The organism is Catenovulum agarivorans YM01 (assembly GCF_000281085.1).
GTDB classification, from domain to species: Bacteria; Pseudomonadota; Gammaproteobacteria; order Enterobacterales; family Alteromonadaceae; genus Catenovulum; species Catenovulum agarivorans.
Genome location: NZ_JH767532.1, coordinates 90,542 through 148,212 on the forward strand (window position 1 = coordinate 90,542; position 57,671 = coordinate 148,212).

A 57,671-nucleotide genomic window follows, 5' to 3' on the forward strand; every position below is an offset into this window, starting at 1 on the left:
AGAGCCAGAGCCAGCTTCGGAACCGCAAAATTTTGTAGAGCCGCATTCGGCTATGGAGTCAGAATATCCAGCTGAGTATGCTCAATATGATGTGCAGCAAAATTTGGCTGAGCTCGAAGCACAGCAAGCACAAATTGAATCGCTAGCATCAAGCCAAGGTTATGAAAATTATCCGCAACAGCCAGCTGTTGAACCTGTAGCCAAAACAACTGAGCATGACACAGTTGCAATTCAACAAGCTATGTTGTCGCTGCGTCAAGCAAAACAACAGAAATTGCAATCTGCTCAAGCTGAAAATGCAAGTCCGGCTGTCAGTGCAGTCCCAGCCATTCCAGTGGTGCCATCACCAGCCGAACAGTTACCAACTCAATCTTTGCCAAGTCAAAGTTTACCAGGTGAGCAAATAAATACTGGAGGTGCCGAAGAGGGTAAAGAAGCGCCATGGGTAGATCATTGGTCTGGTGATATGTTTACAGCGCCGGACGAGGCAGCAAGTCAGCCACAACAAGATGATGTACCAGAGTCGGCGGAACAAGCAAGTAGTAAACTCGTTGCGCCTGCAGATGCAGAACAATTGCCAGTTGAAACTAGTGAGCCAATAGAGAGTGCAAATAATCTGCAAGTTGCAGAGCAACAAATTACCCAGCCTATGCCAGAGCAAGATGTTGCGGTTATAAGCGCAGAAGAACAGGCAGATTATGCAAGCTACACAGATTCAGTAGAATATTCGGCAGACGATACTAGTTACCAACAAGGATATGAAGAAGCGGCAATAGACGCGCCTTACGTGCCAAGACAAGACATTATCCAAGCTTTAGCGCTTGAAAATGCTGTGGCAGATGATTTGCGTTATGCCAAAGACATTGATAATTGGGCAAACTTAGTTGAACAAACTGGTTTGGTCGGTTTACAACGCCAGTTGGTACTGCACTCTAGTTTTGCTCAATCAGGTCAACAAGTGACCCTGACTTTAGTGCCAGCACAAGCGCACTTAAACGAACCAAATAATTACGCTGTAATCAAACAAAGATTGCAGCAGGTTTTACAACAACAAATTGAACTAAATATTCAAATTGGTGATGATAATTTAATCACCCCATTTGAAATTCAACGCGCTATCGACTATTGCCGCTTGCAATATGCCAAACACAGTTTGCAGGCTGATGCTAATGTACAATTGTTACAACAAACCTTTGGTGCACAGGTAGTCGAAGCAAGTGTAGTCGCGTTATAATGTTTTAACTAATTTAAACTGACAGAATAGAAGGTAGTAATATGTTTAAAGGTGGCGGTGGCTTGGGCAACATCATGAAACAAGCCCAACAAATGCAAGAAAAAATGCAACGTGCACAGCAAGAAATTGCCAATATGGAAGTAACGGGTGAAGCGGGCGCTGGCATGGTTAAAGTAACTATGTTGGGCAACCACAATGTTAAGCGTGTTGATATTGATCCTAGCTTAATGGAAGACGACAAAGAAATGTTGGAAGACTTAATTGCGGCAGCTATCAACGACGCTGTACGTCGTGTTGAAAAACAAAATCAAGAAAAAATGGCTGAAGTAACTGGTGGTATGCAATTACCGCCGGGCATGAAAATGCCTTTCTAATATAGCTTTGGAGTAAAAGCCTGTATGAAGTTTGCACCTGCGCTACAAAAACTAATTGATGCATTGCGTATATTACCTGGTGTCGGGCCCAAATCGGCACAGCGTATGGCCTTTATCTTGTTGGAAGATCAACAAGGCGCAACTCAATTAGCCCAAGCAGTTCAACAGGCTTTAACTCAAATTAAAAGCTGCAATATTTGTCGCAATTACACTCAAACAGACACCTGTGAAATCTGCGCTGAACCCGCTCGCTCAGAGCAAGCTGCTATTTGTATAGTTGCTCAGCCACAAGATGTTTTATCTATAGAGCAAACAGGTCATTTCCATGGTCGCTATTTCGTTTTAAAAGGTTTGTTGTCACCCATCGATGGTATTGGTCCTGAAGAACTTGGATTAGACAGTTTACAGCAACAACTGCAACAAGGTATATCTGAAGTTATATTAGCCACATCACCTAGTGTTGAAGGTGAAGCAACAGCATTTTATATCTCGGAAATGGCTAAAAAACTTGGCATATCAGTTACGCGCCTAGCGCAAGGTTTACCAGCCGGAGGCGAATTGTCTTCATTAGATAGCCGCACTTTAGGTCACGCTTTTAGCGGCCGCAAACAGTTATAAAAATCTGCAAAATTTTGCTTGAAAAGAAAATCCGCATCCCCATCTATTAAAACAATCAAATAAATTGTTATTTATTGCCATATAGCAGGAGATGTATTCAGATGAGCGAAGTAGCCCATAAAGAAACTCATGGCTTCCAAACCGAGGTCAAACAACTATTACAATTGATGATCCACTCTTTGTATTCAAACAAAGAAATTTTCTTACGTGAGCTAGTTTCTAACGCTTCAGATGCCGCAGATAAATTACGTTTTAATGCTCTTTCTAACAACGATTTATACGAAAATGATGGTGATTTGAAAGTTCGTGTAAGTGTTGATAAAGACGCTAAAACCATCACCATTTCAGACAATGGTATTGGTATGACACGTGACCAAGTAATTGAGCATTTAGGCACAATTGCTAAATCAGGCACCAAAGAATTCTTCAGCAACTTAACAGGCGATCAAGCAAAAGACTCTAAATTAATCGGTCAGTTTGGTGTTGGTTTCTACTCGGCATTTATTGTAGCGGATGCGGTTACGGTAAAAACTCGTGCAGCTGGTGAGAGCACAGATCGTGGTGTTGAATGGTATTCAAAAGGTGATGGTGAATTCACCATAGGTGATATCGACAAAGCCACTCGTGGTACAGATGTTATCTTGCATTTAAAAGAAGAAGAAAGTGAGTTTTTAGACGATTGGAAAGTGCGTTCTACCATCACTCGTTATTCAGATCATATTGGTATCCCGGTTGAAATGTGGCAAGAAGGTACACCTGAGTCTGAAGGCCCTGACGGCGACAAAATTCCAGCTACCGAAGGGAAATGGGCACCTATCAATAAAGGCACAGCTTTGTGGACGCGTGACAAATCAGAAATCACTGACGAAGAATATAAAGAGTTTTATAAGTCAGTTGCGCATGATTTTGAAGAACCAGTAAAATGGGCACATAACAAAGTTGAAGGTAAAACTGAATATACCAGCTTGTTGTATATTCCAAAACGTGCGCCGTTTGATATGTGGAACCGTGAGGTTAAAAGTGGCATTAAACTATATGTTCAGCGTGTATTTATTATGGATGATGCTGAGAAGTTTATGCCAACCTACTTACGTTTTGTTAAAGGTTTAGTTGATTCAAATGACTTACCGCTAAACGTATCACGCGAAATTTTGCAAGATAACAAAATTACCCAATCTATTCGTTCAGGTAATGTAAAACGCGTATTACAAATGTTGACGCGTATGGGTGAAAACAGCCCTGAAGAATATGCTACTTTCTGGAAAGAGTTTGGTAACGTACTAAAAGAAGGTCCAGCAGAAGATTTTGCCAACAAAGACAAAATCGCTAAGTTGTTCCGTTTTGCTTCAACTCATGCCGATACCAAAGAACAAAATGTATCACTTGATGACTACATTGGCCGCATGAAAGAAGGCCAAGAGAAGATCTATTACATCACGGCTGACACGTTCGAAGCTGCAAAATCTAGCCCTCACTTAGAAGCTTTCCGCAAAAAAGGCATCGAAGTATTATTGATGGCAGAGCGTGTAGATGAGTGGATGATGTCTCATCTAACTGAATACAACGAAAAACAGTTCCAGCATGTTGCTAAAGCGAATATCGATTTGTCTGACTTGGATGATGAAGAAACCAAAAAAGCGCATGAAGAAACTGAAAAAGCCTTTGAAAGTTTTGTTGAGCGTGCCAAGACCGCATTAGGTGACAAAGTTAAAGACGTTAAAGTTTCACATCGTTTAACTGAATCACCAGCTGTTATCACAACTGATGAGCACGATATGAATACCCAAATGGCTAAGCTTTTAGAAGCGGCTGGACAAGCTGTTCCTGAAACTAAGTACATCTTTGAGGTAAATCCAGAGCATGCATTAGTTAAACGAGTTGCTGATGAAACTGACGAAAATCTATTTAAAGAATGGGTAGAGGTTTTACTAGACCAAGCAACCTTAGCTGAGCGAGGTTCGTTGAAAAACCCAGCTGAGTATGTAAGCAAGTTAAACAAGTTGTTGTTACAACTAGGCAGATAATTGCCTGAAGCTAATGTATAGCAGTTGAAAAATCATTGTCTGTATTAGGGCCTGTTGATTTTTCGTGGACAAATTTTGTTCTAACTAAATACTTTTTAATCAAGGCGCAGCGTTGAAGGCCTAATGGATTAAGTCGAAATGCTGCAACAAAGAGTAAAAAGCATTTATGACGAACCTGAAAGGCAGCGTTTGTTTGGCATTTCTACTGTGTTATAGCTCATTTATGTAGCGCACTACACTTCAATCGCTATGCCTTGTATAAATACCAAACAAACTGCTGCAAAATTGTGCTCGAAAGGTCAACAGGCCCTAGCTAAAATAGGTAGAAAAGCTCGTAAGAACGGACGTTCAGCGTCCGTTTTTTGCTTTTAAACTTGTATAATTTGGCCCATCGTTGTATTGTTCGCGCCAGTTTATTTTTAAGATTGAGGATATTATGCGAATTATCTTATTAGGCGCACCAGGCGCCGGTAAAGGAACTCAAGCCCAGTTCTTAATGCAAGAGTTTGGTATACCGCAAATCTCCACTGGCGATATGTTACGCGCAGCTATTAAAGCTGGCACGCCTTTAGGTTTAGAAGCGAAAAAAGTAATTGATGCAGGCCAGTTGGTTTCTGACGAAATTATCATTGGTTTGGTTAAAGAGCGCATCGCACAAGAAGATTGTGCTAAAGGCTTTTTGTTAGACGGTTTCCCTCGTACTATCCCACAAGCGGATGCTATGGTTGAGAGCAATATTGATATTGATTTTGTACTTGAGTTTGATGTGCCAGATCAAGTAATTGTTGAGCGTATGAGTGGTCGTCGTGTTCATACTGCATCAGGCCGTGTTTATCACATAGTTTATAATCCACCTAAAGTGGAAGGTAAAGATGATGAAACTGGCGAAGATTTAGTTATTCGTGCAGATGATGAAGCTGCAACGGTTAAAAAGCGTTTAGACATTTACCATGAGCAAACTGAGCCATTGGTTGCTTATTATCAAAACTTAGCTGACCAAGGCAAAACTAAGTACCACAAATTAGATGGTACTCAGGCTGTTGAAGCAGTTAGCGCTCAGTTAAAAGAATTATTGGCTTAGTATTCTAACCCTTATTAGGGTTAGCTGAGCTGTCAAATATAAAACCACTCCCTAATTGATAGGTGAGTGGTTTTTTGTTTTTAGCGATATTATTTGGAATTGTTATGCCACATTTAAGATTGTATGCAGTACCAGAAGAAGCCGCCGTTGCCGCGAGCGAAACCTTGTTGCCAAAATTGGCTGAGATAGTTGATTGCCCACTTGATTATTTTACTTTGCAGTTGGTTAATAGCACCTTTTATTCGGCTGGCAAAAAGGTCTGTGGTGAGCCATATATTGATGTACATTGGTTTGCGCGAGAGCAAGCTGTGCAAGATAAATTTGCCGCTTGTGTGCAAGAATTCTTTTTACCATATTTTTCAGGGCAAGATATCACTTGTGTATTTACCACGTTAGAGGGTAAAGATTATTACGAGAATGGTGTGCATTATTGATTGTGCTGGAAGTCCTCTGCACCAATGGCCCCTTCGAAGCATAATTTTCTAAAAACGCTTTTCACCATCCATGGTCGCTCCCAAACGTCGTCCCAGACGTTTGAAGTTTTAGAAAATCAGCATTCGAAAGAGCCATATCTAAGCACCCCTAGTGCTGCTTATAATGTAATTCACCTATTTTAATGCCTGCACATGAAAATGCTGCGATTGGCAGCGGTGCTAGGTTTAAGAAGGTGAATGGGCGTGTTGTGAACAAAACTTCAATCGGTAGGGATACCGTTTGGGAGCGGGCCATGGATGGCTTTGCAGCGTTTTTGTGAGCAATACCCCATTGACCTTCTGGAATATAAACTCGATCTTTTTCTACAATGCTCATCAAAACCCAATGAAATTCGTATCAGCTCGCGCAAGAACACCCTCTCCCAAACGCATCAAAATTTTGACGTTTAAAAGTTAAAACTGGATTAATTCGCAAAATTCGTCAATAATCCAATTATCAAAGCAAATATATAACAATAAATTGACGTGCATGGCATCCACTAAAAGAATTTTATTAATTGATAGCGCATCAGCAGAACTAGAACAGTTAAAAACAATCTTGCAATTTATTGACGAAGATTTCGACTGTGTCAGCCCAGAGCAAGCCCAGCAAAACCTACGCGACCACCAACAGTGGAAAGCTGTATTGTTAGGTGGCGCTGTTGGTGATATCAATATCAGTGAAAAACTCATTAATGGCGCGCCAGAGCTACCATTTATTGTGCAAGATAGATATTCCGAGTTAACTGCTTTTGCCAATGTAGTTGCCGCGATAAACGGCGGTATAAACTATTCACAGCTCACCCAAGCACTGCATCACTGCGAAGCTTATTTGCGTAATAAGCCGGGTAAAGCAGTGCAAACTAGCAAAGATTTATTACACACCTTAGTAGGTAAAAGCGCTGAGATGCAAACCGTGCGTAAATTGATTGAGCAAGTTGCGCCAACAGATGCCAACGTGTTGGTATTAGGTGAATCTGGCACAGGTAAAGAAGTGGTTGCTCAATCTATTCACAAACTATCTAAGCGGGCAAAAGGGCCTTTTGTACCGGTCAACTGTGGCGCTATTCCGGCAGAATTATTAGAAAGCGAATTGTTTGGCCATGAAAAAGGCGCGTTTACTGGCGCAATAAGCAGCCGTAAAGGCCGGTTTGAACTTGCGCAAGGTGGCACATTATTTTTAGATGAAATTGGTGATATGCCATTGCCAATGCAAGTTAAATTATTGCGTGTGTTGCAAGAAAGGTTATTCGAACGAGTTGGCTCAGCCACTCAAGTCAAAGCGGATGTTAGAGTTATAGCAGCAACCCACAGAAATTTAGAAGAGTTGGTTGAACAAGGTAAATTTCGTGAAGATTTATTTTACCGCCTCAATGTTTTCCCAATTGATACTCCATCACTGCGCGAGCGCCGTGAGGACGTACCGCAACTTGCGCAAGCGCTAATTGACAGGTTAGCAGAGCGTGAAGAAGACAGTGTCAAATTAACCGATAACGCAATGCAAAGTTTAATGGAGCACAAGTGGGCGGGTAATGTACGTGAGTTGGCAAACTTACTAGAGCGCCTAACCATTTTATATCCAAATCAAGTGGTAGATGTTGGTGATTTACCGGTTAAATATCAGCATATAGAAGTCGCACAGTTCGAGCCTGAATATCCCGAAGCAATACTAGAGCGTGAAGCTCTGAATGACTTATTTTCATTTGATGATGAAGAGGACTATGAGCAAGAACCTGCTACGGCAGTTATGGATGCGTTACCGGAAGAAGGCATTAACCTAAAAGAATACCTCGCCGATCTTGAAGTAAGCCTAATTAACCAAGCGTTAGAGTTTCACGAAGGCGTAGTTGCACGCGCCGCGGAAATGTTAGGCATGCGCCGCACAACTTTAGTCGAAAAAATGCGCAAATACGGTTTAAACCAATAATCTAACTGTTAATTCTACTGGGTGTCATATCACTGACGCCCAAAGTTATTACTTATCCTTCTGAAAAATAACATAAAATTAATTGGCATCATCTTTGCTGTACAGAACTTAGTATTTTTATGACCAAGTTTTTGACACGGAGCCAAGCATGCCGTCTAGTCCTATTAAAAATCAACAGCTAGCCACAGAAGCTTACGCTGGCGAATTAGCTAGTTTGCGCAGCCAAGCAGATCAGCTAGTGCACTTAATTGATGTTATTCCAGCGGGTGTGGTGATTCTTAATAGCCAAGGTATAGTTGAGCGCACTAATCAAATCGCTATCGATTTACTAGGAGAGCCATTAACTGGGCAAAAGTGGCTGATGATAATAGCACGTTCATTTAATCCTCAAGCTGATGATGGCCATGAAGTGTCTTTGGTTGATGGTAGGCGCGTCCGGTTGGAAACCAATGCGTTAACCTCTGAATCTGGTCAGTTGATTCTGCTTACTGACATGACACAAACCCGCTTGTTGCAAACGAGAGTGAGCCATTTACATCACCTCAGTACGTTGGGCCGCATGGTTGCCACGCTTGCCCATCAATTACGTACACCACTTTCTGCTGCTATCTTGTATGCTGCAAACTTGGCCAATCCTTCATTAATTAAGCCTGCAAAACACACTTTTCAGCAAAAATTGATGGGGCGTTTAAAAGACTTAGAATCGCAGATCAACGATATGTTGTTGTTTGCCAAAAGTGGCCAGCAGCAAGTTGCAGAATTATTGTCGTTGGGGCAATTGTTATCAGAGGTACAGTCAGGAGCCGAGGCCATGCTCAGTCAAAATGAAGCCGTGCTTAAACTCGAGTTACCTGATCCTGATATTAATATGTTTGGCAATAAAAATGCTTTAGCCAGTGCGATTCAAAATTTAATTCACAACAGTGTGCAAATTATAGGAACAGGTGCGGAAATTTTTATCAGTGCAAAAATGTCTCAAAAACATCCAGAGCAGGTCGAAATTATTGTCGCGGACAATGGCCCAGGCATAGACGAAAAAAACTTCCCACATATTTTTGAGCCGTTTTTTACCACACGCACTAAAGGTACGGGTTTAGGTTTAGCTGTGGTTAAAGCTGTGGTTGAACAACATCAAGGGAAAATTGCCGTTACAAACCAACTATCGGGTTGTTGTTTTGTGTTGAGTTTCCCATGCGCGCAGCAACTTGCCGTGGCTGCTGGTCAAAATTGATAGGAGAGAAATTATGAATCGTAAAATTCTGATAGTAGAAGACGATGCTGATTTGCGTGAAGCCATTTTGGATACGCTTGCCATCTCTGGTTTTGACTGCGATCAAGCCGATAGTGCTGAACAAGCTTTGGTTAAGTTAAACAAACAGAGTTACAGCATGGTGGTGTCTGATGTGCAGATGCCGGGTAACGATGGTTTATCTTTACTGAAATCTATAAAAGCCAAATACCCAGAACTGCCAGTATTATTAATGACAGCTTTTGCCAATATAAAAGGCGCAGTTGATGCGATGAAAGATGGTGCGGTGGATTATCTAACTAAACCTTTTTCACCTGAAGTATTAATTAATTTAGTTAGTCGCTATATATTGCCGGAAAAAATTGAAGTCTGTCAGCCAATTGTTCGCGATAGCCACAGTATACAATTGTTAAATCTTGCCAGGCGTGTAGCACAATCGGAAGCCTCGGTTATGGTGTTAGGCCCAAGTGGTTCGGGTAAAGAAGTGCTTGCTCGATATATTCACCAAGAATCGAAACGCCAAGATATGCCATTTGTCGCAATTAACTGTGCAGCGATACCGGAAAACATGTTAGAAGCCACTTTATTCGGTTATGAAAAAGGTGCCTTTACCGGTGCACTGCAAGCTTGTCCAGGTAAGTTTGAACAAGCGCAAGCTGGTACTATTTTATTAGATGAAATTTCTGAAATGGACATGGCTCTGCAAGCTAAATTGTTACGTGTCATTCAAGAGCGTGAAGTAGAACGTTTAGGCGCGCGTAAAACCATTAAACTCGACGTACGTGTTATCGCAACCAGCAACAGAGATTTAAAACAAGCTGTCGCTGAAGGGGTATTTAGAGAAGATTTGTATTATAGGTTGAATGTATTCCCGCTAACTTGGTTGCCACTGAATGAACGAAAAATGGATATACTGCCATTGGTCGAGCATTTAATTACTCGCCACTGCGAAAAAAATGCTCAGCCACAGCCTAAGCTGAGTGTTGCCGCTCGAAATAAATTACAACAACATAGTTGGCCGGGCAATGTTCGTGAGCTAGATAATGTGGTGCAACGTGCTTTGATTTTATGCCAACATCAAGTGATTGACGAGGCAGATATTTTAATCGAAACCGATACAGCTGTTTTACCAGCAATAACAAATATTCAAAAGCCTGCAGGGTTAGGTAAAGAGTTACGTGAGCAGGAACATCAGATTATTTTAGATACTTTGATTGCTTGCCATGGTAAACGCAATAAAGTTGCTGACAAGTTAGGCATTAGTCCACGTACTTTAAGATATAAATTGGCGAAAATGCGCGAAATGGGTATAGAGATCCCAGTGTAAATTTATTTGCTTCTCAATTCAAATCTGGCAGACTCGGTTTATACTTAGCACTAACAATTTGAAATTAAGAAGAATCTTTAATGCATATCATAGCAAAAGTCGTCGCTGTTTGTTCCTTGAGTTTGTTGTTTGTTGGCTGTTCATCCACCAATAAACAACCTAAGTTAACTCAAGTCGCTCACTCCTATGCTGATTCAGTGCAACATCAGGTCGCTATTCGTCGCTTGTCAGACTTTTTGCAGCAACAAGATTTATCCGAACAACAAAAATCCGAATTGTATTTTCGTCGTGGGTTATTGTATGACGAAATTGGTTTAATGCACTTGTCGTATTTTGATATGTTGCAAGCCATAGAAAATAATCCTACTCAAGTTGAAGCCTATAATATTTTAGGGATTTATTACGTGAGGCAAAATGAATTCGGCCGGGCATATGAAGCGTTCGACTCTGTACTTGAGCTAAAACCAGACCATAATTATGCCTACTTTAATCGAGCAATAGCTTTATATTATGGTGAAAGACCACAGCTGGCGCTTAAAGATTTTGAATCTTTCTATCAACTAGATACGCAAGACCCATATCGAGTAATGTGGTGGTATTTCGCCGAATTGGCTGTAGAGCAGCGTCAAGCTGAGCAACCAAATCAAGCTCAAGGTTTAACTGCCTTAAGTAACTTACGCCGACGTGTTCAGGCTATAGAAAAAGACGGTTGGGGCCTATTGTTGACTAAACTCTATACCAATGAGCTATCACCAAAAGAGTTATTACAATTAGCGGCTGTTGACAACCAATCAGAGCAAATGCTTAACGAAAAACTCTGTGAAGCTTATTTCTATATTGCAAAATATTTCCATTTAAAAGAGCAACTCGAACAAGCAGAGTTTTATTATAAGGCGGCAATTTCGACCCATGTTTACCAATTTGTTGAATTTAGATATGCACAAACAGAACTAAACAAACTGCTTGGCACTGTTTCAACGGATATGACGACAGTACATTAACTTCTGCCGATTAACTGCCTGTTATGACATATTTCCGGCGTCTAAGTTTTAGCTGTAGTGTTTTGCTGGTTGTTGCCGGCAGCTTAGCGCTTTGGCTGTATAGTTACCAAAACCAACAAACGCATAGTATCAAGCAATATATTCAGTTAACTCAGAATTTGGCTGCCACTCAAGTAAAACCTACATTAAATTCACGGCAGCAGTGCCACCATTTATATCAATTATTGTCGCCTGAAAGTCGTAAGCGACTTGCTGAGCAAATAATTGAGTTATCCAAACAAGTTAATCTGAGCTCTGTTATACACTGTTATCCTTATGGACAAATTGTAGAGCTAGCTGAGTATGGACATCTGCCTTCGATGCATTACCTTGCTCAGGCAAATCGAGCGCAATCGAACTATTGGCATAGGCAATTGTTAGCGGTTGATTACGTGTATACCTGGCAGTACGCTGAATCTTTGCTTCAGTCGAGTAGTGCTGACAGGCTAGCAACCCACCAGTTATATATGAGTGCACTGTCTTTACTGGAGCATACACCCCAGTTAAATGCAGAGTTTAAAGCTCAGCAACTCATTGAGTTAAAAGACCAATTAGTCAAACATGCTATCTCACAAAACATACCAGACTGGCGATACTTTTTAAGCACTTATGCAACACCCACTATTCAAACATGGCGTGGATTATATCGACAATATTTTATTGATGATTTACCTAGTTTTGTTGAGCAATCTGCGACCGATTTATTACACACACTACCAAGTCGATGCAATAAACCACTCCTGCTAGTTAGCCAAAATCCTTGGGATTTATTGCAATTACAACATATAAATAAACAATTTTTACAGTCAGATCTGGCACTGGGTTTTTGTGTCGCTCGGGTGATACTAGTAGAAGATTTGGCGCAAATTGAACAACAACTGAGTAATTATCCGCAGTTTTATTGGATGGTTATGCGCAACGTCAATAAAGCTTACAGATATAGGCAACAAATTCATTTACCACCAACTGCCGATTTGCCGTTAGTACAACACGAAGTCGGCCATTGGCTCGGTTTTGAAGATGAATATGCGCTACGCGAAGAAACCGCTAGGATTAGATGCGCTGCTAGGGGTAATCAACAAGTTGTTTGGGCTATGGGACACAATGTTGTTGCGATAAAAGATGGAACGCAGTTCGCTACTCTGACAGAAGCTTACAATGCGCTAGCCCCACATATGAGTTGGATTGAGCACATCCAAGATGTAACCCAGTTTTTAACTAAGGGTGAGCAGGGATGGAGAATCAAATCAGAAACTGAGCAGGATGAGAAGGTCGGCATATATCCAGCCAATACTTGCGAGAACTACACAGGGGTAACAGCTTATAAGCCCTTGTTAAATTTATCCTTTATGTACAATTATGAGCTGGGTATTCCAAAATTGTATAAGAAAATGATAATTGGTGATGGTTAAGGTATAACCGCTGGACTAAACTGCTAAATGCGTTGTTTACGCATTTATATGGAACAAGGAAATTAAGGAAATTGTCCGATGAAAAAATCTTTATTAATGGTTGCGCTTGCAACTTGTGTATCTTTTGCCCCCCATTTATCTGCTAATGTCGAACATTCAGCCTCTTCGGTTGTTAAAGCGGCTAAAATAGATGAAACCAGCAAAAAGCTTAACCTCAATACTATTAGTTATGAGCAGTTAGTTAAGGTACCAGGCATAGGAAAAACACGTGCTCAAGCAGTAATCGCCTATATAAAAGAACATGGAAAATTAGATAGTTTTGAACAACTCAAGTCGGTTAAAGGTATTGGCAAGGGTACACTTAACAAATTGAAACAAAATTTTGTAATTGAGTGATGTAAGCTATTGCAACTTAGGGGATTAGCAGTAGAATGGGCATAAAGTTGTGAAGTGGCAAAGCCGTCACAAAAAAGACACTTGCAAATTTAACCCAACTGTTTTTTAATCTACCTGAATTCCAATTTTCTTTCAGATCTCAATACAAGGAAGCTGAAAAATGAAACTAACATTTAAGCACACTGCGTTATCACTAGCTCTAGCAAGCTCGTTTACATTAACAGGCTGTAACTTCATCGGTGACGGTGATCCAGTTTTTGTTGATCCAATTACACCAGTTACCAAATCTATCACTGTAGCAGGTGAGGCAACTAAAGGTGCTTTGAGCAATGCTGAAGTATTTGCGTGTCTTGTAAAATCACCATGTTCTACGCTAGCGGTAGGTTCTACTGGCATAGATACAACTTCGGATTTGATCAACGCTTTACCTGGTACTACAGGTTTTGTTGGTCAAGCAACAACAGGAACGGGTGACAATGCTGGTGAATATTCACTAGAAATTGAAAACGAAGGTGCTTTCGGTAAAGCTGTCATTGTACGTATTATCGCTACATCATCTACCTCTATGGATTGCGATGCATATGATGATGATGGTAATGAAGATTGTTCTGACGTTACGCTAGATGGTACTGAATTAAAAACAATAGCAGTAGCACCTACTCCTGCTGAAGGTGAAAATTCAGCTCAAATTGCAAATGTAGATGCGAGCATTTTGTCAACTTTTGCAACTGAATTAATCGAAGCCGATGATGAAGTAACAGATACTATCAACGTAGCTACGCTTGCCACAAAAGCTAAGAATGCTTCTAAAGGTGTTGCAACTATTTTAGGTATCACAATTGGTGATGATGTAGACTTTACTAAGCTTAAAGTCGCATCAGCAAAATCTGGTAATGCAAAATTTACGTCTTTATCTGACGCAGAAAAAGATTTAGCTAAAGTAAATGCTTCTTTTGCTAAACTAGCTTCAACTGGTCAAAACTTAGGTACTGAAATTAAAAATGCAGTGTCTACAGTTCGTGCCGTTGTAACTGGTGGTTCTGCTTCTGTTACTACTACTGCTGTTGATGCAATCAAGAAAGTAGCAACAGTGGTTAAGTCACAAGTGGCAAAATCTTCTACTAACACTGGAACAGCTACTCCTGCAACTAAGAACCCTGACGATGTAACTGAAGACAAGTTAAAGCAAGATGCTGATACTGCTCAGAATCAAAATAATACAGGTACTGGTGGTACTGGTGGTACTGGTGGTACTGGCGGTAACACTGGTAGTAGCAATACCTAATATCTAGGTAATTACCAAATTCTAGAACCCGACTTTTAGTCGGGTTTTTTGTTTTTAGCAATTGGTGAGAAGTAGAGGAAAAGGTTCAAGCATTTAGATGCAGCAACATGTAGTATTAAACAGCGTTTACACAGTTTGGATTAACTATTGTGAGATGGAATTTGGTTAAGCTACTTAAAGGCGATGTTATGTTAGCGACTAACTAGCCGCTAACTCACTTGCTCTGTCGTTCGACCATTGAATGGCGGTGTGGTAGTAGTCAGGTACTTGTTCTGTGTCTAAAGTTAAACGCTCGATTAACAAACCTGCTTTAATCCACTCAGCTTTTTCGTAATGCTCGACTAAATCAAGGTAGTTGGCGAGTAGGCCCTCACGTTCAATTAATGCAGATTTAATTTCCTGAGCTAATGGCAACTTGGTCATTATACTTTCAATCGGTTCATCTAAAATTGCATCTATAACAGACAACATGCCAGTTAAAAATGCCATAGATGAATCTCTGAGTTGCCCGTGCTCTTTTGCAATTGACTCACAAAAGTGTGCTCGGCTCATTGATAATCTAATCAGTTCGACCGGTTTGTCTGAATTAATTTGAGCGGCAAATAGCACTGCTAAGAATTTTTTTAATTCGGCTTGACCTAATACAACTAAAGCTTGTTTTATTGTTTCTATGTCACCACGGCGCTTAAATATAGCCGAATTAGCATAGCGTAATAATTTAAACGAAAGTGTTACATCACGCTGGAAAATATTGATGATGGCAGATAAATCCATTTCAGCTTTGGATGATTCATACAACAATTCAGCCAAGCTCATTTGCGACGGAGCAAGGGCTCGGCTTTGCATTACTTCTGGTTCGCTAAAAAAGTACCCTTGAAAATAGGTAAAACCCCATTCGAGTGCGCTGTTAAATTCTTCGTAAGTTTCTACTTTTTCGGCTAATAACTTAATGTCGTATTTTCCGGCTATTTTACCTATTTGCTGAATTTCTTCATGCGACGATTCACGAAAATCAACTTTAATAATGTCGATAAATGGGAAAAAGTGCAGCCATACTGGATCATGTACATAATCATCTAAAGCAATTGTGTAACCTTCTTGCTTTAATTCGGTCACTGCTTGCAAGAGCTTTTTTGTCGGTTTGGCTGTTTCGAGTATTTCAACCACCAACTGTTCTTTTGGTATCAAGCTCGGGAATTTTTTAATTAGTAATTCGTCCGAAAAATTGATAAAGGCTGGGTGTTGGTCGGTAAAATCGTCTAACCCAAGGTTAAACTGACTGGCTTCAATCAACTTGGAAGTAGCTTGGTCACCATCAATATTTGGGAATACGTTCTCTAAGCTATCTCTAAATAATAGCTCATATGCGAACAACTGCTTATTTTGATCAAATATGGGTTGTCTTGCAGCGTAAAAAAACATCTATTTATCCAAAGCTAAAATTATTTAAACTAATTTATGCGTACAGCCCTAATTATCGCAATAACATCCATGACAGAGTGTCGTGCAACACTTGCTTAACAACATGAATAGATATTCTCGTTTATTTGAGTATAAATCAAGTTTTTTGTCCTGCACGGCAAATATGTATTTCTTTTATGACAAAGAGTAGAATTAACTTAAATTCGCATGAAAATAAATCACTAATGCAGAAAAAAACATCACATAAACTTGGTTTGGCTTTGGGGAGCGGCGCAGCTCGTGGCTGGTCGTTAATAGGTATTTTACGAGAGCTTAATAAACTAGGTGTTAAACCTGACGTGATAGCAGGTTGTTCCATTGGTTCGCTCGTTGGCGCTGCTTATGCAACTAATAAGTTAGCTGAGTTGGAAGAGTGGGCTTTGTCGTTAGATACTTGGAATGTCGTGCGCTTATTAGATTGGGGTATGGGTCGAGGTGGTATTGTCTCCGGCGGACGCTTATATAATCGCCTAGAGCAGACATTAGGCAAGATACAAATCGAAGAGTGTGCGATTGAGTATGCAGCAGTGGCAACTGAGCTTTATACTGGACGAGAGCACGTATTTACACAGGGCTCTATGTTGCAAGCTATTCGAGCGTCCTGTGCTATTCCTGGCTTTTTAGCACCACAGTATATAGATGGCCATTGGATGGTAGATGGCGCGGTTGTAAACCCTGTGCCTGTGTCTGTTTGCCGGGCCTTGGGTGCCAATCGTGTGATCGCGGTTGATTTGAATGGTGGACGCATGATTGAGGGGCATAACCCTTCTTTTGATGTTAAAAATAGCAATGCCACTAAACAAGCGTACGATCAGCAACCAAATAAATTCCAAGATTTGCTTGGCGAGAGTAAGGGATTTCTTGAACAATGGGTTAAAAAAATACCTGTTGGCAACAATCAATCACCTGGGATGATAGCGGTCGCGACTAGCGCAATTGATATTATGCAAAATCATATTACCCGCAGCAGGCTAATGGCCGATCCACCAGATATCTTATTGCAACCAAAAGTCGCACATATCGGAATTTTAGAATTTAATCGAGCGGAAGAAGCAATCAAGATTGGTGAACAAGCTGTGCGTAACATTGCCCATTTATTAGAAGACTTTTCTAACTTTGAGCCGAGTTAATGCGTAATCTAATTGCATGTGAACACTGTGATTTACTGATGGAATACCCTGTATTAAATCACGCTCAGCAGGCGCATTGTTTGCGTTGCGGCAATCTATTGATGTCTCGTCCTAAACATAGTTTACAGTTAACCTTGTCGTTTATAACAGCCAGCATCATTTTATTTATGGCGGCTAATTTTTTTCCAATGATTTCGGCTGAGGAGGCAGGGTTTAAAAATCAAATGAGGCTACTTGAAGCTGCCTATGCTTTTTTTGCCTACGGCGAATGGTTGCTTGGATTTATCGTATTCTGCGTTGTTTTATTATTGCCATTTACCATTATGTTACTCATAGTTTATTTGTTATTGCCGATGATCTTCTATAGAAGGTTAATGCCAAAAACAAATTTTGTTGCTCGTTTGGTTTTTTCTTTGCAAAAGTGGTCAATGGTTGATGTTTATCTAGTTGCTATGTTAGCAAGCATTACTAAACTTACTTCAATGGTCACGATTGAATTGGGTGTTGGTATTTGGGCGTATATAGCGTTCAGTTTGTGTTTATCGGCTGCGCTAGCCAATTTAGATAAACAAAGGTTTTGGCGTTATTTGGATAAAATAAAATGTCATCAGATACTAAAACAGCAAAAGATGTAGCACTCACTCTATGCTTGCATTGTCACAAACTCAATCCAGTGTCATGGAGTGTTTGCAGCCGATGTGGTGGTTCAATCCATTTAAGAAAACCAAAATCAGTACAAGTAACGCTAGCCTGGCTAATCACGGCTATTGTATTTTATATACCAGCGAATATTTTCCCAGTCATGACCACTTATGCTTTTGGTCGTGAAACGGCTAGCAGTATCATAGGTGGCATATTTGAATTATGGGAACAAAAATCTTTTGTAATAGCGGCGATTATTTTTGTCGCTAGTATCATAATACCCATATTGAAAATTTTGTTGTTATTGTGGTTGTGCTTGTCGCTGAAGTTAAACTTAACCGAGACCTTAAAATTACGTACGTCTCTGTATAGATTGACATTATGGATAGGTCGTTGGTCTATGATAGATGTTTTTGTTGTCGCAATTTTGGTTGCTTTGCTGCAACTTGGCGGTTTACTATCCATTCAGCCAACGATTGGTAGTTTAGCTTTTGCCTGTGTGGTTATTGCCACTATGTTGGCCGCAGAGTCGTTTGACCCAAGATTAATATGGGACAGTTTAGAGCGTTAGGAAGTGTATGCAGACCCCACAAATTACCAAAAGAACTAAATTATCTTCTGTTTGGCTGATACCGTTTTTGGCATTAATTGTTAGTTTATGGTTTGTCACACAACATTATTTAACTAGAGGGACTCAAATTCAGATTCGTTTTGCCAGTGCTGAAGGGATAGAAGCTGGAAAAACGCAAATAAAAACGCTAAATGTTGATGTTGGTGTGGTGACTCGAGTCGAGATTAATCGTGATTTAACTACGGTTAATGTGACAGCGAGAATTAAACCACAAGCTGAAAACTTGCTTAGACAAGATTCGAAATTTTGGGTTGTAAAACCGCGTGTTGGCGCCAAAGGTGTGTCTGGCCTAACCACCATTTTGTCCGGTGCATATATAGAGTTAGAGCCTGGCAAAGACTACCCTGGAAAAACCGAGTTTGTTGGTTTAGACAATCCACCGTTAACACGGACAAATAAACAAGGGGTTAATTTATATCTATTAAGTGAAAGAATCGATTCGTTAAACGCAGGTGACCCAGTTATTCACAAGGGATTTGAAGTTGGCCAAATTACTCAAATTGAGGTACTTAACCCTAATAGTATTAAAACCAACATCTTTATTGAATCACCTTACGATAAAATGGTGACAACCAACAGCCGTTTTTATAATAGCAGTGGTGTGAGTTTCGCAGTTAACGCCCAAGGTATAGAGGTGTTTGCAGATGCGATTGAAAGTACTTTAACCGGCGGGATTACTTTTGACCTACCAACCGGAATGACTGAAGGAGAGGCGATTTCCGACGGAACTGAATTCCAACTCTATCGCAATAAACTTGCTATGGAGAAACATCCGTTCAAACATAGTTTAGACTTTCTTTTACTGTTTAATCGTTCAATTCGCGGATTAAATATAGGGGAGTTTGTCGAATACAGAGGTGTGCGCATCGGAACTGTGGTGGATATTGGTTTTAAGTATTTACCTGACGATAACTTTGTAAAAGCAACCAAGCCACCTGTCCCTGTGCTGGTTCGATTAGACCCTGCACGCTTGCTCGGTCAAGATACATCTGAAGCTGGCAAAAAAATGCTAAATACCCTAGATGTACATATACGCAATGGGCTAAGAGCGGCATTAAAGACGGGGAGTTTAGTAACAGGCCAAAGTTACATCCAGTTGGATTTTTATCCAGCAGGGCAGAAGAGTCAAGCGCGACTAGAATATGTCGGTGATTATCCGACTATACCAACAGAACATGATGATTTAGATTCAATGTTATCGGATTTTGGTGTTTTTGCGAATAAGCTGGCCAATTTACCATTGAATGAAACCATGTCGCAATTATCAACAACCTTGCTTCAAGCACAAGAACTGATTAATCAAGCTGAAGCAATGGCTAGTGAGCTCAAGTCAGTGGCAAGCTCGGTTGATGGATTTATGCAAAATGAAGAGTTACACAGGCTGCCGAATGAGCTAACTAGCTTAATTACAAAATTAACACTCTTGGTTGATAACTTGGGGAAATCTGATGGAGCGGTCGCCGAGGTAGAAACTACTATGATGAAGTTAAGCCAAACGTTAGACAGTGTTAAAAAAATTGCTGATACGTTAGAGAGTAAACCTGATTCGTTGATTTTCAGCCAGCCCAGAGGTGCGGACCCTATCCCAGGAGCGAAAAAATAATATGTATCGATATATCTGTGTTGCTTTAATTGGATTGTGTTGTCTGTCGTGTAGTTCAGCACCAGAGCCAACAATTAATTATTATATTCTCCCTATATCAGCTAAGGTAGAGAACTCACTTAAATCGACAAACCAGCCAGACTTAGGCAAGGTCACAATTGTACTGGCGCCATTACTACAAAAAGAAAACTTGCAGATTATGCAAGGAGACGCTCAAGTTGTATTTGCGCACTATCATAGATGGGCTCAGCCTTTGGATTATATGCTCAAACAAGTGTTTGAGCAGCAGCTGAAACCATTGAATAATTTTAAAAATGTGACGATTCAGTTCGAAAAACTGCACGGTAGCACAGCTGGTGTGGTTTCTTTGCAAGGTTATTTTGTTATCGAGCAACAAGCATCTCAGGCGTTTTTAATTGAGAAAAAACAGTCGCAAGCAGGTTATCCTGCCATGTTAGAAGCAATGACCGAAGGTTTGTTAAGCCTGTCACAAAAGATTGCAAGTGTAATGTAAAGAAATTTTTACTATCGAAAATCCAATTAAGTTGTTAAACTTTATCGGTTTTTATAAGAGAGATTAAATTTAGCGACTGGTGGTACGATTTTGCTAATCGATTGGCAATTTCGTCTTTTATACATCATGCTTAAGCTAGAAATACAATTGTGGCCTAATTCACAAATTGCAGTATTCACCACTCATGGAGAAGGTGATAAGGGCTATGGACATTAAATGACTTTATCGAACAAATTAACTTATGCTCCGGTTTTATTATCCTGCGTTTTTTGCTTGATTACCGGACTGTACGTCAAGCCAGCCAAGGCTTTGATGAATCAGCCTGATGAAGCAAGTTTACGGGCTGCTGTTATTGTTGGGATTTTACGCTATACCAAAATCGCCATCGATGATGATGCTGGACAAATTCGCATGTGCTCTGTTGGTGAGCCTTTTTCAGAAGCAAAACTAAAACAAGTCTCTACCAGTTTGAGAGTGCAAGGTAATACTCTCGATTTTGCTGTCATTGCTAATTCAAATGTTTCAAATCAAAGGTTAGCTACTTGTGATGTTTTGATTGTGGGCGAAGACTTTTCTGGGAAAAAATCGACACTTAATCAATATTCAGGTTTAAGCATCTGCGATGGGTGTAACGAGCACAATTCTGATTATGTAGTTGAATTAATCAAAGTGGATAAACGAATTGGTTTTAACGTAAATTTAATTCTCGCCGAGAAGAGAAATGTAACTTTTAGTTCTTCATTGCTCGAGCTTGCAAGTAAAATTGTTAGGCCAGAGAAATGAATTTAATCAAACGTTCGTTAAAGTTTGCCATTATTTCTCGTTTGCTTATTCTATTTGTTGCGACGCTGACTGTTATTGGTTTTACTATCTCAGTGGTAGAGCGTGATTTGGCTAAAGAGAAGCTGACCAATGATTTAAATGTAATCGGGGAGATTCTTGCCAATCGGACTATTGCCGCTTTGGTGTTTAATGATGTCTCTGCCGCAACCACTAATTTGTCCGCAGCCCAGTTTCACGAGAGCATAGAAGCGATTTGTTTATATTCGCAAAATAGGGCCTTTTTTGCCCATTACTATCGCCAAGAGGGAGACATTTCCTGCCAACCGCAGATCAGAGACTTAGCTGATTCTTCAACTCTGTATTTAGACAATGGCATGCAGATAGTTAAACCTGTATGGGATGGTACTGAGATTATGGGGGCGCTGCGCATATATTCTAATTTAGATTATGTCGAGAGCACTCAGCAGCACGTCATACTCGTAATTGTTTCTGCAATACTATTGGCAATTTTTGCCGTATACGTGATAGCTAATCACCTGCTAAAGCGTGTGCTGGCACCCTTGCAACATTTGCACACCACTGCACAACATATCACGCAAAATGTTTTTTCTGACATTCGGGCGTACAAAGCTAAAGACGATGAAGTGGGGCAACTTGTTGATGTGTTCAACACCATGCTAGATAGTTTAGTTGATGAGCACAAGATGCTACATGTGTCAGAGCAGCGTTTCCGTACCTTAGCAGACCAAGCGCCTATCGGCATATTTTTACGTGATGAAAATGATAATTTTCTGTACGTGAATAACTCGTGGCAAAAAATGACTGGCTGCAAATTGCCAATTAATATGGATGAATATAAACAAAAAATTACCCATTCCGACAAACTGAGAGCGATTCAAGTTTTTGAGCATGCGAAAACTGCCAATCAATCAAGCTCGGTGGAATATAGATTTGCAACACCCCAAGGCAAACGGAAAAACTTTTTAGAAAAAATATCGCCGATTACGCTAGATAATGGCCAACTGTCTGGTTATATCGGCTCAGTGCTCGATATCACAGAGCTTAAAGATGCAAGGTTTGAATTAGAGCGTATGGCATTTCAAGACCCGCTCACAGGCTTAGCTAACCGGCGTTTTTTTAATGAGCACCTGAAGCTTGAAATTGCCAATGCATATAAATTGAAACAGCAATTGGCTGTATTAATGATAGATTTGGATCACTTTAAACGAGTGAACGATACTAAAGGCCATGAATTTGGTGATGAGTTACTTAAGTCAGTTGCTGATAAGCTATCTGAAGTGATAGAAGCTGACGATCTTGTTTCCCGTATGGGCGGAGACGAGTTTATGGTGCTTATTCGCGACATTGACACCTTAGCTGATTTAGACACTGTAGTAAAAAAATTACTAAAAGCGGTATTAACACCTTTAGAGCATCAATCATTACTTGATGTGACTGCTTCGATCGGTGTGGCTGTTTACCCTAAAGATGGTCATACAGTTGGTGATTTAGTGCGCAATTCTGATATTGCTTTGTATAAGGCTAAAGACTATGGTCGCAATCAGGCTGTATATTTTAGCCATACGTTAGATTCAGAAATCAAGAATAAAGTGAAATTAGAGCATAAACTACGTCGAGCTATTATCGAAGATGAGCTAATGGTGTATCTGCAGCCACAATATGATGCAGCCAAAAAACGCTTTGTTTGGGCTGAAGCTTTGGTTCGTTGGATAGATAATGAAGAAGGTTTTATTCCGCCGGATAAATTTATAACTGTAGCGGAAGAGACTGGCCTAATACATGAACTTGGCTTATTGGTTTTGCGTAAAGTCTGCCAGTATATTAAAACTTACCAAGCTGAATTGTCTGAAAATGGCATTGAAGGGGTTGCGGTGAACATCTCTGCTCGCCAGTTATTCGCGAAAAACTTCTTTGATGAAGTGATGGCTGTGATCCGAGAATTCGATGTGCCACCACAAAAAATTGAGTTTGAAGTAACTGAATCATTGTTAATGGAAAATGCCAAACAAGCTGTTGAAGTTATGAATCAACTGAAAGCTGAGGGGATTAAATTGGCAATGGACGATTTTGGCACTGGCTATTCTTCGTTGGCGTACCTCAAACATTTCCCGATTGATTGTGTGAAAATTGATAGAAGTTTTATCAAAGATATTCCACACGATCCGTTAGATATGGAATTATCTAGTGCAATTATTGCGATGGCGCTTAAGTTAGGATTGGAAATTGTCGCTGAAGGAGTAGAAACACAAGAGCAAAGCACGTTTCTGCACAGCCAAGGTTGTCGCTTAATGCAAGGTTATTATTTTGCCAAACCTATGCCAATTGCCGATGTGCTCACGCTCAAGAGTGCATCAGCCTAATCTAGAACTCTGTAATCAGTTAGCTAAGACACTGACCTATCATGATTTACCTTCAGCTAAAGCAAATTTAACAAGCATTAGTCATCTAGTCTGAGAAAGTGTGCCGGTATTCAAAGCTCTGGTGAAGTAGCAACAAAAAAGCGACTCATGTGAGTCGCTTTTTAAGCTTTAAGCCGTCCTACCTTTATTGTCTCGCTTGGGTCGCAGGAGACGACGACTGGCTGCTAGGTGCGCTGGCACCACCTTGTTTACCTGAAACACTTAGAGGGCTTCGGCTAGTTTGTGGTACAACATTGATGGACAATGCTTTTTGTACATCAATTGATTCAGGCACAGTTTGGGAGATAGGCGCTGAAGCAAAGCCTTTTAGCTTACGAACAACTTGGCTTGTTTCTGCCGTAGGCTCGTTGTCAACTGCATGGCTATCTTCGTCTAAAGGCAAAGTTTGTTGTACCTGAGCTGAATTATTCTGTTGTTCAGGATTATCCGTTGCAGCAATTTCTACAGCAGGAGCGTCAGACTCTTCGACAATATTAGTCTCCACTGGCGCTGCTTCAGCATAGTCGATTTGTGCAACAGCTTCGCTCTCAGGCTGAGCTTCTGCTACAGCAGGAGCTGCTGGCTCTGACACTTCTTCAGATTGAGCTTCAATTGTGTTGTCGTTTTCAACGATTTCTGTTGGCTCTGAAACTGTAATTTCTTCTGTTGCTCCAACCTGTGTTGTGGATTCAGTCGCTTCTACAGATTCAACCTGATTGCTCTGTGCTTCAACATTTTCAACTTGTGCTGGTTGCTCAGTTGCAGTTTCAGCAGGTGGATAGCGGCTTTCTACCGGATCTTCTGTTACTTCAGCGTGCTGCATTACTTCAAACGCAAGTTCACTTTGTTTAGTGTCTTTGCGGTAGTATTTGTCGTAACGGCCATTATTAACTTCTTGATTGTCGTTTTCTTCTTGATTACGACGGCGACGTTGGCTATTTGCGCGTAAGTGACGCGTGCCACGGCGTTGACGAGGGCGCTCTTCAGCATTCGACTCAGCAGTGCTTTCTGATTTTTCAGCCGCAGCTGCTTGTTCAGAACTTTCGGCTACTTGAGTCTTTTCAACTGGCGTGTCAGCTTGAACTTGCTCAACTGCAGGCGCTTGTTCCGTTTGTTGAACAGTTTCAACCTGTTGCTCTTGGGCAATAGTTTCAACTGCTGCTGCGTAAGGAGACGCCTTTTCAGCTTGTGCTGGGGTTGCAGGTTTTTCCTGTGGTTTAGCTGCTACATTGGCTTGTTCAGTTTTTGGTTGAACTTTTTGTTGTGCTTGTGTTGGCTTCTGCTGTTCAGCTGTTTTTTGTAGCTCAGCAGCTTTTTGCTCAGCTACTTCTTGTGGCTGTTTGTTTTGCTCAACACGCACTTTTTTACGTTGCTGACGTCTAGCTCTGCGCTCTTGTACTTTTTCTTCGCGTACTGGTTTGTTCGCATTATCAGCTTTGTCTACTTGCGCTTTTTGAGTTGGTTTATTACCACGCTCATTAGTGCGCTCAGCTGGCTTTTTATTACGAGGTTTATTGTTACGACGATTATTGTTCTTACGCTTAGCATTGTTATTATTGCTACGCGATTGAGATTTTTTCGCCGGCTTTTTCACTTCTTCTTCAGGCTCGGCTGCGAATAGTGATTTTATCCAACCAAACAAACTCGAAAATAAACCTTTTGCTGGTTTGTCTTGTTGTTTTGGTGCTGGGCGAGCGGCTGGTTCAACTGCGACTGGTGCAGGTGCATCAGGTGCTGCAAAGCCTTTTAATGCCGGCTCTTCTTTTTTCGCCAAAGGTTTAATTGACGGTGAAATCGCCACTGTCATATCTTGCTCAGGCGCATTAACCAATTTGTAGCTTAGCTCGTCGCCTGTATCTTCTAATTTAATACGCGCTACTTCAAAGTTAGGGCTTTCGATATGTGGATTTGGCACAACCACGATACGAACGTCATGGCCTTTTTCAATAAAGCGCACCGCACCACGTTTTTCATTTAATAAGAAAGTTGCAACTTCAATTGGCACTTGAGCTTGAACTTGCACAGTATTTTCTTTAATCGCTTCTTCTTCTAATAAACGCAATACGGATAAAGCAAGAGATTCAGTTGAACGAACCACGCCTGTACCTTGACAGCGCGGGCAACTTTGGCTCGAACTTTCACCTAACGATGGGCGTAAACGTTGGCGAGACATTTCCAATAAACCAAAACGCGAAATTCGGGCTAATTGGATACGCGCACGATCAGAGCGCACAGCATCACGTAAACGGTTTTCAACTTCACGTTGATTGCGCGCAGGTGTCATATCGATAAAGTCGATAACAACAAGGCCACCTAAATCACGTAAACGTAATTGACGTGCAATTTCGTCTGCTGCTTCTAAGTTGGTGTTTAAAGCTGTTTCTTCGATATCACCACCTTTAGTTGCTTTAGATGAGTTGATATCAATAGAGGTTAATGCTTCAGTTTGATCAATTACAATTGAACCACCAGAAGGTAAACGCACTTCACGTTTAAACGCAGATTCGATTTGGCTTTCAATTTGGAAGTGTGTAAATAACGGCACTTCACCTTGGTACATTTTAACGCGATTAACAAAGTCTGGACGTACCAGTGCAATATGCTGTTTTGCATCTTCGTAAACTGCAGGGTGATCAATTAAAATCTCACCTATATCACGGCGTAAATAGTCGCGAATTGCACGTACAATTACGTTACTTTCTTGATGGATTAAAAATGGTGCAGGGCGGCTATCAGCTGCTGTTTGAATTGATTGCCAATGTTTTAATAAAACATTTAAATCCCATTCTAGCTCTTCGTAAGCTTTACCAACACCAGCAGTACGAACAATTAAACCCATGCCATCAGGTAGAGATAATTTAGCTAAGGCTTCTTTAAGCTCAGTACGCTCATCACCTTCGATGCGGCGAGAAATACCACCTGCTCTTGGGTTATTTGGCATTAAAACTAAGTAGCTACCTGCAAGGCTGATAAAAGTTGTTAACGCAGCACCTTTTTGTCCACGCTCTTCTTTATCAATTTGCACTATAACTTCTTGGCCTTCTTTAACCACATCTTTGATGTTTGGTCGGCCTTGGAAAGTATAACCTTCAGGGAAATAAGTTTTTGCGATTTCTTTTAACGGTAAAAAGCCATGGCGCTCAGCACCATAGTCAACAAAAGCGGCTTCTAAACTTGGTTCTACGCGGGTAATTGTACCTTTGTAGATGTTTGCTTTCTTTTGCTCATGACCGTGACTTTCAATGTCTAAATCGTATAAGCGTTGGCCGTCAACCAGCGCAACGCGCAACTCTTCTTCCTGAGTTGCGTTAATTAACATACGTTTCATAGTTGTTTTTTTCACCAATATGAAACGCCAAATTGTCTACCAATAGTCTCAGCTGAAGAGTCACTCTCACGAGTGTCTTACTTAAATATTCAGAAATCCTCTTTAACCTTGTGTTTAAACACTAGGGAGCACGAACCTAGACTGAGCGATCGCAGCCAGACTCAACAAATCCTCTTTGATCACGTATTTTCATAGCTCCTTCTGTTTGCACTTTGCTTTAATGGTGCAAACAAGGTTTTGTCTTTCTGTTGTTTAGCCGAATGTGCTTTCTGGTCTAAACAGCTTTTTTCAGTTTTATCTGTTAGCTTATTTGGCGTTTCTTTTACATAACTCGGCATTCGCTGTTGGGGTTAGTGTTTTGTCAGCCTCACGAAAAATTACACACTTCGTTTGGTACAAAAATGCGTAGACAAACTGTTTATGCTCATAAATGATCAGTTTGTTGCAGCACTAAAGCCTCTTACACAGTCCGAATGTCACCACCAATAATCGTGTATTTTTGACACGTTTTCGAAAAAATCTGGCAATCATGGATGCCATCAGTGAAAATATAGCAAAGCTCTGCCCATAGCGGCAATCTAAATTCATCATTTATAGAAAGATATTTACATATGAGTTCAAATGACCGAGGGTCGGTAAGTTATTTTGACATTGATACAGATAATTCTGGTCAAAGAATAGACAATTGGCTGAAAAGAGAATTAAAAGGTGTGCCCACTTCACTGATCTATCGCATTTTGCGAAAAGGCGAAGTTAGGGTGAATAAAAAGCGCGTTAAACCAGAGTATAAACTGCAAGCGGGTGATGTTTTACGTTTGCCGCCAATCAGAGTTGAAGAGAAAAAAGACAACGAGGTTATGGTCGGTGATAAGCTGAAAAACTTGGTTGAACGCTCAATTATATTTGAAGACAAATATTTAATCGTTTTAAACAAACCGTCCGGTTTAGCCGTGCATGGTGGTTCGGGACTTAATTATGGTGCAATAGAAGCCATGCGCCAGATCCGTCCAGAATTAAAACAACTTGAGTTGGTGCATAGATTAGACCGAGATACCTCAGGTTGTTTAGTTTTTGCGAAAAAACGTTCGGTTTTACGTGCGCTACATGAACAATTGCGTACTAAGCAAGTCGATAAAAGATACTGGGCGTTGGTCAGTGGTGCTTGGCCGGCCAAATTAAGAGTTGTTGAAAAACCTCTATTTAAGAACACCTTAGCTTCAGGCGAACGTGTTGTAAGGGTAGATGCTAAACAAGGTAAACCCAGTGAAACTCGTTTTAGAGTGCTGAACAAGTATAAGGGTGCCACTTTAGTCGAAGCATTTCCTGTTACCGGACGTACCCATCAAATTCGTGTGCATGCTGCCGCTTCTGGTTATCCAATTGCATTGGATGATAAGTATGGTGAAGCTGAATTTGATAAAAAAATGAAAGCTGTTGGTATAAACCGTTTATTTTTGCATGCAGCCTCTATCAGTTTTATCCATCCTAAAGAGCAAACAACGATCCGCGTTGAAGCACCACTAGAAGCAAATTTAGCCCAAGCTTTGGAGCGCTTACCGAGTGAATAGTTTGCAAGCAAAATACCCATTAGTAATTTTTGATTGGGACGGTACGCTAATGGATTCTATTGGCCGTATCGTTTCAAGTGTGCAAAATGCAGCCAAAAGTTTGGATGTTCCAGTACCTGATGCACAAGCGGCTAAATCTATTATAGGGTTAAGTTTACCGACGGCAATCGCAACTTTATTCCACGATGTAGATGAAAGTTTGCATCCTGAATTAGTTAAGTGTTATAGCCACCAGTATGTTGAGCTAGATACAACACCGACACCTATGTTTGAGTATGCAGAGGACTTGTTGGTTAATTTAAAAAACGCTGGATGTTTGTTAGCGGTCGCGACGGGTAAATCTCGGGCTGGTTTAAATAGGGTATTCAACTCAACTGGTTTAGAACATTTATTCGATGCCAGTATATGCGCGGATGAATCTCAATCTAAACCGCATCCTGCCATGTTGGAAACCTTATTGAAAGATTTAGCTGTGGCTAAACACCAAGCTGTTATGGTGGGTGACACAGTGCATGATTTACAAATGGCTTTAAATGCTGGTATTGATTCAATTGGTGTCACTTGCGGAGTAAATGACGCAGCTACACTAACTAAGTTATCGCCAATTGCAGTTGCGGATGATATGCGAGCGCTGAGCTCAGTGTTGTTTCGCTGATAGTGTGGAGCACCAGGCCGAATTGAAGTGTAATTTTCTAAAATCACTTTGAGCTCAACCGAGAGCCGCTCCCACAAGATGTCCATATCTTGTGAAGTTTTAGAAAATCAGCATTCAATTCGGCCCTTTCTGACTTTGGAGTAATCTCTTTGATAGTTCGGTGTTCCAAACCCAATTCGAGGTAAATGGCCAGAAAGAGGCACTTGGTTTATCGCCACTCTAATCTGGGAAAGTGCTAGATCAATAACTTAGAGCAAAATCTCTTTTTCATGGATGAAAAAGCGAAGCGTACATGGAAGTATTCACAGCGTTTTTGCGAAAGTTATGCTCTAGTAATTTCCTTAGGTAGCACGGAGTCTTCAGCGATTTTAACTTTAAGCCGATTCCATCTAGAAAGCAGCCAACCTAAAGGTAATGAAGATTTGTGCATTTACCGTTTCTGAATCAAAGGATCAAACCCAAAGGCTCGGAAAAACTCACATAATTTTATCAGCGGTAAACCAATTAAAGTGTTTGGATCATCCCCCAGCAACTTATCAAACAAAGTAATACCCAAAGCTTCACTTTTAAAACTACCCGCACAATTGTATGGCTGCTCTAAATGCAAATAGGCCGTAATTTCATCTGAGGTTAAATTGCGAAAATGCACTTCAAATACCTCAACCGATGATTTTAACTGACCTTCAGGATTAATTAATGCTAATCCGGTGTAAAACTTAACCGCTTTACCAGATAATTTAGTCAATTGTGCAAAAGCATTATCAAAGTTACCAGGTTTACCTAAAATCTCGCCGTCGCAAAAAGCCACTTGATCAGAGCCAATAACAAAATTGTTTGGATGAAGCTTAAAACCTGCTTGTGCCTTTAACTGAGCTAAACGCTCAACTAACTCAATTGCAGATTCATTTTCTAATGGCGTTTCGTCCGTTTCAGGTTTGCAACAACTAAAAGGTAACTGCAATTTTTCCAAGATAGCTTTGCGAAAAGGAGAGGTTGAAGCTAATACAATTTGATGATTTGACATAAAAGTTCGCGCTTATTTTAAAATGTTATACTATTTTTCCTATTTTCATTTGACTAAGCAAGGGCAGATCGATAATATCCGCGCCCTATGCAAAAGGTAAAAATGCCAGTTGAGCTGGATCCAGTCAAAAGTGCCCAAAAGCGCTCTGACTATAACGGTATTTATCGACTGGAAGATTTAACGCGTTTACGCGAGGCTGTATTGTCTGAAACAGGGCAAGTTGATGTCTCGCTTAGATGTACCTATGATGAGCAAAAACTGCCTGTTATGCTCATCAATGCTGTGACGGATGTCGATGTGACATGTGAGCGCTGTGGTCAACCTATGCCTATACACATAGAGTTGTCAGCTACCTTCACGCCAAAAACAATGCGGTTAGACGAAGACTTAGTTCCGAGCACTTACGCTATTGTCGAGGCAAATGATTATGGTTTGGTGGATTTACGTGCATTAATTGAAGATGAATTAATGTTGGAAATTCCATTAATACCTAAACATGAAGTTGAAAACTGCGCAATCAAAGAACAAGACATGGTTTGGGGGGAGCTAGATAAAGCAGCTTACGAAAAACCATCGAATCCGTTTGACGTTTTGAAAAGTTTAAAGAATCCAAAATAACAGGAGATCTGTAATGGCTGTTCAACAGAACAAAAAATCTCGCTCAAAGCGCGACATGCGTCGTTCACACGATGCTTTAACTGCTGCTGCTCTTTCAATTGACACTGAGACTGGTGAAACTCACCGTCGTCACCATGTAACTGCTGATGGTTACTATAAAGGCAAAAAAGTAGTTTAAGCTAGCAGGTCAGCTTTGACGAATCTAACCATAGCGTTAGATGCAATGGGAGGCGATAACGGGCCTCCCATTACTATTCCAGCTGCGCTCGAAGTGTTAGCTGACAATCCCCAATTAACCATTATTGCCTGCGGCGATAAATATCAAATTACCCCTTTATTACAAAACGCTGCTGCTAGTTTAACTGCACGTTTGCAAATTATTCATTGCCCACAAGTTGTTTCTATGGGTGAAAAGCCTTCTCAAGCATTGCGGCATAAAACCCAAAGTTCAATGCGTGTAGTACTTGATTTACTCAAAGAAAATAAAGCGCAAGCATGTGTCAGCGCTGGTAACACAGGTGCATTACTTGCCATGGCTTATTATGTACTGAAAATGCTGCCAGGTATTAAACGGCCAGCGCTAGTTACCGCTATTCCGGGTTCGCTTGGACATAAAACCTATGTGTTAGATTTAGGCGCAAACGTTGCTTGTGATGAACATATACTTCATCAATTCGCATTAATGGGCAGTGTGTTATCTGAGAAAAACGATTTAAAAAATCCACGCATCGGATTATTAAACGTTGGCGAAGAAGAAATAAAGGGCAGTGACACAATTAAAAAGACAGCGCGCTTGTTGAAAGAAGATAAATCGTTAAACTACATAGGTTATGTAGAAGGAAACGATATTTTTAACGACAAAGCTGATGTTATTGTATGTGATGGGTTTGTTGGCAACATATCAATGAAAGCATGTGAAGGTTTAGCAAAAGCGGTTATTCAAACAATTAAATCACTCGCTAATGAAAATTGGTGGAGCAGAGTGTTTGCCGCAATTGCCCTTCCTATGTTAAAAAAGCTCTATCGACAAATGAACCCCGACCAGTATAACGGGGCAAGTTTGTTAGGATTGCGCGGAATTGTCATAAAGAGTCATGGTAATGCCTCAAAAGATGCTTTTAAGTACGCGTTAGAGGAAGCGATTAACGAAATTCGCCATCAAGTACCAGAAAAAATTGGTAATCGAATAGAACAGGCGTTAACTGACAGGTCTCAATAAGTATGTATTCTAGAATTATCGGCACAGGTAGTTATTTTCCAGAACAAGTGCGTTCCAACGCAGATCTAGAAAAAATGGTCGAAACCAGCCACGAGTGGATTGTTGAACGCACTGGCATTCATGAAAGACGTATAGCTGCTGAACATGAAAATGTTGCAACTATGGGTTTTGAAGCTTCTAAAAAAGCAATTGAAGCTGCGGGCATTCAAGCTTCAGACATCGATCTAATTTTATGCGCAACCACAAGTTGGGAAAAAGCACTGCCAAGTGCTGCATGTGAAATTCAAAATTTACTCGGTTTACCGGGTGTACCGGCTATGGATATTGCAGCCGCTTGTGCAGGATATTGTTATGCATTAAGTGTTGCTGATCAGTTTATCAAAGCGGGCACTGCAAAACGCGTATTAGTAGTGGGTACAGACGCACTAACGCGTTTGTTAGATCCAACAGATCGTACCATGATTATTTTGTTTGGTGATGCAGCCGGCGCTTGTATTTTAGAAGCCAGTGAAGAGCCGGGTATTTTATCTACCCATATTCATGCTGACGGCCGCCATGCAGATTTGCTTGGGGCTGATTTGCCTAAGCGTGGTGTCGAAGCTTCGGTACACGAAGCTTATGGTTATATGAAAGGCAATGAAGTATTTAAAGTAGCGGTAACCAAACTAAGCGAAATTGTTGAAGAAACATTGGCTGCGAATAATCTACAAAAATCTGATGTAGATTGGCTAGTACCACACCAAGCCAATTACCGAATTATTAAAGCAACCGCGAAAAAACTCGATATGACCATGGACAGAGTGGTCGTGACTTTGGATAAACATGGCAATACTTCAGCGGCTTCTGTTGCAACCGCATTAGATGAAGCGATTCGTGATGGCAGAATTCAACGTGGCCAAACCTTGTTGTTAGAAGCTTTTGGTGGTGGATTTGCTTGGGCTTCTGCTTTAATCAAATACTAAAATGAACACTTAAGTGTTCAGAACTCAGAATTCAATTTGAAATTAACACAGAGATAATTTATGTCTGATAAAAAATTAGCTTTTGTATTCCCAGGACAGGGATCTCAAACAGTAGGTATGTTAGCTGATTTATTTGATACACATGCCGTAGTCAAACAAACATTTGAACAAGCGTCTGACGCTTTGGGTTACAACTTAGCTGAATTGGCGTTAAATGGCCCAGCAGAAAAGTTAAACCAAACACAAATTACACAACCTGCATTATTGACTGCCAGTACAGCTATTTTCCGTTTATTGGAAGAAAAAGGCGTAGCAGCACCTGCGTTTTTAGCTGGTCACAGTTTAGGTGAATATTCAGCGTTAACAGCTGCTGGTGTGATTGCGTTTGAAGATGCGGTTAAATTAGTAGAATTGCGTGGCCAAGCGATGCAACAAGCTGTACCTGAAGGTGTAGGGGCTATGGCTGCAATTATCGGCTTAGATGACGACGCGGTAAAAGCAGCTTGTGCTGAAGCTAGCGGTGAGCAAGTGGTCGCAGCAGTTAACTTTAACTCACCTGGCCAAGTAGTTATTGCTGGACATAAAGATGCAGTGGCAAAAGCTTCTGAATTATGTAAAGCAGCAGGTGCAAAACGTGCACTACCTTTACCTGTAAGTGTACCTTCTCACTGTAGCTTGATGCAGCCAGCTGCTGACAAGTTAGCAGAAGCGTTGAACAGTATTCAGTTATCTGCACCAAAAATAGTAGTTGTGAATAATGTAGATGTTAAAGCTGAAGTAGAAGCGGCAGCCATTAAAGATGCATTAAAACGCCAATTATACTGCCCAGTGCGCTGGACTGAAACAGTCCAATTCTTGGCAAGCCAAGGTGTAACTAATTTAGTGGAAGTTGGACCAGGTAAAGTATTAAACGGTTTAACTAAACGCATTGAAAAATCTTTGTCAGCTGTATCGGTAAATGATGCGGCTTCATTAGAATCATTTTTAAACGGGTAATTTATTTATGTTCTCTGGATTAGACGGACAAGTTGCACTAGTGACAGGTGCGAGCCGAGGTATTGGTAAAGCTATCGCACTTAAATTAGTTGCGGCGGGTGCTAAAGTTGTGGGTACTGCAACCTCTGAAAAAGGCGCAGCAGCTATTTCTGAATATTTAGGCGACAATGGTAAGGGTTTAGTTTTAAACGTAACTGACGATGCTTCTATTGCTGCTGTATTTGAGCAAATCAAAGCAGACTTCGGTGAAATAGATGTATTAGTAAACAACGCTGGTATTACCCGCGATAACTTATTAATGCGTATGAAAGATGCAGAGTGGACGGATATAATCGACACCAACTTAACTTCAGTATTCAAGTTATCTAAAGCTGTGTTACGCGCCATGATGAAAAAGCGTAATGGCCGCATCGTAAACATTGGTTCAGTTGTTGGCTCAACTGGTAACCCGGGTCAAGCTAACTACTGCGCTGCAAAAGCAGGTTTAGTTGGTTTTACCAAAGCTATGGCTAAAGAAGTTGCATCTCGTGGCATTACAGTTAACTCAGTAGCGCCAGGTTTTATCGATACAGATATGACAAAAGAGTTGAATGACGATCAGAAAAGCACTATCTTTGCGCAAATTCCTGCTGGACGTTTAGGTCAGCCGGAAGAAATTGCAGCAGCTGTGCTATTTTTAGCATCGCCTGAAGCGGCTTATATTACAGGTGAAACCATTCATGTGAATGGTGGCATGTATATGGCCTAATTGCGGGTAGATTCTTAACTCGAATAGGGTTATCATTCGCACGCATTCGGATTTTACATTCGGTGACTGGTTAAATCCTTGGTGGTTAGACCAGTTGGCGAAAGCAAAGCATTAAGCTTGCAACCGATTTATTGACTTTAATAAACTACAGCAAAATTGTGCATGGTGCACAATGTCTGAGGGAAACTTATATTATGAGTAACATCCAAGAAAGAGTATACAAAATCATCGTTGAACAACTAGGCGTTAAAGAAGAAGAAATCACAAACGAAGCTTCTTTTGTTGACGATTTAGGCGCTGATTCTTTAGATACTGTTGAATTAGTAATGGCTCTTGAAGAAGAATTCGATACTGAAATTCCAGACGAAGAAGCTGAAAAAATTACTACTGTTCAAGCAGCTATCGACTACATTGTTGCTAACAAAGAATAATTTTATAGAGGCGGTGTAAACCGCCTTTTTTTCATCACCCTTTCAAATTCACTCCTCCTGGGGGCAATCTAGTGTCAAAACGTCGTGTCGTTGTCACCGGACTAGGAATGTTATCTCCTGTCGGTAATACAGTAGACGATTCTTGGAAAGCATTATTAGCGGGTCAAAGTGGTATTCAACTTATTGATACTTTTGATACCAGCAGCTTTTCAACTCGTATCAGTGGTTTGGTAAAAGGCTTCAACTTTGAAGATTATCTTCCAAAGAAAGAAGCTAAAAAAATGGATACCTTTATCCAATACGGTGTTGCAGCCGGTATTCAAGCTTTTAAAGATTCAGGCTTGGAAATTACAGCTGAAAATGCACATCGTATAGGTGCTGCGGTCGGTTCTGGTATTGGTGGTTTAAGCTTAATTGAAGAAAACCATGCTAAACTATTAGCCAGTGGTCCAAAGCGTATGTCACCATTTTTTGTGCCGTCAACTATTATCAATATGATTTCAGGTCATTTGTCTATCCTGTTTGGATTACAAGGACCAAATATTGCGATCACAACTGCATGTACTACAGGTGTTCACAACATAGGTCACGCTGCGCGCATGATTGCATACGGTGATGCCGATGCTATTTTGGCCGGTGGTGCAGAAGCTGCAACTACGCCTTTAGGTTTAGGTGGTTTCGCGGCTGCGAGAGCTTTATCTTCGCGCAATGACGAGCCAACTAAAGCAAGTCGTCCATGGGATCAAGACCGAGATGGTTTTGTTATGGGCGATGGTGCTGGCGTGATGATGTTGGAAGAATACGAACATGCAAAAGCGCGTGGTGCTAAAATTTACGCTGAGTTAACTGGTTTTGGTATGAGTGGCGATGCTCACCATATCACGTCACCACCAGAAGACGGTGCAGGTGGTCAAGCTGCTATGGCGAACGCGATTCGTGATGCAGGCATATCACTTGAACAAGTCGGTTATTTGAATGCGCACGGCACTTCAACGCCTGCTGGTGATAAAGCTGAAACTAATGCTGTTAAAAACTTATTTAAAGACCATGCGAAAAAAGTCATGGTTAGTTCAACTAAGTCTATGACAGGTCACTTATTAGGTGCAGCTGGCGCTATCGAAGCCATTATCACAGTTAAAACTTTGCAAGACCAAGCTATTCCACCAACTATTAACTTGGATAATCCAAGTGAAGGTTGTGATTTAGATTATGTTCCGCATGAAGCGCGTCAAGCGTCGTTTGAATATGCATTGTGTAATTCATTCGGCTTTGGTGGCACCAACGGTTCATTATTGTTTCGCAAAGTTTAATTCGAATACTGCAATAGGGCATTTGCACTGATGCAGATTATTCAAGCACACAATGGCCAACAACAAATTTCAGCTTATAATCGAGCTGTACAATTTGGTGATGGCCATTTTACGACTTTAAAAATCCTCGAGCATAAAATTTGTGATTGGTCTTATCACAGATGTAGATTATTAAATGCCAACCAACGCCTTGCTTTTCCAGCATTAGATATAGATTTAATCTACCACCAACTGAGTAAAATAGCGGCAGTGCAAGCGAATGCTGTGGTTAAAATTTTAGTCAGCCGTGGAGAAAGCCAGCGTGGATATGCCTTCGCAGCCAATATTGAACCTGTTGTCTTGATATATATAAGCGATTGGCATGCTGAATTATTTTCATACCCTGATGGTATAGCGCTGATGTCACTTGATACACAGTTAGCACGTCAACCTCTGCTGGCAGGTTTAAAACACACTAATAGGTTAGAACAAGTTTTTATTAAACAAGAGCTGACAAATAAAGGTGTTGCTGATGGTCTAGTTTTTGATACCGAAAACCATTTAATTGAAACTTCATTAGCGAATATTTTTGTCCGCATTCAAGGCCAATGGTGCACACCAGATTTGACATACGCAGGGGTTGCTGGGACAAAACGTGCGTTGTTATTAGAGCAAGCCAGCCAATCTAGCGAAATTGCAATCAGACAAAAACATATAGCCAAAGCAGAGATCAAGGATATTGAAGCCGCGGTAATTTGTAATGCATTGATTGATTTTGTTTGTGTGCAATCTATCGATGGCAGAGCATTAAATCAGCAGTTAGCTATACAACTTATAAAAGGATTACAAGGGTTAAGCCATGGTTAAATGGTTTAGTCGAGTATTATTGGCACTAGTGCTGATAATCTCCATTGCTTGCAGCATTGCATATAACCAAGTTAAACAAGACTTTTCTGCGCCAATTGAGTTGCAGCAGCAACTTATTACCATAAACCAAGGCGCGTCTTTTCAAAAAATTATTCAGCAGTTAATGCAGCAGCAGCTGTTACCAAACAGTCAATTACTGCACTGGTACCTGCGTATACAGGCGCGTTTACAACCAGATTTTGCCCAGCTAAAACAAGGCACTTATCTATTTGATGGTCAATATAGCGCGCAACAAGTATTAGCCAAAATTCGCAACGGTGAACAACACCTTTTCAGTATTACTTTTGCTGAAGGCAGTACTTTTGCGCAAATTCAAGCTGTGCTGCAAAATCACCCTCAGGTACAACAAACAGATTATCAAACTTGGTTAGCCGAACAAATTAAACCGCACCTGCATGCTGAAGGTTTGTTATTTCCGGATACTTATCTATTTGCGGCAAACACCAAAGATAAAACAATCTTGGCGCAAGCATTAAATAAAATGGCTCAGTTGCGCGACAGCGAATTTGCCCCATTAGCAGAGCCAAAACTCAGTTGGTATCAAACATTAATTTTGGCCTCTATTATCGAAAAAGAAACGCCAATTGAAGCCGAAATGCCAACAGTCGCTTCTGTGTTTTATAATCGACTGGCAAAAAAAATGCGTTTGCAGACAGACCCAACAGTTATTTATGGTTTAGGTGCTGAGTATCAAGGTGACATCACCCGAGCGCATTTAAAACAAGCAACACCATACAACACTTATGTGATTAAAGGCTTGCCACCCACACCTATTTCTATGCCTGGATTAGCTGCAATTAAAGCGGCGCTTGCACCAGCAGATACTGATTATTTTTATTTTGTTGCCAGTGGTGATGGTGGTCATGTATTCTCGAAAACCTTACGTCAACATAATTTGGCAGTTGCACAATATTTAAAAAAATTAAAAGCTGAGGCAAATAATTAACTATGAACTTAGGTAAATTTATCGTTATTGAAGGACTTGAAGGCGCGGGTAAGAGTAGTGCAATTTCTGTGGTAACGGATTTTTTACGGCAACAAAGTATAGACTTTGTGCAAACTCGCGAGCCTGGTGGTACACCATTAGCCGAAAATTTACGTAGTTTAGTTAAATCAGTCCAGCAACAAGAGCAAGTGACTGCAGAAACCGAATTATTAATTATGTATGCCAGCCGCTCGCAGCTCATTCATAATGTCATCAGCCCCGCATTAACTTCGGGCAAATGGGTGGTGGGTGACAGGCATGACATGTCATCACGTGCTTACCAAGGTGGTGGCCGACAAATTTCTCGAGATTTAATTGAACCTATACGCCAGTGTGTGTTGAAAAATTTTAAGCCAGACTTAACCATTTATTTAGATGTGAGTCCTGAAGTTGGCTTAAGCCGAGCGCAAGCACGCGGTGAGTTAGACCGTATTGAGCTAGAACAAATTGAATTTTTCCAACGCACCCGCCAAGCTTATTTAGATATCGCCAACAGCGAAGCGAATATCGAAACTGTTAACGCTGAGCAAGATATGGCGCAAGTTCATGCTGATATTCGTGCGATATTAACCCGCTATTTTGCTTAGGAATAAATCGAGTTTTAATTATGTTATATCCTTGGTTAACTGAACTCGAAGCTAAATTAACAGCACAATACCAACAAGCTCGCTTGCATCACGGTTTGTTAATTACTGCTCCGACAGGTTTTGGTAAACGTCAATTGGCGGAACAACTGGCGCAGAATCTGCTATGTGAGCAAGTCAATCAAGCTAAAGCGCAACTTGCGTGCGGCCAGTGTAAAGCGTGCCATTTATTTGCTGGACAGGTTCATCCAGATTATCTATTGCTCGAAGATGAAAACTCTAAAAGCATAGGGGTTGATTTAATTCGAAAGCTGGTTGTTAAATCTCAGCAAAAATCACAACTTGCTGGTGCTCAAGTATATATAGTGCCGGATTGTGAGCGTATGACAGAAGCGTCGGCTAATGCTTTGCTTAAAACTTTAGAAGAGCCTGGTCAGCAAAAATTTATTATTTTAACTTCAGCGCACCCTAGTCGTTTATTGCCAACTATTATTAGCCGATTACAGCAGTATAAAATTACCCCGCCACAAACCGATGAGTTAACTGTTTGGCTGAATGAACAGCAGCTTGAACTAGATGAATTTCACAAGGTGTATCCTAAACTGATAGCTTCGCCATTATTGGCTGTCGACTATATTAACAATGGTATGCAACAAGCGCAGCATGCATTTTTACAGCGTTTTAAAGCTTTATTAGCTGGCAAACTCACTGCGGCTGAATTTGCCCAAGAATTTAATGAAGAAAATGTATTCCAGCAACTAGAGTGGCTTGAATACGCGGCGTCTGCTTGGCTTGAACGTAAACTTAAAACAAGCCAATCTGATACAGCAGATAGTGCTGTTATCCGGCTTAAAATATCTGACTTGTATCATCAAGTTACTAGGTGTAAACAGCTCATGTTACAATCGGGTATGAATAAAAAGTTACTCTTTAGTGGCTTATGTTCTAAAATGCGTCAAATATTGGTGACGGGTTAGTTTTTGTCAAAGATTTAAAAGCGAATATTTAATGGAAGAGTTGGCCTTAGAGTTTAATAATGTACATGCCTTATATAAATGTTATATGTCATTTATCAAAGAAGGTGGCTTGTTCGTTGTGACTAATCGTAAATACGAAATGGGACATTCGCTTGCATTAAATGTTTTATTACCAAATGCTATTGAACCTATAGTGGTCACAGGCAGAGTATGTTGGATAACACCGCCAGCTTCACATAGCAGTGCACCGCAAGGTGTCGGTGTTTCTTTTATTACGGATAAACACCAATTAAAAGATAGAATAGAAACCATATTAGGTCCAATGCTTAATTCGACCGAGCCAACCTATACCTTATAATGAACCAACTAGCTGGAGTTTAATTTGTTAGTCGATTCACACTGTCATTTAGACAGACTGAAATTAGAAGATTCACAAAGTTTAGAACAAATCATTACAACAGCACGTGAGCGTGGGGTTGAAAAGTTTTTATGCGTAAGTGTGACACTAGACGATTTTCCCAATATGCTGAAAACGATTGAGCCGTATACTGATGTGACGGTATCTTGTGGGGTTCATCCTCTGCATAATGAATGTCAGTATCAAATTGCAGATTTACGCAAATTAGCTACAGATAAACGTGTGGTTGCTGTCGGCGAAACTGGCTTAGACTATTATTATTCCAACGAAACTAAAGCTTGGCAGCAACAGTCTTTTGCCAATCATTGCCAAATAGCCCATGAACTTGATAAACCTCTGATTATTCATACACGCGATGCGCGTGAAGATACGATAGCGATTTTACGTGAGCATAATGCAGAAAAACCTCGTGGGGTACTGCACTGTTTTACCGAGTCATTAGCAATGGCTAAAGCGGCGATTGATATGAATTTTATGATCTCAATTTCTGGCATAGTTACTTTTGGTAATGCCAGTGAATTAAGAGATGTCGTCAGAGCTTTACCATTAGAAAGTTTGTTGGTTGAAACAGACTCTCCTTGGTTAGCGCCAAAACCATACCGTGGCAAACAGAATCAGCCCGCTTATGTCAGAGAAGTTGCGCAATTTGTGGCTGATTTGAAAGGCGTATCACTTGAAGAGCTGGCGCGCGTAACAACGGCAAACTTTTATGATTTGTTTAAAGGCGCGGCGCATGCGTAACTTGACTATTGGCTAAAACATACAAGAAGAAGAATCAAATATGTCTGATTTAATCGAAATTAGTGAAGATGGTATTGAAAAAATAGCACTGCGTAAGTTTACCGAAGATGCTTATTTAAACTATTCCATGTATGTCATCATGGATAGGGCGTTGCCACATATTTCTGATGGTTTAAAACCGGTACAACGTCGTATCGTTTACGCAATGTCTGAGCTTGGTTTGTCCGCAGCGGCAAAATACAAAAAATCCGCGCGTACTGTAGGTGACGTGTTAGGTAAATTTCATCCACATGGTGATTCTGCTTGTTATGAAGCTATGGTGTTAATGGCGCAGCCATTTTCATACCGTTATCCGTTAATTGATGGCCAAGGCAACTGGGGTGCACCTGATGACCCTAAATCCTTCGCTGCTATGCGTTATACCGAAGCCCGCTTGTCTAAATTTGCTGAAGTTTTATTAAGCGAACTTGGTATGGGCACGGTTGAGTGGGGCCCTAACTTTGACGGCACGTTAAAAGAGCCAATTAATTTACCAGCACGTTTACCCCACATCTTATTAAATGGTGTCACTGGTATTGCGGTTGGTATGGCAACCGATATTCCGCCACACAATGTCAAAGAAGTTGTTAATGCAGCACGTTATTTATTAGATCACCCAGGTGCTAGTTTAGAGAAAATCATGAGCTTTATTCCAGCGCCTGATTTTCCAACCGAAGCTGAAATTATTACGCCGCGTGCTGATATCGAAAAAATTTATCAAACTGGCCGTGGCTCAATTAAAATGCGTGCGGTTTACGAAGTAGACCAAGGCGAAATCATTATTAATGCCTTGCCGCATCAAGCGTCTAGCGGCAAAGTAATAGAGCAAATTGCTCAACAAATGCAGGCGAAAAAGTTGCCTATGGTCGCTGATATTCGCGACGAATCTGATCATGAAAATCCAGTGCGCTTAGTGGTTGTGCCCCGTTCTAATCGAGTTGATGCACAAATGTTGATGCAGCATTTATTTGCAACCACAGATCTAGAAAAGAGTTATCGAGTTAACTTAAACATGTTGGGCCTAAATGGCCGCCCACAGGTTAAATCATTACCGCAAATTATCAATGAGTGGCTGCAATTCCGTTTAGACACTGTGACTAAACGTCTGCAATATCGTTTAGATAAAGTATTGGCACGTTTGCATATTTTAGAGGGCTTGTTAGTTGCCTTCTTAAATATAGATGAAGTAATCCACATTATTCGCACCGAAGATAATCCAAAAGCTGAATTAATGAGCCGATTTGGATTATCCGACAAACAAGCTGAAGCTATTTTAGAACTTAAACTACGCCACTTAGCTAAGCTTGAAGAAATTAAGATTAAAGCAGAACAAGCTGAACTTGAAAAAGAGCGTGAATGGCTTGAAAGCATTTTAAATTCAGAATCAGAGCTTAAAAAGTTAGTTAAAAAAGAATTGGCGCAAGATGCTGAAAAATATGGTGATGAGCGCCGTTCGCCAATTGTTGAACGCGGTGAAGCCAAAGCATTAAGTGAAAAAGATTTAGTACCAAGCGAAGCCGTCACTGTTGTGGTGTCCGATAAAGGTTGGGTGCGCTGTGCCAAAGGCCATGAAGTGGATGTTGCAGGGCTGAACTACAAAGCAGGTGATGGGTATCTTGCTAGTGCAGCAGGCCGTTCTAACCAAATTAGTGTATTTGTTGACACCAGCGGTCGTGCTTTTGCTACTGATACACATACTTTACCGTCAGCACGTGGCCAAGGCGAACCTTTGTCAGGGCGTTTTACTGTCGCTGCGGGTGAGCGTGTTGAACAGGTGGTCATTGCCCAACCGGAAGATATGTTTTTAATGGCCTCTGATGCGGGTTATGGTTTTGTTGCTAAGTTTGCTGATTTGATTAGTAAAAATAAAAACGGTAAAGCTGTATTAACTTTGCCAGCTAATGCAAAAGTGCTGCAACCGAAAAAAGTATCGTCAGCTGCTGAGCAACTGATTGTTGCTATCACGAATGAAGGCCGCATGTTGTTATTCCCAGTGGCTGATTTACCTTGTTTGGCTAAAGGTAAAGGCAACAAGATTATCAGCGTGCCGTCTGAACGTGCGCGTAATCGCGAAGAGTTTGTTAAGCATGTTGCGCTTATTAATACCAACGACTGCTTAGTATTAGTGGCGGGCAAACGTAAAATGTCGTTAAAACCAGATGACTGGTCACATTACCGAGGTGAACGAGGGCGTCGAGGTAATAAATTACCACGTGGTTTACAGCGTGTTGACGAGTTACTTATTGAAGCATCATCGACAGATGAAGCGTTACAAGATAATCAAGATTAATTAGGAATTGTATTAGTGTTAGCTGTTATTCGAGTTATTTTACTCGGCATATTTGTTATTTTTGCCAGCGTATTCGGTATTTTATTTTGTTTAATTCGGCCTTTTCACGCCAATAATGTTTATTGGTTAGGAAAAATTTACAGCAAAGCAGCCAAAATATTAGGCATAAAGTTGGTGATCAGAACGCATCCTGATGCCTATAAAGCGCAGCCTGCGGTATTTATTGCCAACCACCAGAACAGTTACGATATATTTACTTTGTGCGGCAGTGTGTTACCCAACACAGTTACTATAGGGAAAAAAAGTTTAAAGTGGGTGCCATTTTTTGGTCAATTGTACTGGTTGTCTGGCAATATCTTAATCGATCGCGAAAACCGTAAAAAAGCCATGGCGGCGTTAAAAACTTCCAAAGAGATTATCCAAAAACGTAAAGTGTCTGTGTGGATGTTTCCAGAAGGCACGCGCTCTTATGGTCGGGGGTTGTTGCCGTTTAAGCGAGGCGCATTCCAGTTAGCGCTAGCCGCTGATGTGCCAATTGTACCTGTGTTAATGAGTACTACCTGCAACAAAGTTAAGTTAAATCGTTGGTTAAATGGTACTGTTATTATTGAGGTGATGGCACCGACTCAAATGAGTGAAGAGCAGAAGAAAAACCTCAAACAAACTTGCGAAGATTACCACAGCTTGATGTTAGACAAGCTCAAGCAGTTAGACGCTGAAGCTGACAAACTCAATGCACATATACTGCCACAAACAAATCATTCTGAAGGGGCATCAAAATGATGGACTATATCGACGATCCTAAAGGTTTTACCACTAATATAGTTAATATGTTGATAGAAGATGGCAGCGACCTAGATGCCATCTATACAATTGAACACCACTTTTCTTCAACCAATTTTGATAAGTTGGAAAAGGCCGCGGTTGCCGCGTTTAAATTAAACTACGAAGTAACAGATGCCGAGGAGTTTGACACAGATGATGGCCAAGAAATTCTTGCATTTGATGTGATTGCTGAATGCAAATTGGACATTGAAGTTATTCAAGCTCAAGTTGCACAAATGGAAAAACTCGCAGCAGAATATCAGGTTGAGTACGACGGTTGGGGTACTGAGTTTATCGAACCAGAATAACTGTAAAACATATTTTGGCATAACCTGTGCATTACCTCACTTAAGTTAACAAATAATCAAATTTTTGACGTAAGTGGGGCTCACAATGAAAATTGGCGCAAACAATAATCTATATGCGGAAATGCAAGCTTTAGCTACGCAAGCGCGCAAAGATATTTCTGCTGATCAATTACCAATCTCACCTAAAGTTGAAAATCCGACGCCTTCGACTTTTGGCAATATGTTGAACAAAGCAATCGATAACGTCAACGACTTACAACATCATTCGAAAGCGCAAGCGATAAAGTTTGAAATGGGTGATCAGAGTGTTTCACTTGCTGATGTGATGATAGCAAAAGGTAAATCGAGCATTGCTTTTGAAGCAACAGTGCATGTACGCAATAAAGTTGTCGAAGCGTACGATAAAATTATGCAAATGCCTGTTTAATACAGCGGAATTTGTTGGAGTAATTAACAGTGGCAGAACAGAGCGCATCGACAGACATAATGGTTAACGACGGTAATGCAAATGATGCAACGTCTTCCGATATGTCATCTGAAGAACAAAAATCTGGCTTTTTAGGCGGCTTAGGCAGTGTTGACATATTGCGCCAAGTTACGTTGATTCTGGCTTTGGCAATCTGTTTGGCGATCGCTATATTTATTATTGTCTGGGCACGCGAACCAGATTTTCGTCCATTAGGGAAAATGGAAACCGACGAGCTGATTCAAACGCTTGATTTTCTTGACCAACAAAAAATTGAATATCGTCTTGATGGTGACGTTGTTTATGTAATCGAAGATCAGTATCAAGATATTAAGCTACAAATGACCCGTTCGGGCATGACATCAGGCCCAGCAACTGGTGACGACATTTTATTGACAGACATGGGATTTGGTGTCAGTCAACGTGTTGAGATGGAGCGTTTAAAGTACAGCCGTGAACAGTCATTAGCACGTGCTATCGAAGAGCTGCATTCTATTCAACGCGCCAAAGTTTTATTGGCTATCCCAAAAGAAAACGTCTTTGCCCGCCACGAGAAAAAGCCCAGTGCGACAGTGGTGTTAACCATGAAGCGTGGCAAGGTACTTAAGTCAGAAGAGATCGATTCAGTTGTTGATATGATTTCTTCTGCTGTGCAAGGTTTAGAACCCACTCGCGTAACGGTAACAGATCAAAATGGTCGTTTATTAAATTCAGGCTCACAAAACGACTTATCTGCGCGTAGCCGCAAAGAATACGAAATAGAACAGAAACGTGAAGCTGAATATTTAGAAAAGATAGACTCAATATTAATTCCTGTGGTGGGTTTGGGTAACTATACAGCGCAAGTTGACGTTACTATGGATTTCACTTCAGTTGAGCAAACTCAAAAGCGCTATAACCCAGACTTACCTGCAGTACGCAGTGAGATGACAGTAGAAACCAATTCTTTGGGTGGGATAGTCGCAGGTATTCCTGGAGCATTGACCAATCAGCCTCCGCTTGATTCAAACATACCGGAAGAAGCAAAAGGTGGTGACGGTTCGGCCAATCCAAGTAAGAGCCACAGAGAAGCGACACGTAACTATGAGTTAGACACAACCATTAGCCATACTCGTCAACAAACGGGTGTTATTCGCCGACTAAGCGTATCAGTTGCAGTTGATTACCTGCCTGAGACAAATGCCGAATCAGGCGAAACCACTTATGAACCTAGAGCAACGGCAGAACTGGCGAATATCCGCAGATTGTTACAAGGCGGCATTGGTTTTGATATTCAGCGTGGTGACACTTTAGAAGTTGTGACAGTGCCGTTTGTTCGGACTGACTTAGGGGACTTAGAACAAACACCATTCTACGAACAAACTTGGTTTACTAAATTAGTTCGATTAGCATTAGGTACATTGATTATTATAGTGCTGATAGTCATGGTGGTTAAACCTATGTTACGCAAACTGATTTATCCAGAAGAAGTAGTCGATGATTTTGATGATGATTCATTGGCATCAGGTATAGATTTAGGCGATGAAACCCTTGATATGTTAACCACAGATTTTGATGCCAGTGCAGTTGGTTTTAATCAAGACGGTACCTTAATGCTGCCTGACTTACATAAAGACGAAGATGTATTAAAAGCGGTAAGAGCCTTGGTTGCAAACGAACCAATTCTTTCAGCACAAGTGGTTAAAGCGTGGTTAAACGAAGATGCCTAAAGACGAAGAACAAAGTAATGAATCCTACGATATTTCACGGTTAGATGGGATTGAAAAAGCAGCTGTATTACTCTTGAGTTTATCTGAAGAGGATGCAGCGCAAATCCTAAAACACCTTGAACCAAAAGAAGTACAAAAAGTAGGTATGGCGATGGCATCGCTTGATGACTTTTCTCAAGCTAAGATTACCGCTATCCACAAGTTATTTATCGACGAAATTCAGCGTTTCAGCACAATTGGTTTCCAAAGTACTGAGTTTGTTCGTAAAGCATTAACCGCAGCTCTGGGTGAAGACAAAGCGGGTAATTTAATTGAACAAATTATCATGGGTAGTGGGGCCAAAGGTCTTGATTCACTCAAGTGGATGGATTCAAAACAGGTTGCTAATATTATCCGTAATGAGCATCCACAGATTCAAACCATAGTTATGGCTTATTTAGAGCCAGAACAATCAGCCGAAATTATGAGTCAGTTCTCCGAAAAAGTTCGTTTAGACTTGATGATGCGTATTGCTAACTTAGAAGAAGTACAACCAGCGGCATTGCAAGAATTAAACGAAATTATGGAGAAACAGTTCGCTGGTCAAGCTGGTGCACAAGCTGCGAAAATGGGCGGCTTAAAAGCAGCTGCCGATATTATGAACTATCTAGATACCAATATTGAAGGCCAGTTGATGGATTCAATTCGTGAACATGACGAAGAGATGAGCCAACAAATTCAAGACCTTATGTTTGTATTTGATAATTTGGCAGATGTGGACGATAAAGGTATTCAAGCTATATTACGTGAAGTACAACAAGATGTACTTATGCGCGCAATTAAAGGTGCTGACGAAAGTCTTAAAGATAAAATTCTCGGTAATATGTCTAAACGTGCTGCAGAAATGTTATCAGACGACTTGGAAGCTATGGGGCCAATTCGCATTAGTGAAGTTGAAGCGGCACAAAAAGAAGTATTGTCTATTGCTCGTCGTTTAGCTGACGCAGGCGAAATTATGCTTGGCGGTGGCGGCGGGGAAGAATTCCTCTAACGAGTAGTATATGACAGAAGATGAACTGAAGTTTAAACAAGCTGTACTCAGAAACCAAGCAAGCTCAGAAGCTAAAGCTTGGCATATACCCCTTGTTGAAGATGAAGGCACCAAAGTTCCTGAAAATTACACTAATGCACTAGGTAAAAAGAAAGGCTGGGTTTACGAAGAACCAGAACCTGAGCCAGAACCGCCAAAACCACCAACCATTGAAGAAATAGAAGCCATTCGCCAAGCCGCTTATGAAGAAGGTTTTAACGAAGGTAAAGCTGAAGGTTTTGCTAAAGGTGAAGCCGAAGGCAAAGAGCAGGGATATCAACAAGGTTTAACTGAAGGACAAGAAGCAGGCCACGCTGAAGGTTTAGCCAGTGGCAGCGGATTAATGGAAGAAAAAGCGCAAATTTGGAATCAATTAATAGAGCAACTGGACAAACCTTTGCAGCAGCTTGATCAAGAAGTTGAACAGGAGCTAGTTGAATTGGCCGTTGCTTTGGCTCAGCAAGTTATTCAAAGTGAATTAACCACTAATCCAGACATTATTCTCCAGAGTTTAAAACAAGCAGCAGAACAATTGCCTTTTAACACTAAACAGTGTTTTATTTTACTTAACCCTGAAGATTATGAGCAGGTGGTCAGTCAATACGGTGAGCAAGAACTGCAAAGGCGTAACTGGCATGTGCAAACTGATCCGAATATTTCTCGTGGTAGTGTTGAAATTAAAACCGACAGCTCTTCTATTGCCAATAATATGCAAGAGCGCATAAAAGAAATATTTGCTCAATTCCAATAAACACCTCGGAAATTTCTATTTCCACCATTAGCATTGGCGTTACTTTTGCAATAGCTATACTTATAACAAAAGCGAGTCAAAAAATTGGCTCGTTTGATCCCGCTATAAAGTAGAGCATTTATGAAACCAAGCTTGAGTGAGCGTATTCATCAGTATCAATCTCGCATCGGCACTAGCAGACCAAAAGTTGCTGGGCGTTTAACCCGAGTTGTCGGTTTAACCCTTGAAGCTATAGGTTGCCAAGCTGCCGTAGGTAGTAGCTGTTTGGTGGAAGCATATCAAGGTTATATCGAAGCTGAAGTTGTTGGTTTTGAAGGCGAAAAAATCTACTTAATGCCTAGTGAACAAATTGAAGGTATTTTGCCGGGTGCTAAAGTCATTCCTATACCAGCACAACAAACTTTAGTTTATTCCATGGGACTGCTTGGCCGCGTAATTGACGCTCGTGGTGTGCCTATGGATGGCAAAGGGCGAATTTCAGCAGATGAGAGCCAAAATTTTCGCGCTAAACGAATTAACCCGCTAGATCGTAAAGCAATAAATCAGCCGTTAGATGTAGGCATCAAAGCAATCAATTCTATTTTGACTGTGGGTATGGGGCAAAGATTAGGTTTGTTTGCCGGCTCAGGTGTTGGTAAAAGTGTTTTGTTGGGCATGATGACCCGAGGCACTGCCGCTGATGTAATTGTGGTTGGTTTAATTGGTGAGCGTGGCCGTGAAGTAAAAGAATTTATTGACGACATTTTAGGTGAAGAAGGACGAGCCCGTTCGGTTGTAATTGCCGCGCCGGCTGATAATGCACCTTTGATGCGCTTAAAAGGTTGTGAAACTGCACTGTCTGTTGCTGAATATTTCCGTGATCAAGGATTAAACGTACTCTTGCTGGTCGACTCTATTACTCGTTATGCACAAGCGCAGCGAGAAATCGCGTTAGCGGTTGGTGAACCTCCGGCGACCAAAGGTTATCCACCATCAGTTTTTGCTAAATTACCCGCTTTGGTTGAACGCGCGGGCAATGGTGGTAGTGGCCAAGGTTCGATTACTGCGTTTTTTACCGTTTTGTCGGAAGGTGATGATTTACAAGATCCTATTGCTGATGCGTCACGGGCAATTTTAGATGGTCATATCGTTTTGTCGCGTGATCTAGCCGATCAAGGGCATTATCCGGCAATTGATATCGCTAAATCCATTAGCCGTGTGATGCCAGCAGTTACCAGTGAAGATCACCAAATACAAGCGCGCATTGTCAAACAGTTGTATTCAGCTTACCAAAACAACCAAGATCTCATTTCTATCGGTGCTTACACTAAAGGCAGTGATCCTGTGGTGGATGCGGCTATCAAATTAAAACCGAAAATGGATAAATTCTTGCAGCAAGGCATGAAAGACGTGATTAATTATGATGACTGTTTAGCTGCACTTGCCTCCATCACCAGTACTATGAGGGCTTAATATGAATAAACAATTGCAGCTGGTAGCGGATATCGAAAAACGCAAAGAAGACGATTTAGCGCTTAAGTTCGCACAAGCTAAACAAGATTTACAAAAGCAGCATGAAAAATTAGCCGGTTTAGAGCAATTTCAACGCGACTATATGACCACAGTTATAGAATCTGGCAAAAAAGGCTTGTCTAGTAGCGGTTTTCAGCGGTTGCAAAGTTTTATCAGCCAGCTCGATTTGGCTTGTAGCCAACAAAGAGGCAACATCACAAAAGCTGAAAAAGTGGTCGAACAACGCCGAGCTTTATGGTTACAACAACAGCGTAAACGTAAATCGATTGAAGCTGTAATAGAAAAACAACAAAAGAAACATGCGCTACACCTGCAGCGACAAGAGCAAACACTAGCCGATGAATTTGCCAATAATATGGCGGCACGGCTTTTGCAGAACATCTAAGTAACTTAGCTAAGCAGCTATTTTCCGTTATCAGTAAGGTGAAAAAATGCAGTATATTGCCAATATTCAACCAAATATTGCCGCTTCTACGCCCGTTAGCAAAAATAACACGGTGGATGCATTATTAGATTCTAAAAGCAATTACAGCGACGAAGCAAAATTCTCGCATTACCTAGCTGAAGGTGCACAACAAGACAGTGATAACAAGCCGACAGCTAAAAGTACCAATGTGGCTGAAAATCAGCCTACGACTGTTCAAACAGCTAATAAATCAACTACTCAGCAACAAAAAAATGGCGCGCAAGAGCAGTCAAGTACCCAGGCAAAAGAGAGCAGTTCTGAAACAGCACAAGCAACAAAAAATGGCGATAAAACAACAGAGACAAATCCAGAGTTAAATAAAACGGCTAAAGCTGTAAATGACGCGATAAATGAAAACCAGCCTGAGGTTGAAAGTACAAATTCAGATACTGAAGAAAGCTCAGCCTTCGATTTACTTAGCTTTTTAAATCAGTCGAATAAAGCTAAAACAGATATAGACAAAGCAGCAAGTGAGAAAAAATCCAATCAGCTTGATAAAGAAAACAGTCTATTACAGAATTCAAAGCAAGGTAAAAAAGCAACTGAGTCGACTAAAGACGAGAAACAATTACTGCTAGATGAAGTGGCTAAATCAGCTCCTGAGGATAAAGAGTTAGTTGACGAGGCCAAAGCCGCCGATACAACTACATCTGCAAAGCCAACAAACAAAGTCGTCAGCGATAAAGCAGCTGCTAGTGATGTAGTGAAAGTCGCAAGCAAAAAACAGCTTACTGAAGGAGAAAACGAACAAGCGAGCGCAAAAGATAGCGCCAAAGCCAAGGTGACTAGTACTGCTGTTGAAGGGCTAAAGGCGATTGAGAGCAGCAGTGTAGTGAAACATACTAGCTCAACCAAAGAAGATAAAAAGTCTCAGGCACAAACTGGTATACCTAATGTGAACCAATCTCTATCTAATCAAGATACTCAAGTAGAAGATAAAACAAAATCAGCTGAGCACAAAACAACCTCTAAGTTGGTAGAAAATGCGTCTGAGGCGAAAGCAGCAAACAGCAATGCCAGCACGGTGAAAGATTCAGTGGTTATAAACCCGGTTGACGCAAATAAACAGCAGAGCAAAGTGCAAGCAAAATTAGCTCAGACAGAAGCAACTACAGAAGTAACTAAAGCAGCAACAGAGCAGGCAGCTAAAGCGCATGCGTCTGCAGACAACAATGCGCCGCAAGCGGACAATCTAGTTAAAATACAAGCGAATAAACAGCAGTTAGACAAGACAGCGAATAACCTAAATGCCAGCAAAGAGGCAAAAGCAGCTGAGTTAGCTAATGAAGATAAAGATCAACAACTGCCGCAAAATCAACAAATCAATCATACTAAGTCTGCTGAAACCAAACTAACAAGCTCATCGGAAAAAAGTGAACAGAAAGCAGCGAATACTGATAAATCTGCAGAGTCTAGTGGCAAATCAGTCGAGCTTGTTGGCAAGTCAGCCGTGGAGGGGCTAAATCAGCCAACTGAAGCTGTACTAGCTGCAAATGACCAGACACAAGGCTCTAGCGAGCAAACAGCTGAGCAACCTGATAAAAAACAAGCACCAGTTGCCAAAGCTACTGCAACAAATAGCAGTAACAAAGAGAAGTTACTAGAACAAGTTGTTAGTAAAGAAGCCAAAGTGACTGAAGATGGTCAAATTAAGCCAGATGACATAGTAAATAAAGAGTCGTCGGCTCAAGTGTTTGAAGCACAAACAATAGCAGCTCAAGTGCAATCTCAACAATCTTCGGAGCGAATGCAAGAAAGTCATAAACAACAAAATATTCAGCAAGTAACCAATAAACAAGAAATTCAACAAGCTGAACGTACAGCGAAAAATCAGCAGCAAATTGTGCAGTTAAAAGAACAAGTGCAATTGCATAAACCAGAAGCAGCAACAGCGTTAAATGATGCTGTTCGATTTATGATGAATGGCCGAGTTCAAGCGGCTGAGCTTAGGTTAGATCCACCTGAGCTTGGCAGTATGCAAATTAAAATTAGCTTGAATGGAGATGCGGCCAGCGTCAGTATGTTAGTGCAAAATCCACAAGCTAAAGAAATGTTGGACCAGTCTGTGCCTAGATTAAGGGAGATGTTAGAGCAGCAAGGGATTGAATTATCCGACTCGCAAGTTGAACATCAACAAGCTAATTCTGGACAAGGGTCAGATAAAAACGCACAAGGTGGTCAAAGGCAAGGAGATGGTGACAATGCTGAGCAGGATGACACAACGCAAGTTATTGAACAAAAAATACATAATGGTCATCTAGGCGCTGTCGACTATTATGCATAAAATACTTACGCTCTGGATAAAATCCGTTAAACTTAAGCTAGCGTAAATTATTATTGATTGAGTGGAGACAAGAATGGCTGCAGAAGAACAACCAGAATTAGAAGTAGAAGATGGCGGTGGTGGTAAAAAGAAGCTGATTATCATCATTGCAGTTGTGCTTGTAGTTGTGCTTGGCGCTGGTGGTTTCTTTTTAATGTCGGGTGGTGACGATTCAAGTGCCCAAGAAGTGAGTTTAGATGAAACGCCAGCTGCAGCTGCAGGTGGTTCAGCCGCTTCGGTTGAGCTTGGTGATGCAATGTATGTTGCCATGCCACGACCTTTTGTTTTTAACGTACCTGGTGCTAATCGTGATCGCTTAGTACAAATCAAAGTGCAATTGTTGGTACGTGGTGCACAAAATGAAGAGACAGCTAAAAAGCATATTCCACTGATAGAAGGCACTTTATTAAGAGTCTTTAGTGGCACAAGCGCGGATGAGTTAGGTACAAGTGCAGGTAAAGAAGCATTAAAGAAAAATGCGCTTAAAGCTGTACAAGATGAATTATTAAGCATTGCTGGCAGAACTGTAGTTGAAAGTGTTCTGTTTACTGGTTTTGTAATGCAATAACGTTTGGCGACACAATGACTGATTTACTATCGCAAGACGAAATTGACGCGCTACTCCACGGGGTAGACGACGTTGAAGAAGAAGATGTAGAAGCAAGTGCTGCCACGCCAGGTAGTGCGATTTCTATGGCGTCTGAGTACGACTTTTCTTCGCAAGATAGAATTGTTCGTGGTCGTATGCCTACGTTGGAAATCGTCAATGAAAGATTTGCCCGCCATATGCGCATCTCATTATTTAATATGATGCGCCGCACCGCAGAGGTGTCTATTAATGGCGTACAAATGATTAAATTTGGCGAATACATACATACGCTATTTGTACCAACCAGTTTGAACATGGTTAGGTTCAGGCCATTAAAAGGTACTGGTTTAATCACAATGGAAGCTAGGTTAGTTTTTATTTTGGTGGACAACTTTTTTGGTGGCGACGGTCGATACCACGCTAAAATTGAAGGGCGTGAATTTACCCCAACTGAACGACGCATTATTCAAATGTTGCTTAAATTGGTGTTCGAAGATTATAAAGAAGCTTGGGCACCTGTGATGGATGTTTCTTTTGAATATTTAGATTCAGAAGTCAATCCGGCTATGGCTAACATAGTGAGCCCAACGGAAGTGGTTGTGATTAGCTCATTTCATATCGAACTTGATGGTGGCGGTGGCGATTTCCACATTTGTTTACCTTACTCTATGTTAGAGCCGATTCGCGAGTTATTAGATGCGGGTGTGCAAAGTGATAAGGAAGATACTGATTTGCGTTGGAGTAAAGCTCTACGTGATGAAATTATGGATGTTGAAGTGGATATTATGGCTAAATTGCTTGATTTTGAGTTGTCGTTAGAACAAGTGATGAACTTAAAAGCGGGTGATGTTATTCCGGTTGAAATGCCTGAACATTTAACCGTGTTTGTTGAAGATTTGCCGACCTACCGAGGCAAAATGGGTAGATCACGCGATAATTTAGCAATTAAAGTAACAGAAAAAATTAAGCGACCTGCATCAGTTAAATCTGAACTGCAAATGGTAACGCGTGGTGGTCGACGTATAGATGCGGAAGCAGAACTACGCGAACTTGAAGATTTTGAATAATTAGATTGATGTAACAAAGAGCAAAGATTATGAGTGACGATATGGATGACTGGGCAGCCGCTATGGCTGAACAGGCAGAAGCCGAAGCAGAGCAAGAAGGTGACGCTGGCGATGAAGCACAAATCGCAGAATTAGAAGATTTGAATGCAGATAACCCACCAATTACTGCTGAAGAAAAACGCAAGTTAGATACAATTTTAGATATTCCTGTAACCATTTCTATGGAAGTTGGTCGTAGTAAGTTAAGCATTCGCAACTTATTGCAATTAAACCAAGGTTCAGTAGTTGAGCTAGACCGTGTTGCAGGTGAGCCATTAGATGTATTGGTCAATGGCACTTTGATTGCGCACGGCGAAGTTGTAGTTGTTAACGACAAATTTGGGATTCGACTAACGGATGTTATCAGTCAAATCGAGCGCATTAAAAAGCTCAAATAAGTCAGTTGTTCAGTTTGCACTAGCCATGGGGTTAACTTGTGTTAGCTCCGAGGCATTGGCGCAATCTGCAGACCTTGGTGCTGCAATTCCAACTATGTTGTTTGGTTTATGCGCGACTATCGCTGTTATTTATGTCTTAGCTGGCCTTGCGCGCAAAACCAATTTGGGTCAATTTAAAAACAGCACTATGCAGGTTTTGGCTGTGCTGCCTTTAACTGCGAAAGAAAAATTATTGTTGGTTCAAGTCGGCGATAGTCAACTTTTGTTAGGTGTGACCAGTCAATCAATTAACTTACTTAAAGAATTTTCCGAACCCCTGGATATAAAAGCGCCTGATTTTAAACAATCGCTTAGCCAATTTATTAATGCAAATAAGAAAAATAATGACTAAATATTCTTGGTTGATAATTTTTATTAGCTTGTTCTCACCGATTGCTCTGGCGAACACAGGTCTTCCGGCGTTAACAGTTACGGATAATCCTGACGGCACTCAAGATTACAGTATAACTTTGCAGGTTTTAGCATTAATGACAATGCTAAGTTTTATCCCTGCAATTGTAATTATGATGACCTCTTTTACCCGTATCATTATTGTTTTAGGTATATTGCGGCAAGCAATAGGGTTACAAAGTTCACCGCCGAATCAGGTGCTTGTTGGTCTTGCATTATTTTTAACGTTTTTCATTATGGCGCCCGTTTTTGAAGAAATTAATGACACGGCAATTCAGCCATATATTGCCGAAGAAATGACTGCAAGAGAGGCTTTTGATGTGGCGCATTTGCCGCTAAAAGCTTTTATGTTGCAGCAAACTCGGGTTAAAGACATAGCGACCTTTGCTGAAATTGCTGGCTATCAAACGTTAAATGGCCCTGAAGATGTGCCTATGCGGGTTTTAATTCCAGCATTTGTCACCTCTGAGTTAAAAACCGCATTTCAAATTGGTTTTATGCTGTTTATTCCATTTCTGATTTTAGATCTGGTGGTCGCTTCAGTATTAATGGCCATGGGTATGATGATGCTTTCGCCTATGATGGTATCTTTGCCCTTTAAACTTATGTTATTTGTATTAGTTGATGGTTGGAATTTGACCATGGGTACATTAGCCACCAGCTTTGGTGTCGGCACTTAGCTGACGTAGGAGTGATACTATGCAACCAGAAGTTTTTGTCGACATATTACAAGAGGCCATGTTTATGGTTATCTTGCTGGTGAGTTTAGTTATTGTGCCAAGTATGATAGTTGGTTTAATTGTATCCATATTTCAAGCCGCGACCTCTATCAATGAACAAACCTTAAGCTTTTTACCTAGGTTGCTTGTGACCTTAGCCGCTATTATTTATGGTGGCCATTGGGGTATGAACAAAGTGATGGACTACACCATAGATATGTTTACCCGTATTCCTCAGGTTGTTGGCTAAACCGTGACTTACACCACAGAACTTATCATGCAGTATATTGCGGATTTAATGCTGCCGTTTGTGCGCATTTCTGCTTTGTTGGTTGCTATGATAGGTTTTAGTGGTAAAACTGTTCCAACTAAGGTTAAAGCACTGTTAGCTTTATCTATTACTTTTATCGTTAGCCCTATGGTGCCCTCTAGTGGTTTTACCAATTTGTTTTCCCTCGAAGGTTTTTTGCTGGTTATTCAGCAAGTGCTGATCGGTGTATCAATCGGCTTTATTTCACAAATCTTTTTAAATACCTTTGTAATGGCGGGGCAGACAATTGCAGTACAAAGTGGTTTAGGTTTTGCAACTTTGGTTGATCCAGTTAATGGTATTAATACAGCTGCTGTCGGCCAGTTTTATATCATACTCGCCACCTTAGTTTTTTGGGCTATGGATGGGCATTTAGCCATGATCCAAATGTTGGTTTATAGTTTTGAAGCTATGCCAATTGGCTCTGGTTGGTTGTCGCTCGATAAAATATACAAAATTGTCGAGTGGGGGAAGTGGTTATTTATCGCGACAATTACCATAGCTTTAACGCCGATAACCGCTATGTTAATCATAAATTTAACTTTCGGTATTATGACCCGAGCTGCGCCCCAATTAAATATATTCTCTATTGGTTTTCCAGTGTCGCAAATAACAGGTTTGATAGTTGTTTGGATCAGTTTGTCGGCCTTTATGCTGCATTTTGAAACTATCTGGGATAGTGCAGCTTACCTTATGTGCGAAATCGCGGGGTGCTAATGTATGGCAGCTGATGATCAAGACCGCACAGAAGAACCCACAGCGAAAAAGAAATCCGACGCGAGAAATAAAGGGCAAATACCGCGCTCACGTGAGCTGGGAACTATGATGGTGCTTGTTGGTGGTGGTATTGGCTTTTTACTCTATGGCCACTATTTAGCCGGCGCACTATATCGCATGTTTAAACAAGGTTTTATTTTAGAGCGTGAAGATGCGTTTGATATGAGCCGTATGTTAGTACGGCTAGAAAATCTTCTGTTCGAAGTCACTTGGCCAGTATTGGCTGTGCTGATTGTGCTGGTGGTGTTTGCTGTTATCGGCAATGTCGCTGTTGGTGGATACAATTTTTCGACTAAAGCAATGCAGCCTAAACTGAGTAAAATGAATCCGATTAACGGTCTGAAACGCATTTTTGGTACCCAAGGATTAATTGAGCTGGTTAAGTCGATTGCCAAAGTTGCTGTGGTTATTGGTACTGCTTATATGTGCTTTAACCTGTTTTACCAAGAGTTGTTGCACATTAATGTTGA

At 40.9% G+C, this 57,671-nt stretch carries 58 protein-coding genes (1 of these 58 cut by a window edge); 54 read left to right on the forward strand and 4 right to left on the reverse strand.

Annotation, left to right across the window (positions count from 1 at the left end; translation table 11 throughout):
- The 6 genes from WSC_RS25060 to WSC_RS0115285 all read left to right on the forward strand — a co-directional run.
- Nucleotides 1–1,234 (forward strand): DNA polymerase III subunit gamma/tau C-terminal domain-containing protein (locus WSC_RS25060; protein ID WP_040394781.1); only part of this gene is annotated, 1,234 nt, incomplete at its 5' end.
- A 41-nt stretch (nt 1,235–1,275) separates the two neighbouring features.
- Nucleotides 1,276–1,608, forward strand: a complete 333-nt coding sequence (locus WSC_RS0115265) for a YbaB/EbfC family nucleoid-associated protein (protein WP_016956813.1) — start codon at nt 1,276–1,278, stop codon at nt 1,606–1,608.
- A 24-nt stretch (nt 1,609–1,632) separates the two neighbouring features.
- Nucleotides 1,633–2,226 carry a recombination mediator RecR gene (gene recR, locus WSC_RS0115270; protein ID WP_016956814.1) on the forward strand — a complete coding sequence of 198 codons (594 nt, stop codon included), beginning with the start codon at nt 1,633–1,635 and terminating at the stop codon, nt 2,224–2,226.
- Nucleotides 2,227–2,327: 101 nt separating this feature from the next.
- Complete coding sequence (gene htpG / locus WSC_RS0115275) at nt 2,328–4,250, forward strand: molecular chaperone HtpG (RefSeq protein ID WP_016956815.1); 1,923 nt, start codon at nt 2,328–2,330, stop codon at nt 4,248–4,250.
- Between the two features lie 436 nt (nt 4,251–4,686).
- Nucleotides 4,687–5,331 (forward strand): adenylate kinase, encoded by a 645-nt coding sequence (gene adk, locus WSC_RS0115280; protein WP_016956816.1) that lies wholly within the window; start codon nt 4,687–4,689, stop codon nt 5,329–5,331.
- A gap of 104 nt (nt 5,332–5,435) precedes the next feature.
- The gene (locus WSC_RS0115285; protein WP_026016879.1) at nt 5,436–5,765 is read left to right on the forward strand and encodes a DUF1904 family protein; all 330 of its coding nucleotides are present in this window, start codon (nt 5,436–5,438) and stop codon (nt 5,763–5,765) included.
- Nucleotides 5,766–5,913: 148 nt separating this feature from the next.
- Here the strand turns inward: WSC_RS0115285 and WSC_RS0115290 are convergent, their stop codons facing one another.
- A complete protein-coding gene (locus tag WSC_RS0115290; RefSeq protein WP_016956818.1) occupies nt 5,914–6,141 on the reverse strand; it encodes a hypothetical protein in 228 nt (75 codons plus the stop codon).
- Nucleotides 6,142–6,294: 153 nt separating this feature from the next.
- Here WSC_RS0115290 and WSC_RS0115295 point away from each other — a divergent pair, with 153 nt between their 5' ends.
- From WSC_RS0115295 to WSC_RS0115325, 7 genes are all read left to right on the forward strand, one after another.
- Nucleotides 6,295–7,731, forward strand: a complete 1,437-nt coding sequence (locus tag WSC_RS0115295; RefSeq protein WP_016956819.1) for a sigma-54 dependent transcriptional regulator — start codon at nt 6,295–6,297, stop codon at nt 7,729–7,731.
- Between the two features lie 148 nt (nt 7,732–7,879).
- Complete coding sequence (locus tag WSC_RS0115300; RefSeq protein ID WP_016956820.1) at nt 7,880–8,962, forward strand: sensor histidine kinase; 1,083 nt, start codon at nt 7,880–7,882, stop codon at nt 8,960–8,962.
- A 10-nt stretch (nt 8,963–8,972) separates the two neighbouring features.
- On the forward strand, nt 8,973–10,307 hold the full coding sequence (locus tag WSC_RS0115305) for a sigma-54-dependent transcriptional regulator (protein WP_085953488.1): 1,335 nt from the start codon (nt 8,973–8,975) through the stop codon (nt 10,305–10,307).
- 80 nt (nt 10,308–10,387) lie between these two features.
- Complete coding sequence (nlpI, locus tag WSC_RS0115310) at nt 10,388–11,308, forward strand: lipoprotein NlpI (protein WP_016956822.1); 921 nt, start codon at nt 10,388–10,390, stop codon at nt 11,306–11,308.
- A 23-nt stretch (nt 11,309–11,331) separates the two neighbouring features.
- Entirely contained in the window at nt 11,332–12,759 is a 1,428-nt protein-coding gene (locus WSC_RS0115315; protein ID WP_157447313.1) for a hypothetical protein, read from the forward strand.
- A 78-nt stretch (nt 12,760–12,837) separates the two neighbouring features.
- Nucleotides 12,838–13,155 (forward strand): ComEA family DNA-binding protein, encoded by a 318-nt coding sequence (locus WSC_RS0115320; protein ID WP_016956824.1) that lies wholly within the window; start codon nt 12,838–12,840, stop codon nt 13,153–13,155.
- Nucleotides 13,156–13,315: 160 nt separating this feature from the next.
- Nucleotides 13,316–14,440 (forward strand): hypothetical protein, encoded by a 1,125-nt coding sequence (locus WSC_RS0115325; protein WP_016956825.1) that lies wholly within the window; start codon nt 13,316–13,318, stop codon nt 14,438–14,440.
- Nucleotides 14,441–14,638: 198 nt separating this feature from the next.
- Here the strand turns inward: WSC_RS0115325 and WSC_RS0115330 are convergent, their stop codons facing one another.
- The gene (locus WSC_RS0115330; protein ID WP_016956826.1) at nt 14,639–15,862 is read right to left on the reverse strand and encodes an EAL and HDOD domain-containing protein; all 1,224 of its coding nucleotides are present in this window, start codon (nt 15,860–15,862) and stop codon (nt 14,639–14,641) included.
- A 176-nt stretch (nt 15,863–16,038) separates the two neighbouring features.
- On the opposite strand from WSC_RS0115330, the gene rssA reads away from it, so the two are divergent.
- The 7 genes from rssA (at nt 16,039) to WSC_RS0115365 (ending at nt 23,585) form a co-directional block, all read left to right on the forward strand.
- Nucleotides 16,039–17,031: a patatin-like phospholipase RssA gene (rssA, locus tag WSC_RS0115335; RefSeq protein WP_016956827.1), complete on the forward strand. Its 993-nt coding sequence runs from the start codon at nt 16,039–16,041 to the stop codon at nt 17,029–17,031.
- Complete coding sequence (locus WSC_RS0115340) at nt 17,031–17,666, forward strand: paraquat-inducible protein A (RefSeq protein ID WP_016956828.1); 636 nt, start codon at nt 17,031–17,033, stop codon at nt 17,664–17,666. The genes rssA and WSC_RS0115340 overlap by 1 nt, the downstream gene beginning before the upstream one ends.
- Nucleotides 17,633–18,244 (forward strand): paraquat-inducible protein A, encoded by a 612-nt coding sequence (locus WSC_RS0115345; RefSeq protein WP_016956829.1) that lies wholly within the window; start codon nt 17,633–17,635, stop codon nt 18,242–18,244. The genes WSC_RS0115340 and WSC_RS0115345 overlap by 34 nt, the downstream gene beginning before the upstream one ends.
- Before the next feature lie 7 nt (nt 18,245–18,251).
- On the forward strand, nt 18,252–19,907 hold the full coding sequence (gene pqiB, locus WSC_RS0115350; RefSeq protein ID WP_016956830.1) for an intermembrane transport protein PqiB: 1,656 nt from the start codon (nt 18,252–18,254) through the stop codon (nt 19,905–19,907).
- 1 nt (nt 19,908) lies between these two features.
- The gene (locus WSC_RS0115355; RefSeq protein WP_016956831.1) at nt 19,909–20,421 is read left to right on the forward strand and encodes a PqiC family protein; all 513 of its coding nucleotides are present in this window, start codon (nt 19,909–19,911) and stop codon (nt 20,419–20,421) included.
- A gap of 312 nt (nt 20,422–20,733) precedes the next feature.
- On the forward strand, nt 20,734–21,204 hold the full coding sequence (locus tag WSC_RS0115360; protein ID WP_016956832.1) for a YfiR family protein: 471 nt from the start codon (nt 20,734–20,736) through the stop codon (nt 21,202–21,204).
- Nucleotides 21,201–23,585: an EAL domain-containing protein gene (locus tag WSC_RS0115365; RefSeq protein ID WP_016956833.1), complete on the forward strand. Its 2,385-nt coding sequence runs from the start codon at nt 21,201–21,203 to the stop codon at nt 23,583–23,585. Before WSC_RS0115360 ends, WSC_RS0115365 begins: the two co-directional genes overlap by 4 nt.
- Nucleotides 23,586–23,769: 184 nt before the next feature.
- On the opposite strand, the gene rne is transcribed toward WSC_RS0115365, so the two are convergent.
- Nucleotides 23,770–26,952 (reverse strand): ribonuclease E, encoded by a 3,183-nt coding sequence (gene rne / locus WSC_RS0115370; RefSeq protein WP_016956834.1) that lies wholly within the window; start codon nt 26,950–26,952, stop codon nt 23,770–23,772.
- Nucleotides 26,953–27,563: 611 nt separating this feature from the next.
- Here rne and rluC point away from each other — a divergent pair.
- Both rluC and WSC_RS0115385 read left to right on the forward strand, forming a co-directional pair.
- Nucleotides 27,564–28,520, forward strand: a complete 957-nt coding sequence (gene rluC / locus WSC_RS0115380; RefSeq protein ID WP_016956836.1) for a 23S rRNA pseudouridine(955/2504/2580) synthase RluC — start codon at nt 27,564–27,566, stop codon at nt 28,518–28,520.
- Nucleotides 28,513–29,175, forward strand: coding sequence for an HAD-IA family hydrolase (locus WSC_RS0115385; protein ID WP_016956837.1), 663 nt, complete (start codon nt 28,513–28,515; stop codon nt 29,173–29,175). The genes rluC and WSC_RS0115385 overlap by 8 nt, the downstream gene beginning before the upstream one ends.
- Nucleotides 29,176–29,605: 430 nt before the next feature.
- Here WSC_RS0115385 and WSC_RS0115390 read toward each other — a convergent pair whose 3' ends face one another.
- Nucleotides 29,606–30,199 carry a Maf family protein gene (locus WSC_RS0115390; RefSeq protein WP_016956838.1) on the reverse strand — a complete coding sequence of 198 codons (594 nt, stop codon included), beginning with the start codon at nt 30,197–30,199 and terminating at the stop codon, nt 29,606–29,608.
- A gap of 87 nt (nt 30,200–30,286) precedes the next feature.
- On the opposite strand from WSC_RS0115390, the gene yceD reads away from it, so the two are divergent.
- The 32 genes from yceD to flhB all read left to right on the forward strand — a co-directional run.
- Nucleotides 30,287–30,817: a 23S rRNA accumulation protein YceD gene (gene yceD, locus WSC_RS0115395; RefSeq protein ID WP_026016882.1), complete on the forward strand. Its 531-nt coding sequence runs from the start codon at nt 30,287–30,289 to the stop codon at nt 30,815–30,817.
- Nucleotides 30,818–30,830: 13 nt separating this feature from the next.
- A complete protein-coding gene (gene rpmF, locus WSC_RS0115400) occupies nt 30,831–30,995 on the forward strand; it encodes a 50S ribosomal protein L32 (RefSeq protein ID WP_016956840.1) in 165 nt (54 codons plus the stop codon).
- A 15-nt stretch (nt 30,996–31,010) separates the two neighbouring features.
- A complete protein-coding gene (plsX, locus tag WSC_RS0115405) occupies nt 31,011–32,036 on the forward strand; it encodes a phosphate acyltransferase PlsX (RefSeq protein WP_026016883.1) in 1,026 nt (341 codons plus the stop codon).
- A gap of 2 nt (nt 32,037–32,038) precedes the next feature.
- Entirely contained in the window at nt 32,039–32,998 is a 960-nt protein-coding gene (locus WSC_RS0115410; protein ID WP_016956842.1) for a beta-ketoacyl-ACP synthase III, read from the forward strand.
- Nucleotides 32,999–33,058: 60 nt separating this feature from the next.
- Nucleotides 33,059–33,994 (forward strand): ACP S-malonyltransferase, encoded by a 936-nt coding sequence (gene fabD, locus WSC_RS0115415; RefSeq protein WP_016956843.1) that lies wholly within the window; start codon nt 33,059–33,061, stop codon nt 33,992–33,994.
- A 7-nt stretch (nt 33,995–34,001) separates the two neighbouring features.
- Nucleotides 34,002–34,742, forward strand: coding sequence for a 3-oxoacyl-ACP reductase FabG (gene fabG, locus WSC_RS0115420; RefSeq protein WP_016956844.1), 741 nt, complete (start codon nt 34,002–34,004; stop codon nt 34,740–34,742).
- 194 nt (nt 34,743–34,936) lie between these two features.
- Nucleotides 34,937–35,173, forward strand: a complete 237-nt coding sequence (gene acpP, locus WSC_RS0115425; protein ID WP_016956845.1) for an acyl carrier protein — start codon at nt 34,937–34,939, stop codon at nt 35,171–35,173.
- A 71-nt stretch (nt 35,174–35,244) separates the two neighbouring features.
- A complete protein-coding gene (gene fabF / locus WSC_RS0115430) occupies nt 35,245–36,483 on the forward strand; it encodes a beta-ketoacyl-ACP synthase II (protein ID WP_026016884.1) in 1,239 nt (412 codons plus the stop codon).
- Nucleotides 36,484–36,513: 30 nt separating this feature from the next.
- Nucleotides 36,514–37,329: an aminodeoxychorismate lyase gene (gene pabC / locus WSC_RS23035; RefSeq protein WP_016956847.1), complete on the forward strand. Its 816-nt coding sequence runs from the start codon at nt 36,514–36,516 to the stop codon at nt 37,327–37,329.
- On the forward strand, nt 37,322–38,335 hold the full coding sequence (gene mltG / locus WSC_RS0115440) for an endolytic transglycosylase MltG (RefSeq protein ID WP_016956848.1): 1,014 nt from the start codon (nt 37,322–37,324) through the stop codon (nt 38,333–38,335). The genes pabC and mltG overlap by 8 nt, the downstream gene beginning before the upstream one ends.
- Nucleotides 38,336–38,337: 2 nt before the next feature.
- The gene (tmk, locus tag WSC_RS0115445) at nt 38,338–38,961 is read left to right on the forward strand and encodes a dTMP kinase (RefSeq protein ID WP_016956849.1); all 624 of its coding nucleotides are present in this window, start codon (nt 38,338–38,340) and stop codon (nt 38,959–38,961) included.
- 20 nt (nt 38,962–38,981) lie between these two features.
- Nucleotides 38,982–39,935, forward strand: a complete 954-nt coding sequence (gene holB / locus WSC_RS24315) for a DNA polymerase III subunit delta' (protein ID WP_016956850.1) — start codon at nt 38,982–38,984, stop codon at nt 39,933–39,935.
- Nucleotides 39,936–39,966: 31 nt separating this feature from the next.
- Nucleotides 39,967–40,293, forward strand: coding sequence for a PilZ domain-containing protein (locus tag WSC_RS0115455; RefSeq protein ID WP_016956851.1), 327 nt, complete (start codon nt 39,967–39,969; stop codon nt 40,291–40,293).
- Between the two features lie 24 nt (nt 40,294–40,317).
- Nucleotides 40,318–41,094 carry a TatD family hydrolase gene (locus WSC_RS0115460; protein ID WP_016956852.1) on the forward strand — a complete coding sequence of 259 codons (777 nt, stop codon included), beginning with the start codon at nt 40,318–40,320 and terminating at the stop codon, nt 41,092–41,094.
- A gap of 40 nt (nt 41,095–41,134) precedes the next feature.
- Nucleotides 41,135–43,423: a DNA topoisomerase IV subunit A gene (gene parC, locus WSC_RS0115465; protein ID WP_016956853.1), complete on the forward strand. Its 2,289-nt coding sequence runs from the start codon at nt 41,135–41,137 to the stop codon at nt 43,421–43,423.
- A 15-nt stretch (nt 43,424–43,438) separates the two neighbouring features.
- Nucleotides 43,439–44,206 carry a 1-acylglycerol-3-phosphate O-acyltransferase gene (locus tag WSC_RS0115470; protein ID WP_016956854.1) on the forward strand — a complete coding sequence of 256 codons (768 nt, stop codon included), beginning with the start codon at nt 43,439–43,441 and terminating at the stop codon, nt 44,204–44,206.
- Nucleotides 44,203–44,556 (forward strand): ribonuclease E inhibitor RraB, encoded by a 354-nt coding sequence (rraB, locus tag WSC_RS23045; RefSeq protein WP_016956855.1) that lies wholly within the window; start codon nt 44,203–44,205, stop codon nt 44,554–44,556. Before WSC_RS0115470 ends, rraB begins: the two co-directional genes overlap by 4 nt.
- An 85-nt stretch (nt 44,557–44,641) precedes the next feature.
- On the forward strand, nt 44,642–44,983 hold the full coding sequence (gene fliE / locus WSC_RS0115480; protein WP_016956856.1) for a flagellar hook-basal body complex protein FliE: 342 nt from the start codon (nt 44,642–44,644) through the stop codon (nt 44,981–44,983).
- 59 nt (nt 44,984–45,042) lie between these two features.
- A complete protein-coding gene (gene fliF / locus WSC_RS0115485) occupies nt 45,043–46,731 on the forward strand; it encodes a flagellar basal-body MS-ring/collar protein FliF (RefSeq protein WP_085953489.1) in 1,689 nt (562 codons plus the stop codon).
- A complete protein-coding gene (gene fliG / locus WSC_RS0115490; protein ID WP_016956858.1) occupies nt 46,724–47,761 on the forward strand; it encodes a flagellar motor switch protein FliG in 1,038 nt (345 codons plus the stop codon). The genes fliF and fliG overlap by 8 nt, the downstream gene beginning before the upstream one ends.
- Before the next feature lie 10 nt (nt 47,762–47,771).
- Nucleotides 47,772–48,551: a flagellar assembly protein FliH gene (gene fliH / locus WSC_RS0115495; RefSeq protein WP_016956859.1), complete on the forward strand. Its 780-nt coding sequence runs from the start codon at nt 47,772–47,774 to the stop codon at nt 48,549–48,551.
- A 120-nt stretch (nt 48,552–48,671) separates the two neighbouring features.
- Nucleotides 48,672–50,003 (forward strand): flagellar protein export ATPase FliI, encoded by a 1,332-nt coding sequence (gene fliI, locus WSC_RS0115500; RefSeq protein ID WP_016956860.1) that lies wholly within the window; start codon nt 48,672–48,674, stop codon nt 50,001–50,003.
- 1 nt (nt 50,004) lies between these two features.
- Nucleotides 50,005–50,448 (forward strand): flagellar export protein FliJ, encoded by a 444-nt coding sequence (fliJ, locus tag WSC_RS0115505; RefSeq protein WP_016956861.1) that lies wholly within the window; start codon nt 50,005–50,007, stop codon nt 50,446–50,448.
- 46 nt (nt 50,449–50,494) lie between these two features.
- The gene (locus tag WSC_RS0115510; protein ID WP_016956862.1) at nt 50,495–52,813 is read left to right on the forward strand and encodes a flagellar hook-length control protein FliK; all 2,319 of its coding nucleotides are present in this window, start codon (nt 50,495–50,497) and stop codon (nt 52,811–52,813) included.
- Between the two features lie 73 nt (nt 52,814–52,886).
- Nucleotides 52,887–53,420, forward strand: a complete 534-nt coding sequence (gene fliL, locus WSC_RS0115515) for a flagellar basal body-associated protein FliL (protein ID WP_016956863.1) — start codon at nt 52,887–52,889, stop codon at nt 53,418–53,420.
- Nucleotides 53,421–53,434: 14 nt separating this feature from the next.
- Nucleotides 53,435–54,508, forward strand: coding sequence for a flagellar motor switch protein FliM (gene fliM, locus WSC_RS0115520; RefSeq protein ID WP_016956864.1), 1,074 nt, complete (start codon nt 53,435–53,437; stop codon nt 54,506–54,508).
- A gap of 29 nt (nt 54,509–54,537) precedes the next feature.
- The gene (gene fliN, locus WSC_RS0115525; protein WP_016956865.1) at nt 54,538–54,945 is read left to right on the forward strand and encodes a flagellar motor switch protein FliN; all 408 of its coding nucleotides are present in this window, start codon (nt 54,538–54,540) and stop codon (nt 54,943–54,945) included.
- Nucleotides 54,905–55,336 carry a flagellar biosynthetic protein FliO gene (gene fliO, locus WSC_RS24320; RefSeq protein ID WP_016956866.1) on the forward strand — a complete coding sequence of 144 codons (432 nt, stop codon included), beginning with the start codon at nt 54,905–54,907 and terminating at the stop codon, nt 55,334–55,336. The genes fliN and fliO overlap by 41 nt, the downstream gene beginning before the upstream one ends.
- A complete protein-coding gene (fliP, locus tag WSC_RS0115535) occupies nt 55,329–56,075 on the forward strand; it encodes a flagellar type III secretion system pore protein FliP (protein ID WP_016956867.1) in 747 nt (248 codons plus the stop codon). Before fliO ends, fliP begins: the two co-directional genes overlap by 8 nt.
- Nucleotides 56,076–56,094: 19 nt before the next feature.
- Nucleotides 56,095–56,364, forward strand: a complete 270-nt coding sequence (fliQ, locus tag WSC_RS0115540; RefSeq protein WP_016956868.1) for a flagellar biosynthesis protein FliQ — start codon at nt 56,095–56,097, stop codon at nt 56,362–56,364.
- 27 nt (nt 56,365–56,391) lie between these two features.
- Complete coding sequence (gene fliR, locus WSC_RS0115545; protein WP_237716322.1) at nt 56,392–57,141, forward strand: flagellar biosynthetic protein FliR; 750 nt, start codon at nt 56,392–56,394, stop codon at nt 57,139–57,141.
- A 3-nt stretch (nt 57,142–57,144) separates the two neighbouring features.
- Nucleotides 57,145–57,671, forward strand: the start of a protein-coding gene (gene flhB / locus WSC_RS0115550; RefSeq protein ID WP_016956870.1) for a flagellar biosynthesis protein FlhB. It continues 607 nt past the right edge of the window; the window shows 527 of its 1,134 coding nt (coding positions 1–527); its start codon is at nt 57,145–57,147; its stop codon lies beyond the right edge, outside the window.

Bases quoted from the DNA above. Each gene is read 5' to 3' on its own strand.
- WSC_RS0115330 (WP_016956826.1), bottom strand. From the start codon at position 15,862: ATGTTTTTTTACGCTGCAAGACAACCCATATTTGATCAAAATAAGCAG.
- WSC_RS0115360 (WP_016956832.1), top strand. From the start codon at position 20,734: ATGAATCAGCCTGATGAAGCAAGTTTACGGGCTGCTGTTATTGTTGGG.
- WSC_RS0115320 (WP_016956824.1), top strand. From the start codon at position 12,838: ATGAAAAAATCTTTATTAATGGTTGCGCTTGCAACTTGTGTATCTTTT.
- fabG (WP_016956844.1), top strand. From the start codon at position 34,002: ATGTTCTCTGGATTAGACGGACAAGTTGCACTAGTGACAGGTGCGAGC.
- WSC_RS0115390 (WP_016956838.1), bottom strand. From the start codon at position 30,199: ATGTCAAATCATCAAATTGTATTAGCTTCAACCTCTCCTTTTCGCAAA.
- fliF (WP_085953489.1), top strand. From the start codon at position 45,043: ATGGTTAACGACGGTAATGCAAATGATGCAACGTCTTCCGATATGTCA.
- rraB (WP_016956855.1), top strand. From the start codon at position 44,203: ATGATGGACTATATCGACGATCCTAAAGGTTTTACCACTAATATAGTT.
- WSC_RS0115510 (WP_016956862.1), top strand. From the start codon at position 50,495: ATGCAGTATATTGCCAATATTCAACCAAATATTGCCGCTTCTACGCCC.
- WSC_RS0115265 (WP_016956813.1), top strand. From the start codon at position 1,276: ATGTTTAAAGGTGGCGGTGGCTTGGGCAACATCATGAAACAAGCCCAA.
- fliM (WP_016956864.1), top strand. From the start codon at position 53,435: ATGACTGATTTACTATCGCAAGACGAAATTGACGCGCTACTCCACGGG.
- WSC_RS0115355 (WP_016956831.1), top strand. From the start codon at position 19,909: ATGTATCGATATATCTGTGTTGCTTTAATTGGATTGTGTTGTCTGTCG.
- parC (WP_016956853.1), top strand. From the start codon at position 41,135: ATGTCTGATTTAATCGAAATTAGTGAAGATGGTATTGAAAAAATAGCA.
- fliP (WP_016956867.1), top strand. From the start codon at position 55,329: ATGACTAAATATTCTTGGTTGATAATTTTTATTAGCTTGTTCTCACCG.
- recR (WP_016956814.1), top strand. From the start codon at position 1,633: ATGAAGTTTGCACCTGCGCTACAAAAACTAATTGATGCATTGCGTATA.
- WSC_RS0115365 (WP_016956833.1), top strand. From the start codon at position 21,201: ATGAATTTAATCAAACGTTCGTTAAAGTTTGCCATTATTTCTCGTTTG.
- fliN (WP_016956865.1), top strand. From the start codon at position 54,538: ATGAGTGACGATATGGATGACTGGGCAGCCGCTATGGCTGAACAGGCA.
- rluC (WP_016956836.1), top strand. From the start codon at position 27,564: ATGAGTTCAAATGACCGAGGGTCGGTAAGTTATTTTGACATTGATACA.
- mltG (WP_016956848.1), top strand. From the start codon at position 37,322: ATGGTTAAATGGTTTAGTCGAGTATTATTGGCACTAGTGCTGATAATC.
- WSC_RS0115285 (WP_026016879.1), top strand. From the start codon at position 5,436: ATGCCACATTTAAGATTGTATGCAGTACCAGAAGAAGCCGCCGTTGCC.
- WSC_RS0115325 (WP_016956825.1), top strand. From the start codon at position 13,316: ATGAAACTAACATTTAAGCACACTGCGTTATCACTAGCTCTAGCAAGC.
- fliI (WP_016956860.1), top strand. From the start codon at position 48,672: ATGAAACCAAGCTTGAGTGAGCGTATTCATCAGTATCAATCTCGCATC.
- fabD (WP_016956843.1), top strand. From the start codon at position 33,059: ATGTCTGATAAAAAATTAGCTTTTGTATTCCCAGGACAGGGATCTCAA.
- fliH (WP_016956859.1), top strand. From the start codon at position 47,772: ATGACAGAAGATGAACTGAAGTTTAAACAAGCTGTACTCAGAAACCAA.
- WSC_RS0115410 (WP_016956842.1), top strand. From the start codon at position 32,039: ATGTATTCTAGAATTATCGGCACAGGTAGTTATTTTCCAGAACAAGTG.
- WSC_RS0115345 (WP_016956829.1), top strand. From the start codon at position 17,633: ATGTCATCAGATACTAAAACAGCAAAAGATGTAGCACTCACTCTATGC.
- fliR (WP_237716322.1), top strand. From the start codon at position 56,392: ATGCAGTATATTGCGGATTTAATGCTGCCGTTTGTGCGCATTTCTGCT.
- nlpI (WP_016956822.1), top strand. From the start codon at position 10,388: ATGCATATCATAGCAAAAGTCGTCGCTGTTTGTTCCTTGAGTTTGTTG.
- rssA (WP_016956827.1), top strand. From the start codon at position 16,039: ATGACAAAGAGTAGAATTAACTTAAATTCGCATGAAAATAAATCACTA.
- fliJ (WP_016956861.1), top strand. From the start codon at position 50,005: ATGAATAAACAATTGCAGCTGGTAGCGGATATCGAAAAACGCAAAGAA.
- WSC_RS0115340 (WP_016956828.1), top strand. From the start codon at position 17,031: ATGCGTAATCTAATTGCATGTGAACACTGTGATTTACTGATGGAATAC.
- fliQ (WP_016956868.1), top strand. From the start codon at position 56,095: ATGCAACCAGAAGTTTTTGTCGACATATTACAAGAGGCCATGTTTATG.
- acpP (WP_016956845.1), top strand. From the start codon at position 34,937: ATGAGTAACATCCAAGAAAGAGTATACAAAATCATCGTTGAACAACTA.
- rne (WP_016956834.1), bottom strand. From the start codon at position 26,952: ATGAAACGTATGTTAATTAACGCAACTCAGGAAGAAGAGTTGCGCGTT.
- WSC_RS0115300 (WP_016956820.1), top strand. From the start codon at position 7,880: ATGCCGTCTAGTCCTATTAAAAATCAACAGCTAGCCACAGAAGCTTAC.
- fliO (WP_016956866.1), top strand. From the start codon at position 54,905: ATGTTATCAGTCAAATCGAGCGCATTAAAAAGCTCAAATAAGTCAGTT.
- fliE (WP_016956856.1), top strand. From the start codon at position 44,642: ATGAAAATTGGCGCAAACAATAATCTATATGCGGAAATGCAAGCTTTA.
- WSC_RS0115455 (WP_016956851.1), top strand. From the start codon at position 39,967: ATGGAAGAGTTGGCCTTAGAGTTTAATAATGTACATGCCTTATATAAA.
- rpmF (WP_016956840.1), top strand. From the start codon at position 30,831: ATGGCTGTTCAACAGAACAAAAAATCTCGCTCAAAGCGCGACATGCGT.
- fliG (WP_016956858.1), top strand. From the start codon at position 46,724: ATGCCTAAAGACGAAGAACAAAGTAATGAATCCTACGATATTTCACGG.
- holB (WP_016956850.1), top strand. From the start codon at position 38,982: ATGTTATATCCTTGGTTAACTGAACTCGAAGCTAAATTAACAGCACAA.
- pqiB (WP_016956830.1), top strand. From the start codon at position 18,252: ATGCAGACCCCACAAATTACCAAAAGAACTAAATTATCTTCTGTTTGG.
- pabC (WP_016956847.1), top strand. From the start codon at position 36,514: ATGCAGATTATTCAAGCACACAATGGCCAACAACAAATTTCAGCTTAT.
- adk (WP_016956816.1), top strand. From the start codon at position 4,687: ATGCGAATTATCTTATTAGGCGCACCAGGCGCCGGTAAAGGAACTCAA.
- tmk (WP_016956849.1), top strand. From the start codon at position 38,338: ATGAACTTAGGTAAATTTATCGTTATTGAAGGACTTGAAGGCGCGGGT.
- WSC_RS0115315 (WP_157447313.1), top strand. From the start codon at position 11,332: ATGACATATTTCCGGCGTCTAAGTTTTAGCTGTAGTGTTTTGCTGGTT.
- WSC_RS0115290 (WP_016956818.1), bottom strand. From the start codon at position 6,141: ATGAGCATTGTAGAAAAAGATCGAGTTTATATTCCAGAAGGTCAATGG.
- htpG (WP_016956815.1), top strand. From the start codon at position 2,328: ATGAGCGAAGTAGCCCATAAAGAAACTCATGGCTTCCAAACCGAGGTC.
- yceD (WP_026016882.1), top strand. From the start codon at position 30,287: ATGCAAAAGGTAAAAATGCCAGTTGAGCTGGATCCAGTCAAAAGTGCC.
- fliL (WP_016956863.1), top strand. From the start codon at position 52,887: ATGGCTGCAGAAGAACAACCAGAATTAGAAGTAGAAGATGGCGGTGGT.
- WSC_RS0115295 (WP_016956819.1), top strand. From the start codon at position 6,295: ATGGCATCCACTAAAAGAATTTTATTAATTGATAGCGCATCAGCAGAA.